Genomic DNA, 56,403 nt, shown 5'->3' on the forward strand with positions numbered 1-56,403 from the left:
CGCATCGCGCGGACCGGGAGAGCCAACGCGGCGACGCGGGACGCGCCCGGCTTGTGCGGCCGAGCGCTACCAGCTGGCCTTGCGGACACCCGGCAGGAACCCGGCATGCGCCTGCTGCCGCACCCCGATCCGGGAGAGCCCGAAGGCGCGCAGGTAGCCACGCGGCCGGCCGTCGACCGCGTCGCGGTTGCGCACCCGGGTGGCGCTGGCGTCGCGCGGCTGGCGCTGCAGCTCGGCCAGGGCGGCGAGGCGGTCCTCGGGGGTGGTGGCCGGGTCGGCGATCAGGCGCTTGAGCTCGGCGCGGCGCTTGGCGTACCGCAGGACGACGGCCCGGCGCTGCTCGTTCTTGGCGATCTTGCTGCGCTTGGCCATTCAGATCCGCCCGCCCCGGGCCCGCACGACGGCGACGGCCTTCTCGATGCCGAGCTTGTCGACGGTCTTGATGCCCTTGGCGCTGAGCGTCAGGCGGACGAAGCGGCCCTCGCTCGGCAGCCAGTAGCGCTTGGTCTGGATGTTCGGGTCGAAGCGTCGCCTGGTTCGGCGGTGCGAGTGCGAGATCGCGTTGCCGAAGCCGGGCTTGCGACCGGTCAGTTGGCAGTGTGCGGACATGGTGACTCCGAGCAGCGTAAGAAGGGCGGCGGCAGGCGGACATGCCCCGGCTACCGCCAACGGTGATCTGACACTACCCTAGATGAAAACGAAAACCATTACGAGGTCGAGACCACCTCCTTCCCTGCCGCCCCGTTCCGGTGGATCATGGAGGCCGCAGATCCGATCGAGGTCCCGGGCGGCCGCCACCATCGCTGCCGCCACGAGCCTCCGCCAGCGGAACAGGAACCACATGCCTCTCAACGGCGAGTACCAGCCGAGCCCGGACGAATTCGTGAGCGACCAGGTCGCGTTGTACGAGAGCTCCGGCGGCACCGAGGGAACGACCCTGGAGGGCGCGCCCGTCGTCGTCCTCACCAGCCTCGGCGCCAGGAGCGGCAAGATCCGCAAGACCCCGCTGATACGGGTGGAGCACCAGGGGAGCTACGCCGTGGTGGCCTCGCAGGGCGGTGCGCCCAAGCACCCCACCTGGTACCACAACCTGGTCGCGCACCCGCTGGTCGAGCTCCAGGACGGCCCCGTGCGGCAGGACATGACGGCCCGCCGGGTGGAGGGGGCGGAGCGGGAGCTGTGGTGGTCCCGCGCGGTCGAGGTCTGGCCGGACTACGACGAGTACCTGACGAAGACGGACCGGGTGATCCCCGTCCTCGTGCTGGAGCCGGTGGCCAACGCCGACTGAGTTCGGTACCGGCCGGCTGCTGCCGACTGTGCGACGGGTCGCCCGGTTGCTGCGGTCGGCAGCTGCCGGGCGACGTCGGCGACCGATACACGGATGAAACACTCTTTACCGGAATCTGCTGCTACCGATGAAGGGCCGAGACTCTCCTCCGACAGGATGCTGACTTCTCGTCCCTACAGTGCCGGTCATGCCAAAGACATCTGGTCTGACCCATGGTCACCACACCAGGATCCGCAGCCGAGCATGCACCCGATCCGTCCTGACGGCAGTCGCGTTGGCCGCGGGCCTCGCCCTGGCCGCGCCCGCCGGGGCCGCCGCGCCTGCCGCGCCTGCCGGGGCCGCGCCGCAGGACGGGGCCACACCGAGCCGGGTGGCCGTTCAGGTGGAGGCGGTCACGGCCGCGCAGCAGCAGGCCGTCCTGGACTACTGGACCCCGGCGCGGACCGCCGCCCTGACCTCGCCGCTCTCCGGCAATCCGCCCAGGAGCGGCCCCGACGGCGCTCCATGGACCGGTTCCGACACCCTGAGCAGGACGGTGGGCAGGCTCTTCTTCACCAACCACGGTGAGGACGAGAGCTGCACCGCGACCGTCGTGAACAGCGCCAACCACAGCACCGTCGTCACGGCCGGGCACTGCGTCAACAGCCCTGACCTCCTCGGCGACAACGACGAGTGGCTGTCGAACGAGATGTTCGTCCCGGGCTACCACGACGGCCTCGCTCCCTACGGCAGGTTCGTCGCCCGCGCCGGGGTCGCCGACGCCACCTGGCTCCTCAACGACGAGCAGAACGCCCTGAAGTTCGACGCCTACGACCAGGCGTTCCTGGTGCTGAACAGCAACGCCGACGGCAAGCGCGTGCAGGACGCCGTCGGCGCCGCCCAACGCATCGGCTTCGACCGGCCGGGCAGCGCGTCCGTCCACGAGTTCGGCTATCCGCGAGCGGCCGCAGGCGATCCGGCGCGCACGGGCCTGCCCGAGTACACCGGGGCCAGGCTCGCGTACTGCGCGGGACGGACCCGCGAGAACCCCGGTCCGAAGGACCACCCGGAGCCCCGCGGCGAGTGGGGTGCCCCCTGCACCATGGGCGGCGGCGCCAGCGGCGGTCCCCGCATCGCCGACTTCAACGCCTCCTCCGGCATCGGCACGGTGGTGGGCGACGACACCCTCGGTGCCTACCTCGATGCCTCGGGCCAGGTCTGCGCGGCCGGCACCGCCTCCTGCACCCGGCACCTGGTCGGCCCGCAGTTCACCTCCGCGATCACCGAGCCGCTGTTCAAGGCCGCCGAACGCGCCTGAACGCCGCGCCCCTCGAAACGAACCGCCCCTCGAAACGAACCGCACCCGACCAGGATTGGCGACGATGTCAGCCCCACACCGAGCATTCCCCCGCACCCGCAAGCTCGCCACCGCGGGAGCCCTCCTGCTGAGTGCGACCACGGCAGCAGCGGTGCTGCTGCCGACCGCCGCCCTCGCCGCGGAGCCGCAACCGGACTCCGTCACCACGCATTCCGGCGCGACGACCACCCAGGAGCGCAGCCGGATCGACGGCTACTGGACCCCCGACCGGATGAAGCTGGCAGGCGCCATGGTTCCCGAGACCACCCCGGTGCCCGCGGACGACAACACGCCTGACGATCCGCGTCCGCTTCCCCCGAACACGCTGGACCCCGGGGCCGTGTGGACGCACGGCACAGCGGTGGACAAGAGCGTCGGCCGTCTCTTCTTCACCTTCTCCGACGGCTACGACGGCAGCTGCACCGCAACGGTCGTCAACAGCGCGAACCGCAGCACCGTCATCACGGCGGCGCACTGCCTGCGGGCCGTCGGAGCTCCCGCCACCGACACCACGTGGAACCACAACCTGTACTTCGTGCCCGGCTACCGCAACGGAACGAAACCGCTCGGCGGCTTCAGCATCAAGACCATGGCCACCTCCTCCCGTTGGGACACCGATCCGGGCAAGACGACCTCGGAGGACGTCGCCGTCGCCGGCTACGACACGGGAATCCTCGTGGCGAACCCGACCGCCGAGGGACGACGGATCGCGGACGTCACCGGAAGCCAGCGGATCGCGTTCACCGAGCCCGTCAAGGACGAGTTCATCCACACCTTCGGGTACCCGAACGGCAAGCTCAACGACCCCAGCGCCCCATACGCCGGATCACGCATGATCCACTGCGCCGGACCGGCCGAGCCCGGCCCCAAGGCCCCCCTCCTGTGGGGTGAGCCCTGCGACATGTCGCACGGGGCGAGCGGCGGCCCCCACCTCGCCCGGTTCGACACCAGGACCGGCGTCGGCACGGTCGTCGGCATCACCACCACCACCGACGAGCTCGCGGGCGGTCCGGCCCGTACGCTCTACGCCACCCGCCTGGGCGACAGCGCGCACCGCCTCTACTCCTGGGCGTCGGGCGTGGTGAACGTGTAGCCGTCGTCGATCAGCTGCGGCAGGTAGCTCCGCAGGGCGGCCACCGTCTGGGAGCGGTCGCCGCCGCTGCCGGGTGCGGGATCGTCGTCGCCGCCCTCGGTGCCGTCGTGGTTCAGCACGATGGCGCCGGTGGCGGCACCGGCGAGGACCCGGTCGACGATGACGTCGGCTCCGGGATTGGCCCAGTCCGTCGGGTCCACCGACCAGGAGATCGGGCGCAGCCCGAGGTCGGCACAGACGACCAGCGCGGCATCGGCGAAGTCACCGTACGGGGCGCGGAACAGTACCGGCGTCCGCCCGCTGATCTCGGTGACGACGTCCTGGGTGCGCTCGATCTGGTCACGGACATCGGCGGCGGACAGGTCGTCGAGGTGCGGGTGGGACCAGGTGTGGTTCCCCAGCACGTGCCCCTCCGCGATGATCCGGCGGATGACGTCCGGGTATGTCCGGACGTTGTCGCCGCACACGAAGAACGTCGCCCGGACGTCGTGGCCACGCAGGATGTCCAGCACCTGCGGCGTGTACTGCGGGCTCGGGCCGTCGTCGAAGGTCAGGGCCATCACCATGGGACCGGCGTCGACCTCGCTCTCGGGCGTCGGCAGGGACCGGGCCCGCGCGGCAACCGGTCCCGCCGACACACCGAGACCGAGCAGCGCGGTGGCGCCCGCCGCGAGGAAGCGGCGGCGCGGCAGCGAAAGGTTGCTCTGTGGCATCCGACCAGTCTGTGCCGTGCCGGCCGGTCCCGGTGATCAGCCACGCCGGAGCTGCTCCTTGCGGGTGGGCCGGACCAGAACGCCTCGGCGAGCCCAGAACGCCTCGGCGAGCTGCCCCGGGGGGACCGACCGGCGCCGTGGGGTGCGCCGGTCGGTCGCTATGGGGGTCAGACGTCGGCGACCAGCGTGCCGTTCTGCGTCTTGACCGGGACCGGGGCCAGCGCGGAGGTCGCCGGGCCCTTCGCCACCGAGCCGTCCTCGATCTTGAACTCGCTACCGTGGCAAGGGCACATGATCACCCCGTTGGCCACCTGTGAGACGGTGCAGCCGCGGTGGGTGCAGACCGCGCTGAAACCCTTGTACTGGCCTGCCGTTGACTGCGTGACCACCACCTTGGCGGCGGCGAAGACGGTGCCGCCGCCCACCGGGACGTCGGCGGCCTTGCCGAGCACGGTGCCCGCGCCCGTACCGGAAGCCGAGCCCGACGCCGAGCCCGACGCCGAGCCCGTCGACCCGGCGGAGGCGCCCATCGAGGCGGCACCGGAGGCACCCATGCCCGTGTCGTCGCTCGAACCCATGGACGGCGCGGCCGCCATGCCCGTGCCGGAGGCGGACGACCCGGAGGCGGACGACCCGGACGAGGAACACCCGGCCAGGGCCAGGGCTGCCGCACCACCCGCGCCGCAGAGCACGACGCGGCGGGTGCTGACCAGGGGCGGGGTGCTCGCGGACCGCGCGGAACTCTCGGCGGTCGCGGCGGTATCGGTGTTCTCCGGCATAACGGTCCACTCTCTGTTGGAGGTTGAGGAGCAGGGAAGCCACGCTGGGGCCGACCGGGTGAGGCAGGTGGCGGGGCCCGGGTGCCGTGCTCCGCGGGCCGGGTCGCAGGAACGAGCGTAGGCGCGGGCGGGCGGTCGGGCCACCGATGACCGACAACTTTCGGTACCGCTAAGGGTCGGCTCATGGTCCGTTGACCGGCGCTGGCTCCTGGGTGGGGACGGCGCTGCCGCCGCTCGGCGCGTCCGTGGCGGTCGGCGACGAACCGGCCTGCCGGCAGCCCAGGTTGGTGAGCGAGGCGGCCAGGCGCTGGCTGAGGAATTCGAACAGGTTCTGGCCGTCCTGCGGCGAGACGGCGGTCACGGTGAACCGCTGGTCCAGCGCGATGCGCCTGGCCCCGACGGTGGCGACCCTGGCGCAGTAGGCCTTCGGGTCCCCGTTGGCGCTCGCGCCGAGCGGGGGCTGGTCCACCCCGACCCGGTAGAGGTTGGTCTTGTTGCGGCTCTGCTTGCCGTTCTCCAGCACCATGGGGTCGTTCAACGGCACCACCGCGACCGGCGCGGCCTGGTACTTGGCCGCCTGCAGCTCGTTGAGGGCCAGTGCGGTGACGCTGCTGCCGGGGTCGGCCAGGTCGGGGACCGTCCACGGGGTGCAACCGAGCGCCGGGTCCTCGAAGTTGTCCAGCAGCAGGTTGTCGCTGCCGTTCAGCAGCGCGGTGGTGTTGCCCATGGTCCGGGTGCGGCCGAGCCGGGCGGCGTTCCGCTTGGTCTTCTGGGCGGTCTGCCCGCGCGCGGTGGCCAGGTACTCGGCGGTGACGTTGTCGCTCTGATCCTGATCGACCAGACCGAAGTCCCGGGTGGTCAGGCAGGGTTGGCCGTCCTTGCCGGTGCCGGGCGACGGGACGGTGAGCTTCCCGGCCTGCTCGGCGGTGTTGGCGGCGGCGAAGAAGGCCGGCGCCGCGCAGTAGGCGAACTGGCCGAAGGGCTGGCCACCCGGCGTCCCGCCCACACAATTTCCTCCCGCGTCACGCCCGTTCAGCGCGAGCACGCCGCCGTTGAAGCCGAACCAGATGCCGACCACCGCGTTCTGCGGCAGTGCGGGTCGCACGGGTGCGATCGCCGGGGTGCTCCCCCGGTCGACGACCAGCGGATTGTAGACGGAGAGCGCACCGGTGGCCGGGTCGAGCACCGTGGCCTGGACGAAGGCCGACTGGTTGGCGTTCGTCTCGTGGCACGGGCCCTGGGCCGGGTCGGTGGCGGCCAACACATAAGGGGTGGCCAGCCCTTGGGCGGTGAGCGGGTCGGCCGGCACGGTCAGCGTGCAGTTCGGGTTCGGCTGGGCGGGCGGCGCGGGCGGCGTGGTCGCGGCGAACGAGACCCCCAACAGGGCGGCGCCCGCGCTGAGCACGCCGCCGAGGCCGAGGCTGAGCGTGAGCGCCCGGCGGCCGCGACCCCGGGCCCGGTGCAGACGGGAACGCCGACGTGATCCCTGAGGTGATCCATGAGGTGATTCCTGACATGAACGCTGAGGTGAACGCTGGTGCATACGCAACTCTCCTGGAAACGGGCGGCACCGACCCGGGCGACCCCTGGGTGGTCTCTGGGTGTCCTCTGGACGGTCTCTGGCCGAGCGACGGGACGCCAGTGATCGTAGGAGCGCGCCCGGGCCGAAACAGCCCCCGCGCGGCTCCCTAACCAATCCCTAAGGTTGCGCTCACCTGGCCCGATCGAGTCGGTTCGACCGGCAGGTGAGCGCAACCTTAGGGATTGGTTAGCGGCACTTGCACACGCCGATCGCGGCCCGGCGGTGACCCTACGATCAGCGCTGTCGGCCCTCCCCCGCCTGGGAGGGCCGGCTCTTCCCCGGCCTCGCAAGAAACCACGGAGTCAGGAGCCCATGACCCTGCTTTCCGACGCAGTGCCCCCCAGCGATGCCGGCACTCCGTCAGACCGCGTCCGTAGCCACGTCCGCCCGTCCGTGTCGGCGGGTGTCGGGCCGGCGGGTGTCGTGCCGGCGGCTGCCGTGACGACGGTCCTCGCCCTGGCGCTGGTTCTGCTCCTGGCCCACCCGGCCTCGGCCACGGCGCCCATCCCCGGCTCCCCGCTGGACGCCTACGACAAGGGGATCCCGTACGACGTGGGCGTGCACAGGATCGCCCGGCTCACCGCGATGGTCTCCTACACGCTGATGGTGGCCACGATGGTGCTGGGCGTGGTGCTCCGCATGCGGTACTTTCAGCGCCACGTCAACCGCAGGACGGTGTACGGCGCCCATATGACGCTCTCCCTCTCCACGCTCACCTTCGGCGCGCTGCACGGCCTGACCTTCTCCTACCAGCCGGTCTGGGACCTCAAACTGGCCAATCTGCTGGTCCCGTTCACCGGCGGCCTGCAACGGATGCCGGTCGGCTTCGGCATCCTCGGCACCGAACTCGCCATCGCGGTGGGCTGTTCGGTGTGGCTGCAGCAACGGCTCGGCTACCGCCGCTGGCTGAAGTTCCATCAGTTCGCCTACGCGGCCTTCGTGTTGATCTGGCTGCACATCATCACCGTGCACCCGGAGCCGCGGCACCTCAACCTCGTCGCGGTCGGGATCGCGGCCGGTGCCCTGGGCTGCCTGCTCGCCTTCCTCATCCGGGCGCTCCCCTCCCCCTCGCGGCTGCGCCAGGGGGCCTTCACGAAAGCCGTGGACAACATCCGATGACGACGATTCCGGGCGCCTGGTCGAACCAGGCGTGGTGGCCGCGAAGCGAACCGTTCCCGCACGAGCCGTTCCCGCACGAGCCGTTCCCGCACGAGCAGCTCACACACGAGCAGTGGACGTTGCCGGAGTTCGCACCGTCTCCGCCGCAGTTGTCCTACCAGCCGCCCACCTTCCTGCCGGTCCCGCCGGACGAGTGGCACGCCTCGCCCGGCACCCCGTATCCGCTCGCCCACGTGCCCACCGGGTACCCGGCGCCCGCGGCATACGTCGAGATGCCGGACCAGCCGCCGCAGGCGCCGCACCAGCTGACGCAGATTCCGTACCAGCTGACGCAGGCACCGCCGGTCAGCGGCCAGGCGCCCGACCAGCTGCCGGAGCCGGCGAGTTGGCCCGAGTCGCCGATCCTCGCCGACGAGCCGGCGCCCGTCGGCCCGGCGCTCACGGTCGAGGAGTTGCCCCTGCCGGTGGACCGGCTCGTCCCCGAGGCCCAGCCGGTGAAGGTCAGTGTCGACAACAACCGGTGCCACATCTACGGCATCTGCCAGCAGGAGGCGCCCGAGGTCTTCCGCATCTCCGAGGGCGGCTCGCTGCACTACACCGGCACCGTCCCGGCCCGGCTGGCCGCCCGGGCCCGCCAGGCGGTGCGCTGCTGCCCGATGCAGGCCATCGCGATCAGCGACGCGGCTCCGCCCGGTGCCCGCCGCCGCGCTGCGCGGGTGCGGTCGGCGGGCTACCGGCGGATCGTGGTCGCCGGCGGCGGTCTGGCCGGTCTGAGTGCCGCCGGCCGGCTGCGCGAGCGCGGCTACGACGGCGAACTCGTGCTGGTCGGTGAGGAGTTGCACCGACCGTACAGTCGTCCACCATTGTCCAAGCAGTTCCTGGCCGGCGAGTTGGGCGCCGAGGACCTCACCTTCCGGGCCGACGAGACGCTCGACGCGCACTGGCTGCTGGGCACCCAACTGCTCGGCCTGGACACCGAGCGCGGGTCCGTGGAGCTGCGCGGTGGTGAACGGCTGCCCTACGACGGCCTGGTGATCGCGACCGGGGTGGACGCCAAGCGCCTGCCGAGCACGCCGGTCATCAGCGACCGGCTCCGCACGGTCCGCACCCTGGCGGACGCCGCGGCGATCCAGCAGGCCATGCAGCAGGCCCGGGCGCACCACGTGGTGATCCTCGGCGGCGGCTTCGTCGGCTGTGAACTCGCCTGCACCGCACGCGATCTCGGGATGGAAGTCACCCTGATCGTGCACAGCGCCCCACTGCTGCGCCGGGTGCTGGGCAGCAAGCTGGGCGAAGTGGTGGGCCGGATCCAGGCCCGGGCCGGGGTGGACGTGCGGCTCAGCACCCAGATCGCCGACTGGCGCGACACCGGTTCGGGGCTGCGGCTGCGGCTGGACGACGGCGAGCTGCTGGACGCGGACTTCGTGGTCCTGGGACTGGGCAGTGTGCCGCGCACCGAGTGGCTGCGCGGCAGCACGCTGGACGTGGCCGACGGCGTACTGTGCGACGCCAGCTGTCACGTCCTGGACGCGGTCGGCCGGCCGGTGCCGGGCATCGTGGCGGCGGGCGACGTGGCCCGCTGGCCCAACGCGCGCTTCGACGCCACGCCCCGGCGGGTGGAGCACCTGATCCACGCGGTCGAGATGGGTCAGCACGCCGCCGACGCACTGCTGGAGGGCCCTGAGCAGGCCGCGCGCTTCACCCCCGTCCCGCGGTTCTGGTCGGAGCAGCACGGCACCCGGCTGCAGGCGGTCGGCATGCCGGCGCTGGGCGAGCGGCTGGAGGTCGTCGAGGGTTCGCTGCGCTCGGAGAGCTTTGTGGCGACGTACCACCGGGACACCGCGCAGGGCAGCCAGTTGGTGGCGGCGGTGGCCTTCGACATGCCGAGTCAACTACTGGACTACCGCGACGCCATCGGCCGGATCGGCCCGATGCCGCGCACCCTGACCTCAAGGAGGAGGCGCCGATGAGCCGCCGTGCCGCACCCCGTCGCCGCCGGGCCGCCGCCCGCGCCATCACCCGGGCACACGGCGGCGAACTGCACCGTCTGCTCAGCCTGCCCGCCCGCCGCAACATGCGCTGGCCGGTCATCGTCGGCCTGGTGCTGGCCTCCGGCAGCCTCTACGCCCAGGTCCTGCTGACCGCGGCGCCGATGCCGCCCAGCAAGGCGCCGGTGTCCGCCACCGACACCAGCGCCCGCACCACCGGCCACCCCGAGCGCATCACCGCCCGCACCGCCAGTGACACCACCAGCAGCACCAGCAGCACCAGCAATGGCACCACCAGCGGCCCCGCCGACCGGCCCTGACACCCGGCCGCCGCGGTCCCTGACCATCCGCTTCTGCCAGAGGAGTTGAGCATTCTGAGCGGACCGTCATCGCGCCCCGCGCCCGGCCCCACCCAGGTCGCGACGCGGGGCGCGGCCCCCGCCACCCGCGAGTCGCCCGACCGGCCGCGGCACAGTGAGCTCCACCGCACCCTGTACGCCTGGACGGCGGCGGAGCCGAATCCGACCTCGCCGGTGCGCCGCCGGCTGCGCGCGGCGCTCGCCGCACTGCGGGTGCCCGCGGAGGCGGCCGACGACGCCGTGCTGATGGCCAGTGAACTGGTCGCCAACGCGCACCGGCACGCCCCCGGAGCCGGGCGGCTGCGTCTGGTGGTGACCGCCGCGGCGGTCAGGGTGGAGGTGCACGACGGCGACCCGCACCTGCCCGGCCCCGGCCACCCGCCCGGCTCCCCGACCGCGACCACACCCACGCCCGCGACCACACCCACGCCCGCGACCACGCCCGGGCTCGGGCCCGGCCACCGGAGCGGCGAACTCGACGGCCACTTACCCTCGCTGGCCGAGAGCGGCCGCGGTCTGCGGATCGTGCACGCGCTGTCCGGGGGCCGCTGGGGCTCCCGCCGGACGGCGGACGGAAAACAGGTCTGGTTCGCCCTGCCCCGCCCGGCATCGCGCGGCGGGCACCGGCTCGCGGAATACCCGGGCAGGCCGCCGGAATACCCGGGCGATTGACCGCCCCGCGCCATTGCGACCGGCGTGATCGTAGCAGCGTTCCGGCGCCGGAATCGCCACTCACAGGTGGCACACATGAACACCTAAGATTCCGCTTAACTTTCCGCCCAGGTGAGCGGATTGCCACCGAATCAGCAGACCGGACGCGCTCTCGACCCGGTCGGGAATTCGGCTACGGTGAGCGCCATGACGTCCGTCCTCGTCGTCGAAGACGACCCCGTAATCCGCGCCTCGCTGATCGACGTGCTGACCAGCCACCAGCTCCTGGTGCGCAGTTCTCCCGACGGTTTCGGCGCGCTGCGCGAGATCACCCGGTGGCAGCCGGACGCGGTCGTGCTCGACCTGGGGCTGCCCGACATCGACGGCGCCGACGCGCTGCGGATGATCCGCGGCCTCTCCCAGGTGCCGGTCCTGGTGGCCACCGCCCGCGACGACGACGCGGAGATCATCAAGCTGCTCAATGCGGGCGCCGACGACTACCTGGTGAAGCCTTTCTCCGGTGGCCAGCTGGTGGCCCGGCTCAGCGCCGTGCTGCGGCGTTGCGCGGCGGCCGGTGGCGCACTGGACGCGGGTGATCCGGGCGCCCCCGGGGAGTACTCCGGTGCGACGCAGGGGCCCCTGGTCGTCGGCGAGTTGCGGATAGACGCGCTGGCGCGCACGGTCCACCTGGCCGGCCGCGAGGTCGGCCTGACCCGCCGCGAGTTCGACCTGCTGGCCTTCCTCGCCAGGAACACCGGCCGGGTCGTCTCCCGGCGCAAGATCCTGGCCGAGGTGTGGCGCCAGCCGTACGTGGACGAGCAGACCGTCGACGTGCACCTGTCCTGCCTGCGCCGCAAGCTGGGCGAGCGGGCCTCGCGGCCGCGGTACCTGCACACCGTCCGGGGCGTGGGCGTGAAACTGGTGTCCCCCCTGTGAGGGCCACGCTCGCCACCGTCGCCCTGGTGGTGACCTCGATGGTCACCCTGTCCTTCCTGGTCCCGCTCGCCCTGCTGCTGCGCACCCAGGTGCACACCCAGGCCACGCTGACCGCCGAGCAGCGGGCGGTGGCGGTGGTGCCCGCCCTGGCGCTCTCACCGGGGCCGGCCGATCTGGCGCGCACGGTGGCCGGCCTGGACAGCGCCGGCCGGCTCTGCGTCCACCTGCCGGACGGTCAGGCGGTGGGGACCGCGCACGCCCCGGCGGCACTGCTCGCCCAGGTCGTACGGGGCCGCAGTGCGGTGGCCCGGGCCGTGCCGGGCGGCTGGGACTACCTGCAGCCCGTGCTGATGGGCCATGACCAGGTGTCGGTGGTCGAGGAGTTCGTGCCGCAGGCCGAGCTGAACCGCGGGGTGGCCCGGGCCTGGGCGGTGATGGCGGTGCTGGCCGTGGGCCTGGTGGCGGGCTCGGTGCTGCTGGCCGACCGGCTGGGCGCCCGGGTGGTGCGGGCCTCGCGCCGCCTGTCGGCGGCCTCGGTGGCACTGGGCGACGGCGATCTGGCGGTCCGGGTCGAGCCGACCGGTCCGCCCGAACTCCAGGCGGCCGGCAAGGCGTTCAACACGATGGCCGACCGGGTGGCGCACCTGCTCGCCACCGAGCGCGAGCTGGTCGCCGACCTGTCGCACCGGCTGCGCACCCCGCTGACCGCGCTCTCCCTGGCGGCCGAGCGGATCGGTCCGGTGCCGGGCGCGCCCCGGCTGAGCGCGGCCATCCACCACCTGGAGTCCGAACTGGACGAGATCATCGTCGCCGCGCGCACCCCGCTGGCCACCCGGCCGGTGGGCGTCGACCGTGGTCCCGCCCCGCGCGGCGCCTCGCCCGCCCGCTCCGAGCGGCACTCCGGCGAGACACGGCGGGCCGACGAGACCTGCCAGGTGGCCGAACTGGCCCGGCACCGGGTCGGCTTCTGGTCGGTGCTGGCCGAACAGCAGGGCCGCACCTGCACCTTCGAGGCGACCGACGAGCCGACGCCGGTGCGCCTGCCGGACGACCATCTGGCCGCCGCGGTGGACGCACTGGTGGGCAATGTGTTCCGGCACACCCCCGACGGGACCGCCTTCGCGGTGAGCGTCCAGCGCACCGCCCAGAGCGTGCTGTTGGTGGTCGAGGACGGCGGACGCGGGATCGAGGACCCGGACAGCGCGCTCTCGCGCGGGGTGAGCAAGGGCGGCTCCACCGGTCTGGGCCTGGACATCGCGCGGACCGCAGCGCAGTCCACCCGCGGTCACCTGCGGATCCAGCGCAGCGAGTTGGGCGGTGCCCGGGTGGAGGTGGCGCTCGGCCTGGCCGCGGATTCGCGCCGGACCCTGGGCCGCGCCTGGCGCCATCGGCGGCGAAGAGCCGCGGAGTCCGCCGGCCGGTGAATTCCCCGGCCGAATGACCGCCGCGGTTATTCCCGTACTTCTTCCGACGGACAGTCCGGCAATCGGTAGTGACAAATTGTCTCACAGCCCGGGTATTCATCGGTCCCGGACCACCGGGAACTTGACGTGGGAACTCCGCTGCGGTCACCATCCATTACCAGCTGGTAGGAACTGGCCACCCGCAGCCCGGTCGCAGGCTCGGCCGTGCAATTCGGGTGGTCCGAGGGCTGCCCGACCGGCATGACCCGTCGAGGTATTCCGGTCCGGTACGGAACTCCCCGTCCCGCGCCGGCATTCGTCGACCGGCCTGCCGCGGCGCCGCTTCCCACGCTGGGCACCGCCCGTTCGACTGCGTCCCTCCCAAGGAATCCGCGTACCTCCCAAGGACCGCGGATCACCCTTGGAAGCCGCGGAGGAGATGAGATGTCAGATCCGGTGACCGCCGCGACCACGGATGCCGAACTCGCGCGCCGCATCCGGGCCGGCGACGGTCCGGGCCACCCGGCCGCCGAAGAGGTCGCCCGCCGCCACCGGGCCGCCGTGGTCGCCTACGCCCGGCTGTGCTGCGCGCAGGACGAGAGCGCGCGGGAACTCGCCGACGAGGCCATCGCCCGGACCCTGGCGGCGGTCCGGGCCGGCACCGGGCCGAGCCGCGCCTGGCGCCCGTGCCTGCTCACCGAGGCCCGGCGCACCGCCACCGCCTGGGCCGACACCCCGCGCCGCGCCGAGCTGACCGCCGAGTTCACCGCCTGGCTGGACGCCCTGCCCCGCACGGCCACCGGCCGGGCCCGGACCGCGGCCCAGGCGGCGGCCGCCGCCGAGTCCGCGTCGACCCTGCTGCAGGCCTTTCTGAGTCTGCCGCCCTCGCGCCAGGCCGACCTGTGGCCCTACCTGGAGGAACCGCCCACCGCCGGCACACCGCCCGAGCGCCCGGCCGCGGCCGGCACCCCCGACACGCTGACCCGGCAGAGCCTGCACGACGCCTACCTGCAGGCCTATCTCCCGCGCACCCCGCGCCGCTCCTGCCGCCACCTGCTGGGCGCGCTCGGCAAGGCCGTCCGGCGCGGCGCCACCCAGGAGGCCCGGGAGCTCGACCGCCACTTCGCCCGCTGCGCCCGCTGCCGGCAGGCCCACGCGGACCTCACCGCCATCCACGCCTGGGAACGGCCCGTCCTGCTGCGCGCCCTGCTGCTGTGGACCGGCGAGGCGGACGCGGTCCCGGCCGCGCCGGCGCCCTCGGTGCTCTCCCGGGCCCGTCGGCCGCACGGCGGCGAGCGGCTGGTGGACCGGCGGCGGCTGCTGGTGTTCACCGTCGTGGTGGGCGCGGGAGGGCTGGCGGCCCTGGTGGTGGCGGGGGTGATCGTGGAGGCCGTGGACGCGGCCGGAACGCACGCGCCGCTGGCCGGCAGCATCCTGATACCGGCCTCGCTCACGTCCTCGCCCACGATCGGCGGCATTCCCGCCACACCCACGGCCTCCCCCACCGCGTGGGTCACGGTCGGCCCGTCACCCTCCCCCACCCCGTCGGCCTCGGCCGGCCCCTCGCCCTCCCCCTCCCCCTCCGCCACCAGCGCGGCGCCCTCCCCGAGCCCTGCGCCGAGCCCCCCGCCGAGCCCCTCGCCGAGCCCGTCACCGTCCACCGGCACCGCCGGCTTCCGCCTGGTCAACAGCAGCTCCGGGCTCTGCGTGGGCATCACCGGCGACGGGTTCCTCGCGGTGCAGCTCCAGCAGTGCACCGGCGACGGATCGCAGGTCTGGCAGCGGCTGATGGTCGATCAGGACGCCTTCCAGCTGCGCAACACCGGCACCGGCCAGTGCCTGGACGGCACCGCCGACGGCGGGGACACCGTCACCGTCACCCTGCAGCCCTGCCGCTCCGACCCGGGCCGCACCGAACAGCTGTGGCGGTTCACCTCGGACGCGGCCCCCGGCTCGTTCCGCCTGTGGTTCCTGCCCACCGTGCCGGCCAGCGCCTACTCCGCCCACCTGCTCGGCCCCCAGAACTGGGCCCCGAGCGACCTGCCGAGGATCGGCTCCCCGTTGGTCCAACTGCCCGACTACTACAACTCCGACAGCTTCGACTTCACCATGGGCTGAGCCGTGCGACCGGCCGCTCAGCCACCTGTCCACCCGTCCACCCGTCCACCCGTCCACCCGTCCGCCGTCCGCCGTCCGCCGTCCGCCCGTCCGCCCGTCCGCCCGGGTGATCACGGTCGGGTGCCGTCACATGGCCGACGTCCCTCGCCCCGTCCGTCGCCCCGTCCGCGTCGAGCACCTCGGAGACGGCCAGCCGGGGCGTGCGCGCGCCCTCGGGCCCGTAGCCGAGGCGCAGCAGCATCTGCACGACGCCGGGTCCGCGTTCCGGATCGCGGGCCTCCCAGCGCAGCGCGGACCACTCCAGCGCCTGGTGCAGCATCGTGGCGCGCACCCCGTGGACGGTGGCGTGCAGCAGCACGTTCTCCAGCGCCAGCCCGGCTCGCAGCCAGTCCGCCGGATGGTCGCCCAGGGTGGAGAGCACCGCCAGGCAGGGGTCGGCCTCGAAGGTGGCCGGTGCCTGGTGCTCGGCGGGGCGCAGGCCGGAGTAGTCGCGCATCGGGATGCGGCCGGCCGCATCCTGCGGGCCGAGTGCCTCGGGCGGGATGCCGTAGGACCCCCCGCCCGGGCCCTGGATCCAGGAGCGGCTCTCCGCACGCCGGGCCGGGTCGGTGACGCTGCGGCGCTCGGCCTCGGCGGTCAGCTCCAGCAGCCGGTGGCGCTCGCCGCTGTCGGGGAAGTCGAGCCAGGCCTGCTCCCCTCGTGCCGCCTCGGCCAATTCCGCCAGCACGGTGTTCGGCACGACCTGGTCGGTGAAGGGCTCGCGCAGCGAGTGACGGCGCCAGATCGCGTCCTGCAGCTCCGGGCTCACCGCGGGCGTGGCTCCGGCCGGCTGGTCGAGGACGACCGTGGCCAGCAGGTCGGGCTCGCCCGGGTCGGGCAGCAGTCGCACCCGGGGTGCCCAGCCCAGGGCCCGGGCGGCGATCCGCAGGTTGAGGACGGCGGCGCCGACCGAGATGTACAGCGCGCGGCCTTCCGGATCGACGGCGGGCAGCGCCCGCTCCCGGGCCGCGCGGACCTCCACCGCGGCGGCCTCGGGAGTCAGCCGGAAGCGCCAGGGCTGGCTGTTGTGGATGGACGGCGCGGCCACGGCTGCGGAGATCAGCTTCTCCAGGGTGGCGGCGTCGAGAGCCGGGGTGATCATGGCGGGCCTCCCGGGCCGGCGGGTGGGGCGGGTGCCCCCACAGCCATGATCCACCGTACGGCCCGCAGACGGCAGCCGACGCCGGGCCCGGGCCTGGTTGCGGTGGTCCAGCGGCTGCTACCGTCCGCGCATGACAAAGCGTGTGCCGTACACCGGCGATGAGAAGACCAGCCTGCACGTTGCCCTGGACCGGCATCGTGATGCGGTGCTGTGGAAGCTCGAAGGCCTTGACGACGAGCAGCTGCGGCGGCCGATGACCCCGTCGGGCACGAACCTGCTGGGCCTGGTCAAGCACCTGGGAGGTGCGGAACTCGGCTGGTTCTGCGAGACCTTCGGCCGCGAGAGCGGGCCCCTGCCCTTCGACTTCGAGGTGGACGAGAGCTCCGACATGCGGGTGGAGCCGCACGAGTCCACCGCGGACATCCTGGCGTTCTACGCCCGTGCCCGCGCCGCCGCGGACACGGTGATCGGCGAGCTCGGACTCGAGGACCTCGGCACCTCCTACTCCGGCAACGCCGTGTCGCTGCGCTGGGTGCTCATCCACATGACGACGGAGACCGCACGGCACGCGGGCCACGTGGACATCCTGCGCGAGCTCATCGACGGCTCGGCCGGCGACCACAACCGGAGCTGAGCAGAACCGGGTCGTGAACCGATGCCCGCCCCACGGCGTCCTCCTCCTCGACAGGACCGGAGCGGAACCTGCGGGGGCAACCATGGCGTGGCAGATCGGTGATGTGATCGACGACCGTTACGAGGTCACCGGAGTGCACGAGGCCGGTGGGATGGGGCTGGTGCACCGGGTCCGGCACCTGCTGTGGGGATCGGATCTGGCGGTGAAGTCGCCGCGCCCGGAGCTCCTGCGCTCCGCGCGGGAGCGGGAGCAGTTCACGGCCGAGGCGGAGACCTGGGTCTCGCTGGGCCTGCATCCGCACGTCTGCGGCTGCCACTACGTGCGCGAGATCGACGGGATACCCCGGGTGTTCGCCGAGTACGTCGACGGCGGCAGCCTGCGCGAGCACATCCGCGACCGGCGGCTGTACCGGGGCACCCCGCAGGAGGTACGGGCGCGCATCCTGGATGTCGCGATCCAGCTCGCCTGGGGCCTGCAACACGCCCACGACCAGGGCCTGGTGCACCAGGACGTGAAACCGGCCAACGTGCTGCTCGACCGGGACGGCACGGCGAAGATCACCGACTTCGGCCTGGCCCGGGCCCGGCCGGTCACCCCGGATCCCGTCAGCGGCTCGGGCGGACCTGGCGGAGCGGACGGACCGACCGGACCTGGCGAACCGGGTGTCAGCCTGCCGGTGCTCTCCGGCGGGATGACCCCGGTCTACGCCTCCCCGGAGCAGTTCGCGGGCGACAGGCTGAGCCGGCGCACCGACGTCTACAGTTTCGCCGTCTCGGTGCTGGAGATGTTCACCGGTGGCGTGACCTGGTACGTCGGCCCGGTCGCCGGTGCGGCCCTGGAGCTGTACCGCACCGGCCCGCGCAGCGAGGACCTGCCGGCCATGCCCGCGGGCCTGGCGGATCTGCTGCAGCGCTGCCTGGACCACGACCCGGCCCGGCGCCCGCACTCCACGGCCGAGGTGGCGGCCGAACTGGCCCTGGTGTACGAGCGGGTGACGGGCGAACGGTATCCCCGGCCCACCCCGGTCGCGGCCGACCTGCGCGCCGACGAGCTCAACAACCGGGCGCTGTCGCTGCTGGACCTCCAGCGGTTCGCCGACGCCGAGCAGGCGTTCGCGGCCGCGCTGGAGGCCGACCCACGGCACCTGAGCGCCACCTACAACCGCGGCCTGTTCCGCTGGCGGCGCGGGGAGATCACCGACGAGGACCTGGTCACGGACCTGGACGCGCTGCGGGCCGGCACCGGCGATCCCTGGCAGGCCCGGTACCTGCTCTCCCAGGTCCACCTGGAGCGCGGCGATCTCGACGGTGCCCGCACGCTCCTGGACGGGATCGCGGCCGAGCGCCCCGGCGAGGTGGAGATCCGGGCCGCCCAGGAGGTGCTCCGAGCCGGCAGGGCGCCGGACAACCGGGGCGTGGGAACCCGCTCGATCACCTGGCATCCGCTGTTCAACAGCCCGCTTCGGCTGGTGATCCGGCTGACCCCCGACGGCCGGCACGCGCTGACCGGATACGGCAGCCACGACGGCCCGGTGCGGGCCGTGCGGCTCTGGGACCTGCGCACCGGTCGCGCGACGCGCAGCCTGGAGGGCCTCGACTCGTGGCTGAGCAGTGTCGATGTCAGCGCGGACGGCCGCTTCGCGGTCTCGGTCGGCCCGGACAACGACGTCCGGTTCTGGGATCTGACGACCGGCCACTGCCTGCGGAGCTTCTCGCCACCGGGCAGCCGGCGGCTCTTCCGGGTCCAGTCGCTGCGACTGGCCGCCGATGCACGGACCGCGGCCGGTGTCGTCGAAGGCCGGCTCTGGGTCTGGGACTTCCCCAGCGGCAGGCTCAGGCAGCAGCTCGGCCCGGCCCCGGCCGGCCGCGATGACGACCTGTGCCTGGTCGAACTGAGCGCGGACGGCGGCCTGGCCCTGGTCAGCAGCCGCGAGCGCGCCACCACGCAGCTGTGGGACCTGCGCGGCGGCCGCCATCTGCTCGACCTGGCGGTCGGGGACGGCCCGACCGCGATCTGGCTGAGCCCCGACGGACGCACGGCGGCCACCGCCGCGCCCGGGCTGACGATCCAGCTGTGGGACCTGCGCGCGGGCCGGTGCGTCCGCAAGCTCACCGCTCCGGTCGCCGAGGTCAGATCGCTCTCGCTCAGCGGCGACCGGCGCTATGCGGTCACCGGTGGCGGCGACGGCGCCGTACGGCTGTGGGATCTCGCGCTCTACCGCTGCCTGCGGACCTTCAAGGGGCACCAGGGCCGCGTCGCGGCCGTTCAGCTGGGCGCGGACGCGGGCACGGCGCTGTCGGCGGGCGAGGACAACACGGCCCGCTGGTGGCAGCTGACGCCCGCCGTGCGCCACCGCGCCCCGATGCATGTCGTGCGCCCCCGCCGGCATGCCGAACTGGACCGGCTCGACGGCGAGGTACGGGCGCTGCTGGCCGGGGCGCGGCAGGCCGCTGCCGAACGCCGCTACGCCGCCGCGCTCGACCTGCTCACCCGGGCCCGGACGGTCCCCGGCTTCGAGCGGGCGCCGGCGGTGCTCTCCGCCTGGCGCGAGCTGGCCCGCTGCACGACCCGCGTCGGTCTGCGGGGCGCCTGGCCGGTGCACGTCCTGGCCGGGCAGGGCGCCCCGCACGTGTACTCGGTGGCGATCTCCGCGGACGGCGGGCTCGGTGTGGCCGGCTGCGGCGGTGGCCCCGTGCGGCTGTGGGATCTCACCTCCGGCACCCGCCTGCCGGACCTGGCCAAGCCCCTGGTGGGCGCCGTCGGGCTGAGCGCCGACGGCCGGCGGGCGGTGTCCAGCGGCGGCGGCGAGATCCTCGTCCGGTCGGTGGACACCGGGCAGCGGCTGAGCCGGGTCGACACCTACGGGCCCGACCGCGACTCGGCCACCGGCGCGAAGGACTCCCCGACCGCGGTGAGTTACAGCGCCGACGGCCGGCTCGCCCTGGCGATCAGCCGCGACCACGCGCTGCGCCTGTGGGACCTGGACAGCGGCCGCTGCCTGCGGGTGCTGACCGGCCACCGCGAACACCCGACGTCGGTCTTCCTCGGCCCCGACGGGCGGCAGGCGGTCTGCGGCGGGGACGCGGGCGAGATCCTGCTGTGGCGAGGGACCGATGCCGAGCCCCTGCGCCTGACCCACCCGGGGATCGGCCCGGCCGGGGAGGTGGGCTCGGTCTGCCTGAGCGCGGATGGCCGCTACCTGCTCTCCGGCGGGCGGTACGGGGACCGCACGCTCCGGCTGTGGGACGCCGCCACCGGGGAGTTCCTGCGGGTGTTCGAGGACCAGCCCGCCGAGTCGATGGTCGCCCGGCTCAGCGCCGACGGCCGCTTCGCGGTCTCCGGCGGCCGGGACGCGGCCATCCGGATCTGGGACACCGGCACCGGCCGCTGCCTGCGGGTCCTCGAAGGCCACGGCCAGGAGGTGTGGAGCCTGGCCCTGACCCCGGACGCGCGGTTCCTGCTGTCCGGCAGCGGCGACGGGACCATGCGCCTGTGGGAGCTCGACTGGGAGCTCTCCGCCACCTCCTGAACCCGGGCTGATGCATCGTCAACTGACCTTTGTTGATCGATGATTGCTGCCACTTGTGAAGATTCCAGGACGTCTGAGGAGGGTACGGATGGCGCGGTGTGCGGCGTTCCCGCCGTCCACCGCCGATCTTCACCACCGAGGAGCACCCTGTGCGCCCAGTCCGCCGTCTGTTCGCCACCGCACTGGTGGCATCAGGCACTCTGCTCGCCGGTTCCACCGCCGCCGCCGCAGTGCCGGCCCACCCCGTCCGCCATCATCCGGTCGCCACTGCCGCCGCCCGCACGGCCTCGCCCACCGTGCGTCCGCACGGGGTGAGCAGCAGTGCCGGCGCCGGCTTCCAGGTGGCCGGCGCCGGCACTGCCCGGCAGGCGCACGCCTCCTGGGTCCAGCCCTGGGTCGACTGCAGCACCAACGGCTCGGTGGCGTTCTGGGTCGGGCTGGACGGTATGTCGTCGAACGACCCGAACACCGTCCAGATCGGCACCCAGGTCGACTGCAGCAACGGCAATGCGCGCTACTACGGCTTCTACACGCTCCCGGGCGGCACCAAGGTCACCTTCGGCAGCGTGATCCCCGAGGACAACATGGAGGCCTCGATCGTCCCGGTGGCGAACGCGGCGCCGGGCCCGGTCCTCATGAACTACCAGCTGGTCCTCGGCGACCTGACCCAGTCCTGGCGGCAGCAGTACGTCGAGAACATCAGCCCCGCGGGCCAGAGCGCCGAGGCCATGGTGAGCGCGGGGACCGGCGCGGGGACGCCGCTGGCCCGGTTCGGCTACAACGCGTTCACCGCCGTGACGCTGAACAACGCGCCGCTGTCGGCCGGGAGTCCGGCCGGCACGGCCGTCACGCTGAACGACCCGGCCGGCGGCACGGCCCAGCCCACCGCGCTGAGCCCGAACGGCAACTTCGGTGTCTCCTACGGCTCCACGGCCGATGTGACGGGCCGGGTGATGACCGCCGTCCAGGGCGGCATCCCCAGGAACCAGCTGGTGAACAACTGGACGCCCGGCGGGAGCGGCTACCTGGGGCAGACGATCCTGCGCAACACCAGCCCGAGCCTGGTCATCCTGCCGGACGGCGGCTGGGAGGAGGCGATCATGACGGCGTACAAGACGCTGGTGATCATAGGCAGCGACTACACCACCAACACCGGGGTCCCGCTGGCCGGCGGGAGCAGCCCGAGCCTGGCGGTCGCCGCCGACGGAACGCTGGAGGTGGCCTTCGAGGGTCCCAACGGGCACCTGATGATCTACACCCCGTCCTCGGGGGGCACCACCGACCTGGGGCTGCCGATGGTGGGCAGTTCGACGCCGAGCATCGCGGCGCTGAACTCCGGCGGGTTCGAGATCGCCTACGTGGCCAACACCGGCCAGCTCGCCTTCACCGGGGCGGCCGGTAGCTACGTCAGCGGCAACTACGTCCGGGGCGGCACCAATCCGTCCCTCGCGCCCGAGGTGGTCAGCGGCTACGTGTACGCCTTCCAGGGGACGGACGGCTACCTGTACCAGGGCAGTTCGAGCCTCGGCGCCCTCAACCAGCAGATTCCGCTGGCCGGCGGAACCAGCCCGAGCATCGCCTGGCTGAGCGGCGGGGCCGAGACCGCCTTCGAGCAGTCCAACGGGCAGATCGGCTGGTCCGGCATCTACTCCGGCTCCGGTCCGGCCTCGGTCGGCAGCAGCAGCCCCAGCATCACCGCGGACCCGGACGGATTCCGGATCGCCTACCAGTCGACCGGATTCCAACTGGCCTTCTACGACCGGATCTACGGCACCGTCGGCACCTCCCTGGGGATGGCCGGCACCGGCACCAGCGCCTCGGCCGCCGGCTGACCCCTCGGCCCGGCCGGAGCCGGTGAGCCGCAGTGGACTTCCCCGCTGCGGCTCACCTGGCCGGGGCTCGCCTGGCCGGCGCGGGTCAGTTGGCGAAGTCCTGGGTCATCCACACCGTTCCCGAGGAGTCGCGGAGCAGTTCGATGCCGATGTGGTGGAAGTCCGGGTTGAGGATGTTGCGACGGTGGCCGTCGTTCGGCGGCTGCTCGGCGAGCATGCTGTTGGTCAGTCCGACGGCCATGTTGGCTATCGCGGTGGTGGTGTCGGCGACCGGGCCACCGTCGCCGATGTTCTCGCCGGCTGTCGTCCACTGAACGCCGGCGGCGTTCTCGCGGTCACCGAAGGCGGGCTCGCCCGGGCACTGGTGCTCCAGGCCGCAGCCCGCGGACATGGTGTGGTTGTGGGCGTCCGCGCTGGTCTGCAGGCCGGCGAGCATCTGCAGCGGTGCGGCGCCCTGGGCGGCGCGTGCCTGGTTGATGACGGCCAGCACCTGGGCGGCCGCCGCATCCAGGTCGGTGCCGGAGCTGCCGGAGGCGCCGGTGGCGGCCGTGGAGCTCGGCGCGGACGTGGGGGCGGCGCCGGTGGGGGCGGGGCTCGGCGCGGACGTGGGGGCAGCGCCGGCGGCGGCGGAGCGCGGCGCGGCAAGGGGGACGGCGCTGGGGGCCACCGGGGTCCGGGAGACGGCGGTGGTCTGTGAGGTGGCGGGCGTGGGCGCGCTCGACGGCGGTCCGGCGGCGGGCGGGGTCACCGGGGTGGTGCTGGTGGATCCCCCGGGCAGCCGGGTGGGTCCGGTGGTCTGCGCGGGCGGGGCCGTGGTGGCGGCCGCGGGCCCGCTCGGCGTACCGGAGGCGGTGTTGGCCAGGGCGTCGGGCGCGGCCGGGGGTTCCGGTGCGGAGAGCGTCCTGCTGTTCTGCGGGTCGGTCGACAGGGCCTTGCCGCCGATCACCACGGTGGTCGCGGTGGCCGCGAGTGCGACCGCGGCGAGCAGCGGCTTGGCGCCGGGCAGCGCCCGCCTGGCCCGGTGTCGGCCGTTGCCCTCCCGGCGATGGGATCCACCACCGGGGCGGCGCGCGGCCGGACTCGGGTCGTACCGGCCCGCCGGTCCTGCACCGTCCCAGGACTGGGCAGCCGGGTTGGCGTCGGTGGCGTAGTTGGTCATCTGCTCTCCTGCTGTCGAGGGCCTTCCGTGATGGGAGACCCCCGGGAGGTCAGCGGATAACGGAAAACCTGGAACCGATTTTCGAACCGGGTTCGACGCCGGCTGCCCCGGGGCCTGTCCGGCGGATCGTGCCGGACAGGTCCTCGGGCCTGTCGTCAGGAGGCCTGGAGCTGGGTGTCGTCGAGGACGAAGCTGGTCGGCTGCGGGGAGTTGTCCTCGGTGCCGACGAACTTCACGGTGACGGTCTGGCCCGCCCAGCGGGAGAGGTCGACTCCGTACTGCTGGTAGCCCTTGTGGGCGTCGAGGTTGCTGTACGTGGCCACGGTGGTGGTGCCGGTGCTGCTGATCACCTCGACCTTGAGGGTGTCGGTGGCCTGCCGGGTGTGCTTGGCGGTCTCCACGTGCAGCCAGTAGGACAGTGCCGCCTTTGAGCAGCCGGTGGGGATGGTGACGGTCTGCCAGAGGTTGTCGGTGGCTGCCTGGCCGTAGCCGTCCAGCCAGGCGTCCCAGCTGCCGCCGTGGCCGGGCTCGGCGGACATCGAGTTGTTGAGGACGCCGGGGGTGCTCTTCCAGGGCGCCATGTTCGCACCGGTCTCGAAGCCCGGGTTGCCGAGCAGTTGGCCCCCGGCGCAGGGTGCGGAGGTGCTGCTGACGGTCCAGCTGAAGCTGGTGCTGCCGCTGGCGCCGGCCTGGTCGGTGGCGGTGACGGTCACCTCGGAGGTGCCGGCGGCGGTCGGGGTGCCGGTGATCAGGCCGGTGCCGGAGATCGACAGGCCGGCCGGCAGGCCGCTCGCACGGTAGCCGAGGGTCTGGGTGCTGTCGGAGTCCACCGCGGTGATCTGGAGCGAGGCGGCACTGGCGGTGGTGCCGGTCTGGCTGCCGGGGTTGGTCACCGTGACGCCCTGGCCCGGCGGGGTGCTGCCCCCGCCGCCGGTCGCGCCGCCACCCGTACCGCCGCCGGCGCCCCCGCTGCCCGTACCGCCACCCGTACCGCCACCTGCGGCGGCGGGTGCGAAGGCGGCGGTGCCGTTGGGCGTGCCGAGCCCGGTCGGGCCGTCGTAGCCGGGGCCGGCGGTGCACAGGTAGCTCGGCGTGCAGGACGTGGTGGCGCCCGAGGTGACGTCGTTGAGCGCGCCGGTGTGCGCGTAGGGGTAGGCGGCCGGGACGGTGCCGGTGGCCGGGGTGCCGGCCAGCGCGTAGGTCGCGGCGATGATCGGGGCGGCCGCCGAGGTGCCGCCGATGACGTTCCAGCCGCCGTTGCCGTTGGAGGTGTCGTAGCTGGCGACGCCGGTGGCCGGGTCGGCGACGGCGGACACGTCGGCGACGGTGCGCTTGCCGCAGTCGTTGTCCTGTTGCCAGGTGGGCTTGGGGTCGAAGCCGGAGCAGCCGGAGCCGGCGCCCTCGGTGGGCGAGGTGGCCCAGGTGGACTCGCTCCAGCCGCGCGCGTTGTTCGCCTTCGTCAGCGCGGTGCCGCCGACCGCCGTGACGTACTGGGAGGCGGCCGGGTACTCGACGCCGAAGCCGGAGTCACCGGAGGAGGCGGTGATGGCCACCCCGGGGTGGTTGTAGAACTGGGCGTCCTCGCTGGTCTGGTCGGGCGACTCGGGCCCGCCGTAGCTGTTGGAGACGAACTTCGCGCCCAGCTTGACGGCCGCGTTCACCGCGGTGCCCAGATCCTGGCCGCTCTCGGAGTCGGCTTCCACCAGCAGGATGTGGCAGTTGGGGCAGACGGCCGAGACCATGTCGACGTCGAGGGACTCCTCGCCCGTCCAGTCGTCGTTGGCCGGGGCGGGCTGCGGCAGGCCGCTGGCCTGACCGCTCTGGCCGACCTTGCTGAAGCAGCCGTTCGCGGCGGTGCAGGCAGGCAGGTTGAACTGGCTCCGGTAGACGCCGAGATCGCTCTCGGCGGTGGGGTCGTCGTAGGCGTCGACGATGGCCACCGTCCGGCCGCTGCCGCTGGAGGCGGCGGCCGAGGCCAGGTTGTAGGCGGACTGCAGGTCCGCGGGGCCGTAGCCGCCGACGCCGGCAGCGGCCCCGGAGGCACCGGCGGCGCCGGAGCGGGCCAACTGCGGCTTGACGTCGGTGCGTACCAGCGCGTTGCAGGAGTAGTGGCCCGGGGCGGCGGGCGGGCAGGCCTCGCGGTAGTGCTGGGCGGCGGCGGTGTCATGGTGCATCGTCACCCCGGTGGTGACCGCCGCGTTGGCGTTGAGTGCGATGGCGCCACCGACGATCACGGCGGCTATGGAGGAGCCCGCCACGGCCACGCGGACCCGGCGCTTGAGGGAGGACCGCCGGTGGGAGCGCCTGCTGTGCGGCGTCTGAGCCTGTGACAAAACGAGTCTCCTGTGGGACCTGTGGAACGGCGGTGGCCGACCCGGTTGACCCGATCCTAGGTAGGCCGAAACGCGCGAATGCCCCATAACGGACTTCCACAGACTCCCCTAAGGAAGCGCTCATCTGAGCCTTCGCCAGCCCCTGGGGCGCCGGAACCCGGCTCGCTTCACCCGCGCCGCAGCCGGTAGCCGACGGCGAACCCCCAGGGGATGCTGAAGACCACGACGAGGACCGGCCCGAGCACGACCGGCGCGGGGCGGGCCGCCCCCAGCCCGAGGCAGGCGACCGCCGCCACCGCACAGGTGCCCGCCAGGCGGCGGTACAACGCGCGCTTGGCGTGCCAGACTTCGAGCGCGGCGGCCACCAGCATGGTGCTCACGAGGACGACCGCGGCAGCACCGCAGAGCACCCAGGACGTGGCGGCGGCGGTGCGCCCCGCGTGGGCATGCTCGACGAGGCCGACCATGGCCGCGCCCATGGCGGCCACCGCGGCGGTGAGCGGCAGGTGGGCGAGCATCCACTGCAGGGTGGCGAGCGGGGTGCGCCGTGGCGCGCGATGGCCGGCGAAGTCGAAGTAGGTCCACCACGCGCCGAAGCCGACCACGACGGCGATCAGCGCGACCGCGATGGTGAGCGCGCTGACCGGCTCGGCCGCGAGCCCGCTCACCACACCCGTGACGGTCTCCCCCAGCACGATGATGATGAGCAGCCCGAACCGTTCGATCAGGGCGTCGGTGACAGTGAGCGTGGCGGCCGCGCCCGGCGCCGCTCGCAGGATCGCGGCGGCCAGTCCCACCAGGTAGGCGACGTCCAGCAGTCCCCACGTCCACACCCGGGACGCGGCGGGGAGCAGCGCGCTCATGCCGAGGATGACGGCGCAGCAGGCGGTTCCGGTGACGAAGAGTCTGCTGGAGCGGCGGTACTGGGGCCGGTCGCCGCGGGAGGCCAGCAGCCACAGCACGGCCAGCACCGCGAACAGGCTCCCCGCCGCGACGGCGAAGGCCGCGCCCCGGGCACCGCCCGCCTCGGGGATGAAGGCCCCCAGCGGGACGAGGACCAGGATCTGGAGCAGGAAGGTGCTCCGCGCCCGGGCGTCCTCGCGGCCGTGCAGCTCGTGGTGGAGGCTGCCGTTGACCCAGGCGATCCAGACGAGCCCGAACACCGCGGCGTATTCGCCGAGGCCGCGCGCGGTGAGCTTGCCCGCGAGATGGTGGGCCGCCTGCGCGACCAGGACGACCACCACCAGGTCGTAGAAGAGCTCCAGCGGGCCGACGACGCGCTCGCTCGGCTGCTCACCGTGGGCCCGCGGCGGCTGCCACAACTGCCGCCGCAGCCGCTGCCAGAACGTCGCCGGGCCGGTCACGGCGGGGGCGCCTTCGTCCGTCATCCGGTGACGCTCCTGGGGTCGCGGCGGCGGCCCCGGTCGTTCAGGACGGGCAGGGGCGGGTCTCGGTCCAGTCGACCATCAGACGGCGCTCGGCGAAGAACCACGCGCCGTCCTGCTTGACGAATTCGTCGAGGTAGCGGATGGACGCGATCATGATCGTGCGCTCGGCGTCCGCGCCGAACGAGAGGTGGTGGGCCAGGCAGTAGCTCTCGCCGCTCGCCCGGTCGCCGTCGAGCACGACGGTGCTCTGGCCGTTGAAGTGGGTGGTGGCCCGGTAGGTGTTCAGGTTGTCGAAGACCGGGGCGAGGGCCTCGCGTCCGTGCAGCTCCTGGGTCGGCTCGGCCGCGGTGGCGTCCATGAAGACCAGGAAACGGGTGTCCTCGGTGAACAGGGCCAGCTGCCCCTTGGCGTCGCGGCGGTCGGCGCAGTGCGCGTAGGCGTCGACCAGCTCGCGGATGGCGAGGCGGTCGGCGGCTTCCCGAGGTGGGACCGAGGCGTGGGAGGTCATGGCGGACTCCGGTCAGCTGCGCAGGGTCTTCATGGCCGCCGTCCAGCTCTCCAGCTGCTCGAAGAGCTTGGTCACCGCGCCGTCGTGGTGCGCGGCGGGCTTGAAGACGGCGAAGTCCTCGAAGTCGGAGAAGAGCGAGAAGCACAACTGCTGGTTGACGTGGGCGAGCTGGATCGCGCTCGCGATGCTGCGCAGGTGCTCGACGGCGCGCACGCCGCCCACGGTGCCGTAGGAGATGAAAGCGGCGGCCTTGTTGTTCCATTCAGCGTAGGCGTAGTCGATCGCGTTCTTCAACACGCCGGGAATGGAGTGGTTGTACTCGGGGGTGACGAAGACATACCCGTCGAACTCGGCGATCTTGGCAGCCCAGGCCTTGGTGTGGTCCTGCTGGTACTGGCCCATCGACGGCGGCACCGGCTCGTCCAGGTGGGGCAGTGGCCAGTCGGCGAGGTCGATGAGTTCGTACTCGGCGCCGATCCGGGCGCCCGCACGGTCGACCACCCAGTCGGCCACCGCCTTCCCGTTGCGGCCGGGGCGGGTGCTGCCGAGGATCACGGCGATCTTGAGGGTGTTCACGGTGGCCATGGCGACCTCCAATGGATTGAACCTTCAACTCTCACCGTAGACCCATGGACTTGAAGCCTCAAGTCATGATCCGGCACGCGAGTCCCCGCCCAGGCCGCTGGGGCCTGTCGTCACTCAGGCCAGGCCGAGCTGGGCGGCGATGACGGAGCCCTCCGCGTAGCAGTCGAAGCGCTCGATCCTGCCGTCGACCAGCTCGAACACGTCGCAGCACGGGGCGTCCATGCGCTTGCCGGTGGCGGGGACGGTGCCCGAGGGCAGCTCCAGCGGCCCGAGGTGGGTTCCCTGCAGGCGCAGCTGCACGATCACCACATCCCCGGTGACATAGAACCGGCCGAGCTCACGGTGCATGTCGGGGAACGCCTTCGCGTAGACCTCGACCGTCCTGCCGAGCTCCTGCGGGCCGCGGTAGGTGAGCGGGATCGACATGTCCGTGAAGGTCCCGTCCTCGGTGAAGGACGCGACCCACCCGGCGACGTCCTTGTCCTCGGCGGCCTGGTAGGCATTGCGGATGATCTTCTCGTTCTCCAGTGACATCGTGGATCTCCTGGTTCGCGCGATCGATACCGCCCACCGCGTGAGCGGCATTGCACCCAATCACTTTAACATTCAAGTCATCGATTCGACAGGGGCCACGCGGGCACGACGGCCGCGGGCCGTCAGCGGGCGGGCGAGTCGATCCGCTGCAGGATCCGCTCGGCGTCCTGGCCGAGCCGGCGCAGGCGCTCGCCGGACAGGTTGTCGACGACGAGGCGGCGCACATAGGCCACGTGACCGGGCGCGGCGGATTCGAGCTTGCTCATGCCGTCGGGCAGCAGGACGGCGTTGGTGAAGCGTCCGTCGGCCGGATCCGGCTCGCGCCGGACGTAGCCGCGGCTTTCGAGCCGCTTCACCAGGTGCGAGAGCCGCGACAGCGACGAGCTGGTGTTCTCGGCCAGCACGCTCATCCGCAGGGTCCGCTCCGGGGCCTCGGAGAGTATCGCCAGGGTCATGTACTCGACCATGCTCAGATCCGCGTCGCGCACCAGCTGTGCGTCGATGGCCCACGGCAAACGGGTGATCAGGCGGACCACCGACATCCATGACGCCAGCTCAGCGGGCGTGAGCCACAGGTCGGCAGGTTCCTCCGCCTGGGGCGACGACGGGTCGGGCACGGTCATTTTCAGACCCTACCAGCCCCGCCGACACCGACCACCGCGATCCGCGGCCCCGCCCGCGGGCCCAGGTCGCCACCATGCGCTCGCACCTCGGCATACTGGCCCGCGGCGCTCGCACACGGCAGCCTGGTCCTCAGCCCCGCCCGGGCACCCCGGGGGCGCGCGAGCGCTCCAGGGCAGCGCGACGCTCACGAGGAGTTCCCGTGATCCAGCACCACGTCCGTGTCCACCCCAGCACCGACCGGCTGCCGCGCGAGGAGCAACTCGCCTGGAAACTCGCGTCCGTTGCCACCGGCACCGTGGAACTGGAGGCCGCGAGCGCGGCCATGGCCGTCAACCGGCTCATCGACAACGCCTCGGTCGCCGTCGCCTCCCTGCTGCGCCGCCCGGTGGCGGTCGCCCGCGCCCAGGCCACCGCCCACCGCCGGGCCGCCCCCGGCGCCTCGGTCTTCGGCACCCGCGCCCGGGTCTCCCCGGAGTGGGCCGCCTGGGCCAACGGCACCGCCGTGCGCGAACTGGACTTCCACGACACCTACCTCGCCGCCGACTACTCGCACCCCGGCGACAACATCCCGCCGCTGCTCGCCGTCGCCCAGCACACCGGGCGCACCGGCGCCGACCTGCTGCGCGGCATCGTCGCCGCCTACGAGGTCCACGTCGCCCTGGTCAAGGGCATCTGCCTGCACGCACACCGGATCGACCACGTGGCCCACCTGAGCGCGGCCACCGCCTGCGGGATCGACGCCCTGCTGCGGCTGCCGACCGGGACCGTCCACCAGGCCGTGCAGCAGGCGGTGCACACCACCACCGCCACCCGGCAGTCCCGCAAGGGCGAGATCTCCAGCTGGAAGGCCTACGCGCCGGCGTTCGCGGGCAAGGCGGCGATCGAGGCGGTGGACCGGGCGATGCGCGGCGAGACCTCCCCCTCCCCCATCTACGAGGGCGAGGACGGCTTCCTCGCCTGGCTGCTGGACGCGGGCAAGTTCCGCACCCTCACCCAGGGCATCGTCACCCCGGCCGACCAGAACCGCTTCCTCCCCGCGGCCGAGCAGCTCGCCGAGCTGAGCGCGACCGACCTGGACGAACTCTTCCCCGCCGTCGACACCCAGGCCGTGCGCGAGGTCGACGCCCGCCTGCCGAAGGGCCTGTTCTGATGCCGCACACCCACCTGCCGCACGCCCATCTGCTGCACACCCGCACCACGCCCGCCGAGCGCCGCCGAGCGCTGCGTGAACGCCTCGCCACCGGACGCCTGTTGGCGATGCCCGGGGCCCTCAACCCGCTGTCCGCCCGGCTCATCCAGGAGACCGGCTTCGAGGCCGCCTACCTCTCCGGCGCCGCGCTGGCCGCCGATCTGGGCCTGCCCGACATCGGCCTGACCACCTCCACCGAGGTCGCCGCCCGCGCCCAGCAGACCACCCGGGTCACCGACCTGCCCGTGCTGATCGACGCGGACACCGGGTTCGGCGAGCCGATGAACGCCGCCCGCACCGTCCAGTTGATGGAGGACGCGGGCCTGGCCGGCCTGCACCTGGAGGACCAGGTCAACCCCAAGCGCTGCGGCCACCTCGACGGCAAGGCGGTCGTGCCGCGCGAGGAGATGACCCGCCGCGTCCGCGCCGCCGTCGACGCCCGCCGCGACCCCGACTTCCTGCTGATGGCGCGCACCGACGCCCGCGCCGTCGAAGGCCTGGACGCCGCCATCGACCGGGCGAAGGCCTACGTCGACGCCGGCGCGGATGCGGTCTTCCCCGAAGCCCTCGCCGACGAGGCCGAGTTCGAGGCCTTCCGCAAGGCCGTCGACGTCCCGCTGCTCGCCAACATGACCGAGTTCGGCAAGGGCCCCCTGCTCGACACCCACACCCTGCAGGACCTCGGCTACGAGATCGCCCTCTACCCGGTCACCCTGCTGCGCCTGGCCATGGGCGCGGTGGAGCAGGGCCTGCGGACCATCGCCGCCGAGGGCACCCAGCAGTCGCTGCTGCCGCGCATGCAGACCCGCTCCCGCCTCTACGAACTCCTCGGCTACCAGGAGTACGCGGCCTTCGACTCGGCCGTCTTCGACTTCACCCTCCCGCCCGGCACCTGACGCACCGCAGGAGGGCGGCCACAGGACGCCGCCGACCTGGTGCGGCTGATCATCTCGGCCTGCCCGAATCCGGCTGAGCAGCCGCCGGGGCGGGGACAGCGCTCAAGCTGCCCCCGCCCCTCGGCCTCAGCACACCGCTCAGTGGGCCGGCTCGCCCCGCAGGCGGCGGGCGGCGCCGACCAGGCTCTCCAGCGAGGCCCGGGTCTCGGTCCAACCGCGGGTCTTCAGGCCGCAGTCCGGGTTGACCCAGAGCCGCTCGGCGGGGATCGCCGCCAGACCGGCGCGCAGCAGGTCCACCGCCTCCTCGGTGCTCGGCACCCGCGGCGAGTGGATGTCCCACACGCCCGGGCCGACCTCGCGCGGGTAGCCGGCGCCGGCCAGCTCATCGGCGACCTGCATGTGCGAGCGGGCCGCCTCCAGCGAGATCACGTCCGCGTCCAACTCGTCGATCGCGCGCAGGATGTCGCCGAACTCCGCGTAGCACATGTGGGTGTGGATCTGGGTGTCGGCCCGGACCCCGGAGGTGGCCAGCCGGAACGACTCGGTCGCCCAGGCCAGGTAGGCCGCGCGGTCGGCGGAGCGCAGCGGCAGCGTCTCGCGCAGCGCCGGCTCGTCGACCTGGACCACGGCCGCACCGGCGGCCTCCAGGTCGCGCACCTCGTCGCGCAGGGCGAGCGCGACCTGGCGGGCGGTGTCGGCCGGCGGCTGGTCGTCGCGGACGAAGGACCAGGCGAGCATGGTGACCGGGCCGGTGAGCATGCCCTTGACCGGACGGTCGGTGAGGCCCTGGGCGTAGCGGAACCACTGGGTGGTCATCGGGTGCGGGCGGGAGATGTCGCCGGCCAGCACCGGCGGCCGCACGTAGCGGGTGCCGTAGGACTGCACCCAGCCGTGCCGGGTGGCCAGGTAGCCGGTGAGCTGCTCGGCGAAGTACTGCACCATGTCGTTGCGTTCGGGCTCGCCGTGGACCAGGACGTCCAGGCCGGCCTTCTCCTGGAAGGCGATCACCTCGCGCACCTCGGCCTCGATGCGCTCCCGGTAGGCGGCCGCATCGATCCGGCCCGCGGTCAGGTCGGCCCGGGCCGTGCGCAGCTCGGCGGTCTGCGGGAAGGAGCCGATCGTGGTGGTCGGCAGCAGTGGCAGGCCGAGCCGGGCGCGCTGGGCCTCGGCGCGCTGCGGGTAGGCCTGCGGCCGGCGGGTGTCGGCCTCGGTGACGGCCGCGGTGCGGGCCCGGACGGCCGGGTCCCGGGTGATCGGCGAGCCGGCGCGTGAGGCCAGGTCGGCCCGGTTGGCGGCGAGTTCGGCCGAGATCGCGCCGGTGCCCTCGCGCAGCGCGCGGGCGAGCAGTGCGGTCTCGCGGGCCTTCTGCCGGGCGAAGGCCAGCCAGCGGGCGATCTGCGGATCGAGGTCACGCTCGGCGGTGGCGTCCAGCGGGACGTGCAGCAGCGAGCAGGACGGTGCGACGTCGACCCGGTCGGCCAGGCCGAGCAGGGTCGCCAGGGTGGCCAGCGACTTCTCCAGGTCGTTGATCCAGATGTTGCGGCCGTCGATCACGCCGGCGACCAGGCGCTTGCCGGGCAGCCCGCCGGCGGCGGCCAGGTCGTCGAGGTTGGCGGCGGCCGGGCCGGTGAAGTCCAGCGCGAGGCCGTCGATCGGGGCCTTGGCCAGCACCGGCAGGGCCTCGCCGAGGCGGTCGAAGTAGCTGGCGACCAGCAGCTTGGGACGGTCGGTGAGGGCGCCGAGCTCGCGGTAGGCGCGGGCGGCGGCGTTCAGCTCGGCCGGGGTGCGGTCCTGCACCAGGGCGGGCTCGTCCAGCTGGACCCACTGGGCCCCGGCGGCCCGCAGATCGGCGAGGAGTTCGGCGTAGACGGGCAGCAGGCGGTCGAGCAGGGTGAGCGGCTGGAAGTCGGCCGCCACGCCCGGCGCGGGTTTGGCCAGCAGCAGGTAGGTGATCGGGCCGACCAGTACCGGGCGCGGGGTGTGGCCGAGCGCGAGGGCCTGCGCCAGCTCACCGACCGGCTTGGCGGGGTTCGCGGCGAAGCCGGTGTCCGGCCCCAACTCGGGTACCAGGTAGTGGTAGTTAGTGTCGAACCACTTGGTCATCTCCAGGGGCGCGAGCTCCTGGGTGCCGCGCGCCATGGCGAAGTAGCCGGCCAGCGGGTCGGCCGCGACGGCGGCGCGGTGGCGGGCCGGGATCGCACCGACGGCGACCGTGGTGTCGAGCACGTGGTCGTAGAGCGAGAAGTCGCCGGTGGGCACTTCCTGGACGCCGGAGTCGGCGAGCCGGCTCCAGTTCTCCCGGCGCAGTGCGGCGGCGGTGGCCAGCAGGACGTCCGCGGTGACGGCGCCCCTCCAGTACCCCTCGATCGCCTTCTTGAGCTCCCGGTTACCGCCCTGGCGGGGGTAGCCGTGCACGGTCGCCCGGGTTGCCGCGGCTGCGGACTTCGCTGTCAAGGGACTCTCCTTCGCGAGCCTGATTCCTCCTGGTCCCCGGTGACGGGACGAAGGCGCGAAGGGGTGACGAACCGGGCGGAGCCGCGTGCGCGTGGAAAGCGCCGAGCCCACCTGATCTGCACGCCGACCCGCCCACGAGGTCACCGGATCTCCGCGCGCGAACGGTCGCGTGCGGGCAACGGGCAGGTCTTCGGACTCGCGGGCACGGCCACCCGAAAGGGCGGTCACCTACTGGCCGTCGCTTCCCAGACCCGGCCGGGCCCAGTGCGTATGACGGCGGTCGTTCCCACTCACCGCTGCGGGGCAGTCCCGGATTCCCACCGGGTTCCCTCTTGCGACGCGCCTGCCTGGCGGGCAGGGCGAACCAGCTGCACCGCCAGCTTAGGCCCAATCGGCGGGATGGGAAGCCGCATTCACCGGAGGCGTCCAGATGCCGAGACGTGGACGGAGGCGCCGACCGGGACGGCACATGACAGGGCGGCCGAGGAGTCCGATGATGAAGAGAAGCCCGTCGGGCCGTCCCGGGCATGGGCGGAAGGAGGGCCCGCAGTGCGCACAGGAGATGCGTTCGGGGCCCGGCAGAGCCCGGCCGGGGCCGTCACGTCGGAGCCCGGCAGCCTGCTGGACGTGCTGCGTCTGGCCGCCGCCGTGCTGGACGCGGAGGGCCGGATCGTGCTCTGGAGCCCGCAGGCCCAGGAGATGTTCGGCTGGCGGCCCGAGGAGGTACTGGGCCGGCACGCGGCCGAGGTCCTGGTGGCCGAGGAGCACGTCGGCACGGTCCTGGAGCTGTTCGGCGAGGTCATGGAGGGCAGCGGAAGCTGGGCCGGGGTCTTCCCCGTGCGGCACAAGGACGGCAGCATCCGGCCGATGGAGTTCCGCAACATGCGGCTGCAGGACCAGCAGGGCAGCCGGTACGCACTCGGGATCGCCGCCGACGAGGCCACGCTGCGCGGTGTCGAGCGGGACGTGGCACTGTCGGCGCGCCTGGTGGCGCAGTCCCCGATCGGGCTCGCGGTGCTGGGGACCGACCTGCGGTACGTCCTGGTCAACCCGGCGCTCGAACGCATCAACGGACGCTCCGCCGCCGAGCACCTGGGCCGCACCGTTCGTGAGGCACTGCCGTTCCTGGACGTCGAGCCCATCGAGTCCGCGATGCAGCAGGTCCTGACCGAGGGCACGTCGCTGGTGGACGAGTTCACGGTCGGCCGGACGCGGGCGGACCCGGACGTCGAGCACGCCTGGCGGGCCTCGTACTTCCGGCTGGAGGACCCGGCCGGGCGGGTGATCGGGCTGGCGACCTCGGTGGTGGACGTCACCGAACAGCACCGCACGGCCACCGAGGCGGCCGAGGCCCGGCGGCGGCTGGCCCTGATCGCCCGCGCCTCGGTGCAGATCGGCAGCACGCTCGACCTCGACCGCACCGCCCGGGAGCTCGCCGACTTCGTCGTTCCCGACTTCGCCGACATCGCGGCGGTGGACGTCCTCGACTCGGTCCTGAACCGACGCCCGACCGGCGCGGTCTCCACCGCGGCGCCCGCGACCTTCCGGGCCCTCGCGGTGGCGGCGGTCCACGCCACCGAGGCCGTCCGGGCCGCCGACCCGGTCGGCGAGATCGCCAAGTACGACGCCGACCGGCTGGTCACCCGGTGCGTGACCACCGGGCTCCCGGTCCTGGTCGCGCACGTCGAGGCCAAGGACCTGCCGCACATCGCCCGCGACGAGGCGGCTGCCGCCCTGCTGGCCCGGGCCGGCCTGCACTCCTACCTGGCCGTGCCGCTGATCGCCCGCGGCGAGGTCCTCGGTGCCCTCGACCTCAAGCGCACCCACCACCCGCTGCCGTTCGACGACGACGACGTGGTGCTGGCCGGCGAACTGGCCGCCCGCGCCGCCGTCTGCATCGACAACGCCCGCTGGTACCAGAGCCAGCGCCACGCCGCCCTGACCCTCCAGCGCCACCTCCTCCCGCGCCGGCCGCCCCGGGCCATGGGCCTCGACGTCGCCTACCGGTACCAGCCCGCGGCGGCGGCCGGCGAGGTGGGCGGCGACTGGTTCGACGCCATCCCGGTCTCCGGCGACAAGACCGCCCTCGTGGTCGGCGACGTCATGGGCAGCGGCATCAACGCCGCCGCCACCATGGGGCAACTGCGCACCGCCACCCGCACCCTGGCCGACCTCGACCTCGACCCGGCCCAGGTACTGCACCACCTGGACCGCACCACCCAGGGTCTGGAGGAGACCATCGCCACCTGCGTCTACGCCGTCTTCGACCCGCACCGCAGCCGCTGCCGCGTCGCGGTGGCGGGCCACCTGCCGCCGGTGCTGATCCGCCACGACGGCGCACCCGCACTGCTGGACCTGCCCACCGGCGCGCCACTGGGCGTCGGCGGCGTCCCCTTCGAGGCCACCAGCCTCGACCTCGGGCCCGGGGACCGGCTGGTGCTGTACACCGACGGCCTGGTCGAGACCCGCGACCTGCCCCTCGACACCCGGCTGCGGACCCTCCTCGACCTGCTCGCCGGGCCCCGGCTCCCGCTGGAGGCCACCTGCGACCGGCTCCTTTCCGCGCTACGGGACCCGGGCGGCCACGACGACGTCGCCCTGCTCATCGCCCAGGTCGACCGGACCGTCCTCGGGCTTGCCCGACAAGCCCGAGGACGGCAGTCTCAGTGACCGGTCAGCGGGGGTGCACCTCCAGGAAGGCGCGGACCGCGGACTCCAGGGCGCCCTCGATCCAGGCGGGCTTGAGGCTGGTGTGCTCGCCCGCGAAGTGGACCCGGCCCTCGACGGTGCGGGAGGCGGGGTGCAGCTCGTGCAGCTGGCCGGGGGTGAAGATGACGGCCTCGCCGAGCGCGTAGCGGGCCCGGGCCCAGGACTGGGTGGCGCCGACACCGGTGAACTCGGTGCGGACCTTGGGTCCGAAGAGCCTCTCCATGTCGTTGAGGGCGAACGCGTACCGCTCGCCGGGGGTGAGCGAGTCCCATCGCATGGCGTCGTCGGACCAGGTGTAGGCGGCCAGCACGACGCCGCCGCGCGAGCCGTCCGGGGAGTGCGAGGGGAAGTAGGTGAAGCGGCTGGCGCTGTCCGAGACGCAGCCGCCACCGGTGAAGCCGTTCGGCCCGTCCTCCCAGAACCGGGTCTTGAACTCCAGCAGGACCTTGGTCGCCGAGTCGTAGTGCAGCTCGTTGACGGCCCGGCGCTTCTGGTACGACATCAGCGGTTCGATCGAACAGAACCGCAGGGCGCTGAACGGGACGGTGATGATCGCGTAGTCGCCCTCGAAGGTCTCCATCGGCTTCGTCGGCGCGCCGTCGCAGGACTCCTCGGTGCCGCTCTCGGCGGTGGTCTCGATGCGCACGCCGGCGTCGGTCTGCACCAGCCGGGTCATCCGCCGTCCCAGGCGCAGCTCGTTGCGGAGCTTGCCCGCCAGCGCCTCGGTCAGCACGTCGGTGCCGCCGTCCAGCTCCCAGTAGCGGTTGGTGGGGCTGATCACGGCGTGGTCGATCAGGGTGGGGATCAGGGAGTAGTGCAGCCGGGAGGTCATGTTCTCCAGCGTGCCGACGGCCTGGATCGTGGGGAGGTCCCAGCCGGCCTTCTCGACCAGGTAGCGGTGGGTGGAGTAGCCGTCGTAGCGCTGGAAGACGCTGGACCAGGCGGCGAGTTGGTCGCCGATCGGGCCGTCGGGGACGGTGACGTCCGCGAAGGCCTTGGTCACGGCGTCGGTGGTGGAGGTGTCGAGGCCGGTGCCGAAGGTGGCGTTGACCGCCCGGGGCGACTGCGCGTAGGAGGCGCGGGTGGTGTGCATGCCGTTGACGGCGATCTTGGTACGCAGGTTGGCGGTCGGCGCTCGGAACGAGCCGCCTTCCGGACCGTTGCTCCAGGTCTCGCCGGTGAACGAGCGGTAGACCACCGGCGGCACCGCACCGGTGGGCATGGCACGCGGCGTCACGTCGGCGTTGTAGAAGAGCCGGCGCTTCAGGCCCAGCTTGTCGGCCAGCGCCAGGACCAGCGGGTGGAAGTCGGGCAACCGCATGGCGCCGGCCTCGGCGTGCAGGTTCGGGTCGGTGAAGATCCCACGGAAGGTCTTGACCCGGCCGCCCACCCGGCTGCCGTTCGCCTCGATGATCACCACCTCGTGCCCGGCCTGCTTGAGCAGGTGAGCCGTCGTCATACCGGCCACACCGGCGCCCACGATCAGCACCTTCTTGCGCGGTGCGCGCGGCGGCAGCTTCTCGTCGATCAGGATCCGCAGGTAGGAGAGCTTGAGGTCCTCCTGCTCGTCATCGCTGACCAGCAGCATCTTCCGGGCCAGATCCCGGCCCTGCGCCTCGTCGGCGCCGCCCCCGCCACCGCCGGCATTCGGCAGGGCGTCGGCGGCGGGAGCGGCGGCGGGTGCGGGGGCCGGTGCGGCCGCCGCGCGGTGGGCGAGACCGGTGACGCCGGCCATCGCGGCGACACCGGCCGCCGAGCCGACCAGGGTGCGCCGGGAGACACCGGCACGGTCATCGGCGGGCAGGGGCTGCCGGCTGAGGGGCTGATCCACAGAAACTCCTGAGTCGGGGACAGACGCAACACCCGACGCAACTCCTCCGGAGCATCAAGGACACGAGAAGTCGTCCCCGTTCACCCGTACGTGCACCACCGATACCGCACTGTTCGATCGCCGGCCCTGGACCGTCAGCTTTCCGGCGGCCGCGGCGGGGCGGTCGCCCGAAGGCCGTCCAGGGTGAGGTCGAGCAGGCGTTCGGCCTGCTCCCGCTGCTCCGGCGCGGCCGAGGTGAGGGCGATGCCGGCGAGGGCGGCGAACATGTCGGTCGCACGGATGTCGGACCGGATCGCCCCGGCCGCGGTGCCGGCGTCCATCAGGTCGCCGAGCGCGCGCTGGATCAGCTCACGGCTCTCGGCGTAGGGGTTGGTACCCGAGGCGACGACGGCCCGCAGGGCGTCGGCCATGCCGAACTTGGCGGTGGCGTAGTCGATGAAGCGGCGGGTCCACACCCGCAGGGCCTCCGCGGGCGGCATCGCGGCGAGCAGGCCGGGGACGGCATCGCACAGTCGGGCCACCTCGTTGCGGTAGGCCGCCTCGATCAGGGCCTCCCGGGTCGGGAAGTTGCGGTAGAGGGTGCCGGTGCCCACGCCCGCCTCCCTGGCGATGCGTTCGAAGTGCGCGTCGAGCCCCTCCTCGGTGAACACGCGCACCGCGGTGGCCAGGATCTTCTCCCGGTTCCGCTGTGCGTCGGCCCGCAGCGGGCGTCCTGCATCTCGGGCCATCGGCGACTCGCTCCCCTTCTCCATTGCTAAGTGGAGACTTCTCCACTTAGTCTGGACGAAGTGGCGGAGCCTCCACTTCTACTCTAGGGCATGGCCTGGCCTGCCCCCACCCCCCTCGTAGCGAAGGCTGTCGAACATGTCGGAAATCGTGGAAAACTCGGGAAAGTCGGGAATCGAAGGCAAGGTCGTGGCGATCACGGGTGCCAGCAGCGGCATCGGCGAGGCGACCGCGCTTCTGCTGGCTGAACGCGGCGCGAAGATCGTGCTCGGGGCACGCCGCCCGGAGCGGCTTGAGGCCCTGGCCGCCCGCATCGCGAAGAACGGCGGCACTGCCGTCTGGGCCCGCACGGATGTGACGCGACGCGCGGACCTCGCCGGTCTCGTCCAACTGGCGCGCGAGCAGTACGGCCGGCTCGACGTCCTGGTCGGCAATGCCGGGGTCGGTCTGATCTCCCCCCTGGACGACCTGCGCGTCGAGGACTGGGAGGAGATGATCGACGTCAACCTCAAGGGCGTCCTCTACGGGATCGCCGCAGCCCTGCCCGTCTTCCGGGAGCAGGGCTTCGGACACTTCGTCAACACCGTGTCCACCGCCGGACTGCGCGTCGTGCCGCTCCAGTCGGTGTACGCCGCCACGAAGAACGCCGTGCGCACCCTCTCCGAGGGCCTGCGCCAGGAGGCCGGCGACAGCCTGCGGGTGACCGTCGTCTCGCCCGGCGCCGTCCGTACGGACTTCGCCGAGCGGATGGAACCAACAGTGAAGGCCCGGATCGACGAGCTGATGGAGATCGCGCTGCCTCCGGAGGCGGTGGCCCGCGCCATCGCCTTCGCGATCGAGCAGCCGGACGGTGTCGATGTCGGTGACATCGTGGTTCGCCCCACCGCCCAGGGATAACGGGCAGGTGATCAGGCGCAGAGCGCGGGCTCCCTGACCTCGCCGTCCACCACCGGGCCGCCGACCTCGCCGACCCGAGCCGCCTCCACTGCCACGCCGTCGCGAGCCGACTCCACGGCCTCGCCGTCCGTCACCGGCTCCACGGCTTCGCCGTCGTGAACCGGCTCCGCCTCGCGCCCGCCGCCGCGGGTCGCGCCGGTGCCCGCGATCACCACCAGGACGACGCCGGCGGCCGGCGCCAAGCCGGGGACCTGACCGAGCACCAGGAGGCCCATGAGCAGCGCGATCGCCGGCTCCAGGCTCATCAGGGTGCCGAACGCGCCGGCGGAGAGGCGGCGCAGCGCGAGGAATTCGAGCGAGAACGGCAGCACGGTGCTCAGCATGGCCAGCCCCAGCATGATGAGCAGCAGCGGCCAGGTCACCCGGCCGAACTCGGAAGGTGCGGCGACCAGGGTGGCGACCACGCCGGCCACCGGCAGCGAGACCGCCAGTCCCTTCAGTCCGTTGACCCGGTCGCCGACGCGCTGGGTCAGCAGGATGTAGCCGGCCCAGCAGGCCGCCGCGCCGAGCGCGAAGCCGAGGCCGGCCGGGTCGATCCCGCCGCGCCAGGGCTCGGTCAGCAGGACGACGCCGAGGGCGGCCAGCACCGCCCAGTGCTTGCGCCCGCCGCCCGAGCGCAGCAGCGAGACGCCGAGCGGGCCGAGGAACTCCAGCGCACTCGCGGTGCCCAGCGGGATGCGCGCGGCGGACAGCATGAAGAGCAGCACCATGCCGGCGGTCACCAGGCCCAGCAGCGCGCAGGCCAGCAGGTCCCGGCCGGCGAAGTCACGGGGGCGCGGGCGTATCAGCAGCAGGACCAGGACGCCGGCCCAGGCCAGTCGCAGGCCGGCCGTGCCCAGGGCACCGAGCTGCGCGAAGAGCGGTACCGACAGGGCCAGTCCGAGCTGGACCGAGGACATCGCCCCCATGGCCATCAGGGCTCCACCCTGGGCGGTGCGCAGGCGTGGGCGGGCGGCGAGGGGACGGGCGACGGTTTCCAGCGGGCTCATGCGCATCAGTAGATGACGTGCGTACCGTTTCCGTCCACGTGCCGATCATGGACAAACCGTTCAGATAAGCTGAACAATGGCCGGATGGACACACGGCGACTGCAGATTCTGGCGGAGTTGTCCCGGCTGGGCTCGATGCGCGCGGTCGCGGATGTGCTCGGCATCACCACCTCGACGGTCTCGCAGCAGATCGCCGCGCTCGCCCGCGAGATGGGCACCGCGCTGATCGAACCCGCCGGGCGGCTGGTCCGGCTGACGCCGGCCGGCCGGCGGCTCGCCGAGCACGCGGTGACGATCCTCGCCGCGGTCGAGACCGCGCACCGCGACCTCGGCCCGGGTGCCGAGCCCAACGGAACGCTGCGGGTCGCCGGCTTCGCCACCGCCATCCGCGGCTACCTGCTGCCCATCGTGGTCGACCTCGCCGCGACCAGTCCGCAGGTGCACGTGCTCATCCGTGAACACGAGCCCGCCGAGTCGCTGGAGCTGCTGGCCACCGACCAGGTGGACCTGGCACTCACCTACGACTACAACCTGGCCCCGGCCGCCGAGGACCCCACGGTCAGCGCGACCTCGTTGTGGACCGCCAGGTGGGGGCTCGGCGTGCCGGCCGACGCCGAGCCCGGCGAAGGGACGACGCTGGACGTCTTCGCCCGCTTCCGGGCGCACGACTGGATCGTCAACTCCCGGAACACGGCGGACGAGAAGGTCATCCGCACGCTCGCCTCGATGGCGGGGTTCCACCCGCGTGTCACCCACCAGGCCGACAGCCTCGACCTGGTGCAGGAGATGATCGCGGCAGGCCTGGGCGTGGCCCTGCTGCCGGTGGACTTCCCGACCCTGCCCGGGGTGCGGCTCGTCCCGCTGGCCGCCCCCGACGTCGAACTGCGCGCCTACGCGGTGGCCCGGCACGGCCGCCTCGACTGGCCGCCGCTCGCCCTGGTGACCGGCCTGCTCAGCGCTGCCGCGAGCGGCTGACCCGCACGGATGCCGTGGCGGTTCGGCGGTCGGGCACGGCCGATCAGCAGCCGGTCGGGTTGCTGATCAGCACCCGGTCCCCGGTGTGCTCACTGTGGTAGCCGGCCTCGGCCAGCAGCGCCGCGAGGCGCAGGGTGACCCGGAAGTGCCGGGAGCGAATGGCGGCGGCGCCGAGGGCACGGGCGGGGACGGTTACCCCGGCGCCGAGCGGGTCGACCGTGCTGCCCTGCGGACCGGTCTGCCAGGAGACCGTCACGCCGTGGCTCTGGCGGGACAGCACCACGCCGCCGGCTCCGCCGCCCTGGTCGGCGAGCGGAAGGCCCGCCTCACGGAGCGTGGCTGCGATCGAGCCGAGCAGAGCGTGATGATATGGCATACATGCAAGCGTACTTGTCAAACTTCAAATGAACGAATCGTGAATTCATCCGCCGGCCAACAGAAGTGACAGCACGTCGGGCGAGCGGCCCGACCGGGCAGGTCAGCTGTGGTTGACGATGACGGAGATGCCCCAGCCGATCGCCGCGAGCACCACCGCGAAGCAGAGCCCGGCCAGCGCGTAGCCGAGCGGCCCGACGGCCGACCGAGCGGCCCCGGCTTCCCCGACCGCGGCTTCCCCAACCGCGGCTGCGGCCGACGGGGCCTCGCCGGACGGGCGCGGCGGGCTGAGCAGGCGCAGACCGATCGCGAACAGCGCGGGCAGCCCGGCTCCGGTGAGCAGGCCGACCACGACGATCTTCCACAGCGCGTTCAGGTTGATCCAGGAGTTCACGAGGCCACCTCGTCCGTCGTGGGCGCCGGGACGACCGTGCCGGTCCACGCGGCGTTGACGTTCTCCGGCGTCACCGCCGGGTGGCGGGAGGCCACGAAGAAGGCGATCGAGGCCAGCACCAGCACGACGAAGATCACCACCACCCCCGTGGTCCCGCCGATCCCATGGGCGGCCCAGTAGGCCACCGCGCCGACCAGCGCCGCGGCCGGCAGGGTGAGCAGCCAGGCCGCCACCATCCGGCGCGCGATGTGCCAGCGCACCACGGCACCCTTCTTGCCCACCCCCGCGCCCAGGATCGAGCCGGTCGCCACGTGGGTGGTGGAGAGCGAGTAGCCGAAGTCGGTGGAGGAGAGGATCACCGCCGCCGAGGCCGATTCGCTGGCCATCCCCTGCGCCGGCTCGATCTCCACCAGCCCCTTGCCCAGCGCCCGGATGACCCGCCAGCCACCGATGTACGTGCCCAGCGCGATCGCCACCGCGCAGGAGGCGATCACCCAGTCCGGGGACTTCGCCCCGCTGTGCAGGGTCCCGTTCGCGATCAGCGCCAGGGTGATGACGCCCATGGTCTTCTGCGCGTCATTGGTGCCGTGCGCCAGCGAGACCATCGAGGCCGAGCCGACCTGGCCGATCCGGAAACCGTGCCCGCGCGGGCGCTCGGGCACGTCCCGGGTCAGCCGGTAGACCAGCCAGGTGCCGATCGCGGCGATGATGCCGGCGATGAAGGGCGACAGCGCGGCCGGCACGATCACCTTGGACACCAGGCCCTGCCACTTCACGGCCGAACCGCCCGCCGCCGCCATCGTCGCCCCGACCACACCGCCGATCAGCGCGTGCGAGGAACTGGAGGGGATCCCCAGGTACCAGGTGGCCAGGTTCCAGAGAATGCTGCCGGTCAGCCCGGCGAAGACCACCGTCAGTGTCACGACGTGGCTGTTGACCAGACCACTGGCGATGGTCGCCGCCACGGCGGTGGACAGGAAGGCCCCGGCCAGGTTCAGCACCGCCGAGACGGCCACCGCCACCCGCGGCGGCAGCGCGCCCGTAACGATCGAGGTCGCCATGGCGTTGCCGGTGTCGTGGAATCCATTGGTGAAATCGAAGCCCAGCGCGGTGACGACCACCAACGCCAGGACCGCATCGTTGCCGGTCACGCGGTCGAACCTAGCTCGTCGGCCCGGCTCCCCGGTGGCCGCCGCGACCCGGCGCGCCGGACGACACGGGACCGCCATCCGATCGGACCACTGCCGGAGTCCGCCCGCCGGGCACGGAACGGATCGCCCCTTCGAGGGGCGGACGGGTTCTAGGGCTTGTCGTCAAACCCCCTTCGTTCGCCCGCAGGGCGGCTTGGCGTCGCCGAGCAGAAGGGGGTTTGACGACAAGCCCTAGCCGACCAGGCGGCGGCGCCAGTCCAACGGGGTGACGGTGATGGACCGGCCCGGGTCGCGATCCCAGGCGACGGGGAGGCCGGCGGCTTCGAGGGCGGCCACGACCTCGTGGCCGATGGCCGTGGTGGTCCCGGACGAGCCGTCGAAGCCGCCGTAGTGCAGCACCAGTCCGTGGCCGGCGGCGGCTGCGTCCGTGCTCTGCGTGTGGAAGTAGACGAAGCCGCGGGCGTCGGGCCCGCCTTCGGCGCCGATCTCGCACTGGCCGCAGCTGTGGCAGCAGGTGAAGTTCTCGCGGGCGGTGATACCGGCCTCCTGCAGAGCGGTGAACGCGCGGGTGAGCCGCTCGGGGTCGGTCTCGCCCTGCCAGGTGGCCTGCTCCGCGACCCGCTCCTGCCACAGCCGCTCGGCCAGCGCCTCCGCCTGCTCGCGCGACACGGGCCGGCGCTCCGCGGTGACCAGGTACTCCTCTGCGAGCTCCGCCAGTTCGTCGCGGTCGGCGTAGCCGCCGACCAGTACTTCGCGGACGCGCTGCTCCAACTCCTCGCGCTCGTCCTCGTCCAGATCGAGCGGCGGCACCTCGCGGGTGGGGCCCAGGTCCAGCGGCGACCAGGGCAGCCCCGCGTCCCAACCGGGCTCCTGGCAGGCCCAGCCGCCGACCGCCGCGATCACGGCCTCGGGGTCGTCGACCAGCACCTGGAAGTGCCGGTCGGCGGCGCCGTCGCGGTGCTCCAGCGTGTACTGCCCACCGGCCTCGTGCCAGACCTGGGCGAAGACGTCGGGTAGGTCCGGAATCCGCTGGAGCACCAGGAACCGGTCATCGTCACCGCCGATCCGCCGGACCAGCCCGGCCAACTCCTCGGCGGACACCCGGACGTGCCGCTCGCTGTTCTCCGTCTTCACCACGATCTCGAGCATGCGCAGACTCTGACAGACCCCTCTGACACACCACCTCGGAGCAGCGGTCACTCGGGCGGGCCCCCGGCTGGGCGGTGGGGGAAGCCCCATCCGGGGACGGGGGCGGGCCGGGTGGGATCGTGGCTCGGGTGACGCCAGGCTGGAGGTGTCCGATCAGCCGTCAGATCTCGGGCGGACCACCTCAACTATCCTGCGCGGCCACGCACTTGGGGGTACCCTCATGCGCCACCGACCGATCCCTTCCCGTCGCCGGGTCCTCGTGCCGTTGGCCCTGGTCACCGCGCTCGCCGGCCCGATCGCCCTGTGCACCACCGCCTCCGCGACAGCGACCGGCTCGACGCCGTCCGCCACCTCCGCCGCCACCGCCTCGGCCTGGCGGGCCCGGCTGGCCGAGGCGGTCCGGCAGGACGTCGCCGCCGGGGCGCCCGGCGTCACCGTCCGGGTCGACGACGGCGGCGGCCGGGTCATCACCATCGCCCAGCAGACGCCGTGGTCGCAGGCGGACCACCGGCTGGGCGCCGCCGACGAGTTCAAGATGGGCTCCAACACCAAGACGATGGTCGCCACCGTCCTGCTGCAGCTCGTCGCCGAGCACCGGGTCGGGCTCGCCGATCCGGTGAGCAGGTGGCTGCCCGGCCTGATTCCGGGCGGGGACCGGATCACCGTGCGGATGCTGCTCGACCACACCAGCGGCCTGTTCAACTACGCCAACGACCCCGCCGTGCTGCGCGGCTTCACCGGCCAGGACACCCGCGCCTGGAGCCCCCGCCAACTGCTCGCCGCCGCCGTGCGGCACCCTGCGCTGTTCGCCCCCGGCGCCCGGTACTCCTACAGCAACACCAACTACATCGCCCTCGGCCTGATCGCCGAGCAGGCCACCGGCCAGGGCATCGCGGACCTGATCCGGCAACGCATCACCGAGCCCCTGCACCTGACGCACACCTACCTCGACACCGGCACCGGCACCGGCACCGGCACCCCGGGATCGCCCAACCTGGCGCACGGCTACGAGCCGGACGCGGCCCACCTCGCCCCGGTCCTCCCGCCCGGAACGCCGCCCGGCTCGGCCTTCGCGGGGCCGGCGCGCCCGGACGGCTACGTGGACACGACCGCGACCGCGCTCAGCACCGAATGGGCGGCCGGCGGCATGGTCTCCACCGCCGCGGACTGGGCCCACTTCGACCGGGCCCTGCTGGGCGGAAAGCTGCTGCCCCCAGCCCAGTTGAAGGAGATGCAGACCACCGTCCCCGAAGGCCCGGGTACCGCGAACCGCTACGGCCTGGGACTTGAACAGGTCGTCACCCCGTGCGGCACCGTCTGGGGCCACGACGGCCAGGTCCCCGGCTACTCCTCCGAGGAGTACACCGACCCCACCGGCCAGCGCACCGTGTCGGTCTTCACCACCACTGTCTTCGGCATCGCCCAGCCACCGGCCGCGGCAGCCGACCACGCGGTGATCGACGCGGCCATCTGCGCGATGCTCCACTCCTGACCGCTCGCCGCCTCGCGATCGGCGGGGCAGACCGGGGGCACCGTCGATCAGCGGTGGATTCGTTCATCAAAGGGCCTTCTCGTGGCACGATCCTGCGAAATTGCCCGAAACTCCTGCCGGGGGATTCAGAATCACCGAACAAGATCGCGTTGCGCAGGATCACACCGCAGCCGGTCGCACCACACACGTTCCCGCCGCGCGCGGGCTCGATCGGAGGTACCCGTGTCCCTGCACGACGACGCTCTCGGGCTGGCCCCGGAGCTGGTCCGGCTCCGCCACGACCTGCACCGGTTCCCCGAGACGGGTCTCGCCCTCCCGCGCACCCAGGAGCGGGTGTTGCAGGCCCTGGACGGGCTGCCGCTGGAGGTGAGCCAGGGCTCGGCGCTGAGTTCGGTCACCGCGGTGCTGCGCGGCGGGCGACCGGGGCCGGCGGTGCTGTTGCGCGGCGACATGGACGGTCTGCCGGTCGTCGAGAAGGCCCCGCTGCCGTTCGCCGCCGACAACGGTGCCATGCACGCCTGCGGACACGATCTGCACACCACCATGCTCGCGGGTGCCGCCCACCTGCTGGCCGCACGGCGCGAGCAGCTCCACGGCGACGTGGTCTTCATGTTCCAGCCCGGCGAGGAGGGTTGGAACGGAGCCGGTGCCATGCTGGCGGAGGGCGTGCTGGACGCGGCGGGCAGGCACCCGGTCGCCGCCTACGCCTTGCATGTGACGTCGGCCGGGCCGCACGGGGAGTTCAGCTCCCGGCGCGGACCGGTCATGGCCGCTTCCGGCACGCTGCGCGTCACCGTCCACGGCGCGGGCGGCCACGGCTCGGTGCCGCACCGGGCCAAGGACCCCATACCCGCGGCCTGCGAGATGGTCACCGCCCTGCAGACCATGGTGACCCGCCACTTCGACGTGTTCGATCCGGTGGTGGTCACCGTCGGGCTCCTCCAGGCCGGCACCCAGCGCAACATCATCCCCGAGACCGCCCACTTCGAGGCGACCGTGCGCACCTTCTCCGCCGAGGCGCAGGCCAAGGTCGCCGACATCTCGGTGGAGCTGGTCAGGGCCATCGCGGCCGCCCACGGCCTGCGGGCCGAGGTCGAGTACCTCCCCGAGTACCCGGTGACCGTGAACGACGGGGCCGAGACCGACTTCCTGGCCGACACCGTCCGGGAGGCCCTCGGCGAGGAGCGCTTCCAGACGATGCCGAACCCGATGACCGGGTCGGAGGACTTCTCCCGGGTGCTGGATGCCGTTCCCGGCTCGCTCGTCTGGCTCGGCGCCGCCCCGAAGGGGGTCGACCCGGAGGTCCTGCCGGTCAACCACTCGCCGTACGCGGAATTCGACGACGCGGTGCTCGCCGACGGCGCCGCGCTCTACGCCGAACTCGCCACCCGCCGGCTCGCCGCCGGCGATCTCGCGGCCTGAACCGCCCAGCAGAACCACGACGTAGAGAACAACGGAACCGAATGCAGAGAGAGCGAGACATGACCGAGCCGCGCGAGGTGGTCGAGCAGCAGCTCACCGCCTACAACAACCACGACATCGACGCCTTCGTCGCCACCTATGCCGAGGACGTCACGGTCAACCGGGCCAACGGCAGCCAACTGCAAGGCCGGCCGGCGCTGCGTGACACGTACGCCGGGCTGTTCGCCAAGGGCAGCTGCCGGGCGGAGATCGTGGGGCGGCTCACCGAGGGCGACTGGGTGGTCGACCACGAGATCGCCCGCGGCATAACCGACGAGCCGCTCCGCGTCCTGGTGGCCTACCGCGTGCGCGAAGGCCTCATCGACCGCGTCGACTTCCTCAACTGAGCACAGCCGGACAGGACATGCGGGGAGGGTGCCCGGCATCGGGTGCCGACCGAACGCTGGACACCCTCCTGGTCTCGCGCCTCGTCAGGCTTGCGGCTGCTGCTGGGTGACGCAGTGGATGCCGCCGCCGCCCGCTCCGATGGAGTCGATGTCGAGCTGGACGACGGTCCGGTCCGGGAAGAGCTGGGCCAGCGTCTCCTTGGCGGCGGCGTCGGCGCGGCTGTCGCCGAACTGGGCGGAGATCACAGCGCCGTTGCAGAGGTAGTAGTTGGCGTAGGAGCCGACGAAGTCGGGGTTGGTCGAGCGGATCAGGTTGTAGTTCGGGCCCTGGATCTCGCTGACCGCGATCGGGTCCCCGAGCGCGTCGGTGGCGCCGGAGAGGATCTGGTCCTGCTGGCGCTCGTCGTTGGACCAGATGTCGGTGTCGCGCGGCTGCGGGATCTGGACGGCGGCCGCCCCTTCGCCGAGGAACCGGGAGGTGGCATCGACGTGGTCGTCGGTGATGTCCTGGCCCGCGATCCCGGGGAACCAGATCACCGTGGAGGCTCCGTAGGCCGCGCACATGGCGGCCTCGATCTGGGTCTGGGACAGCTGGGGGTTGCGGTTGGTGTTGATGATGCTGCTGCGGGTGGCCATCAGGGTGCCGGCGGCGTCGGTCTCGATGGCGCCTCCCTCGCTCACCAGTCCGGCGGCGGTGAAGGGGATGCCGAGGTAGGCGGCGACGCGCTGGGCGACCTGGGCGTCGTTCTGGTGCGGGTTCTGCTTTCCGCCCCAGCCGTTGAAGTTGAGGCCGACGGCGTCGAGTCCGCCGGCTCCGTCGGTGCGGAAGATCGGGCCGGTGTCGCGCATCCAGCAGTCGTCGACCGGGATCGAGCTGATGACCGTGACACCCGAGCCGCACAGGGAGCGGGCCTTGGCGGCGCTGGCCGGGTTCGCGCACATGATGACCGGCTCGTACTCGGCGATGGTCCGGGCGACCAGGGCGATGTTCGACTGGACGCCGCTGAGCTGGTTGCGCCAGATGCTGGTGCTGTCCGGCCAGGCCATCCAGGTCCGGGTGTGGGGCAGGCTGTCCAGTGGGACGCAGTAGCCGGTCGCGGCGGCCGCCTGGGCCGCGCCCGCCAGCGCCCGGCTCGGGCGCTGGCCGGCCATCGCCCGGCCGCCGGTGGCGGTGGCGAGTGCGGCGCCGGCGGCGGTCAGGCCCGCGGCCGTCAGGAATCCGCGTCTGCCGACCCCGGCACGCGGCCGGGGCTCCTGGTATTCGTTCATTGCTGACCTCCAGTCAACTGACCGTGGATTCACCACGGTTGACGGGGAACATAAAACTGACCAAGCGCTCGGTCAATACTTCGCGCAGCAATCCGTGGCAATCCGCAGCGGTCCGCCGCACTCCGCCTCAACTCGCCGGCACTCCCCGGCGCTCGCCGACCCGGACTCGTTAGAGTTGCGGCATGGCCGCGCGCGCGAAGGACGTCATCACCGCAACTCCCGGGAACGGTCCGGCCGTCCCGCCGAAGCCGCCCGGGCGCTCGCGGGCCTCGGTCAAGGGTGAGCAGACCCGGGCGCGCCTGATCGCCGCAGCGCGGACCCTGCTGGCCGGCGCCGGCGGCGAACGCTTCACGACCCGCAACGTGGCGGCTGCGTGCGGGATTTCACACGGTATGTGCCACTATCACTTCGCGGACCGGACCGATCTGATCGTGGCGGTGGTCCAGGACATCCGGCCCGACTGGATCGCCCCGCTGGAGGCGGCGGTCGACGCTCCCGGCAGGTTCGCCGAGCGCGTCGAGCGGGTGCTGGCCCTGCTCACCCAGCCCGAGGCGACCGACCTGGCCCGGCTGCACTCCGCGCTGCACTGGTTCGCCCTCCACGACGAGCGGGTCCGGGTCGCCCTGGACGCCGAGTACCGCCGTTGGCGGGCCTGCTTCGTCCGGCTCTTCGAGGTACTGGCCGAGGAGCGCGGCGGCGGCATCGACCCGCGGCCGCTGGGCGAAGCGGTCGCCGGGGCGGTCGACGGGCTGGCGGCGATCCGGTCCCTGGACCCTCAGCTCGATGCCTCCTCCGTCCTGCGCGGGCTGGTCCTCGCGCTGACCGAGAGCGCCTGAGTCGCAACGCCGGCCACCGTCACCGGGCACGCTCTACAGGGCCCGCCGGGCGGCGGCGATCTGCCGGGGGTCCCAGCCCGGTCGGGGCACGGAGTCCAGCAGCAGTCGGGTGTAGGGGTGTCGGGGCGTGGCCAGCACCTCGGCGGTGGGTCCCGACTCGACGACGGCGCCGTGGCGCATGACGATGACCTCGTCGGTGACGCAGCGCACGACGCCGAGGTCATGGGTGATGAACAGGTAGCCGACGCCGGTCTGTTCGCGGATGTCGGCGAGCAGGTTGAGCACCTGCGCCTGCACCGAGACGTCCAGCGCCGCAACGGCCTCGTCCAGCACCATGACCGCGGGTTCGACGGCCAGCGCGCGGGCGATGGCAACGCGCTGGCGCTGGCCGCCCGAGAGCTGGCGGGGCAGGGCGCTCGCCGCCCGGCTGCCGAGGCCGACCTGGTCGAGGAGTTCGGTGATCCGGCGGGCGTGGTCGGCGTCCGGGAAGTGCAGGCGCAGCGCCTCGCGCAGGGCCGCCTCGACGCTGGTGCGCGGGTCGAGGGAGAGGAACGGGTCCTGGAAGACCATCTGGATCTGCCGGGCCCGGGCCAGGCGTTGGGCCCGGCCCCGGGCGCGCCCGGTGCGGTCGCGCCCGTGCAGCAGCACCTGTCCGGCGTCGGCCTGTTCCAGGCCGACGATGATCCGGGCGGTGGTGGTCTTGCCGGAGCCCGACTCGCCGACGATGCCGAGGGAGCCGCCTTCGGGAAGGCTGAAGGTGACGTCGTCGACCGCGCGGACGGCCCCGAACGTCCGTTGCAGACCGGTGACTTCGAGCACGGCGTCAGGCATCGGCGGCACTTTCGGTGAGGCGGTCGCTGTGGTGGCAGGCGGCCAGGTGGCCGGGTGCGCCGGACGCGGCCCGCGGCTGCGGGGCCTCGGTGGCGCACAGCTCGGTCGCGAAGCGGCACCGCGGGGCGAACGGGCATCCGGTCAACTCCTGACGCAGGTCCGGTGGTTGGCCTTCGATGGCGGCGAGCCGGGCACCGGGGGCAGTCAGGTGCGGGGTGGCGGCGAGCAGCGCGAGGGTGTAGGGGTGGCGGGGGCCGGCGAAGAGGGTCTCGGCCGGGCCGGTCTCCACGATCCGTCCGGCGTACATCACATAGACCCGGTCGCTGATGGCCGCGGCGAGGCCGAGGTCATGGGTGACGAAGAGCAGCGCGGTGTCGAAGCGCTGCTTCAACTCGCCGATCAGCGCGATCACTTCCGCCTGGCTGGTGACGTCGAGTGCGGTGGTGGGCTCGTCGGCCAGCAGCAGCACGGGGTCGCCCATCAGCGCGGCGGCGATCATGACGCGTTGCAGCATGCCGCCGGACAGCTGGCCAGGGTAGCGGCGCAGGACGGACTCGTCGAGGCCGACGGCTTCCAGGAGTTCGGCGGCCCGGCGGGTGGCGTCCTCCTGCGTCATGGTGCCGGTCAGCCGGACGCTCTCGGTGAGGAAGTCCCCGACGCGGCGCAGCGGGTTGATGGCGGCCCGCGGGTCCTGGAAGATCATCGCGACCCGGCCCGTGCGCAGCGCGCGCAGCTGCTGCGGATTCAGCGCGAGGACGTCCTCGCCGGCGACGCAGACCTCGCCCTGGGCCTGGGCGCCCTTCGGCAGCAGCCGCAGCACGGTTCGCGAGGTCAGCGTCTTGCCGGAGCCGGACTCGCCCACCAGGGCGACGGTCTCGCCGGCCGCGATGTGCAGGTCGACGCCGTCGAGGACGGGCCGGGCGGTGCCGGGCAGGCGCAGCCGCAGGTTCCTGATGTCGAGGGTGTCGAGGGTGTCGGGGGTGTCGGGGGTGCGGGTCATCGGTCCCTCCTGGCGACCTGGTCGGCCCAGCGCTCGCCGACGACGTTGAAGGCGACGACGGTCAGCACGATCGCCAGGCAGGGCAGGATCGCGGAGAGCGGGTAGCCGCGTTGGACGGCGGTCTGGCCGTCGAAGACCATCCGGCCCCAGTCGGGGGTCAGCGCGGGAACGCCGAGTCCGAGGTAGGACAGGCCCGCGAGGTCGATGAGGGCGTAGCCGAAGTTGATGGTGGACTGGGCCAGCACGACGGGAGCGATGTTGGGGATGACGTGCCGCAGGCAGATCTGCAGCGCCGAGTGGCCCTGGACCTGGTAGGCAGCGACGTAGGGGCGCATCCGTTCGGCGAGCACGAGGGAGCGGGTCAGCCGGGAGACGTAGGGCAGGTAGGCGATCGCCAGGGCGATGACCGGGGCGAGCAACCCCTCGCCGTAGACCGTGACGATGAGGATCGCGAGCAGCATCCCGGGGAAGGCGAAGACGAGTTCGGTGCCGCGCGAGAGCACCGAGTCCAGCCAGCCGCCGCGCCAGCCCGCGGCGACGCCGACCGCGACGCCGGCGAGGGTGGAGAAGACGACGACGCCGAGCGGGCCGATCAGCGAGGTGCGGGCGCCGAGCAGCAGCCGGGAGAGGGTGTCGCGGCCGGCGGCGTCGACGCCGAGCAGGTGCTCGGCGGACGGGCCGGCGAGCACGTTGCCGAGGTCGACCGTGTTCGGGTCGCCGGGGGCGATCCAGGGTGCGAGCAGGGCCGCGAGGACGACCAGCAGGACGAAGCCGGCGCAGGCCAGGTAGAGCGGCTGCCGGGCGGCCCGCAGGCGGGCCAGGCCGGGGCGGCGGGTGAGGGCGGTGGTCATGCGGTGGACCTCCGGGCGCCGAGGGTGACCGTGGGATCGACCAGCGGGAAGATCAGGTCGACGACGAGGTTCACGGTCATGAACAGCCCGACGATGAGCAGTGAGATGGCCTGGACGGTGGGGAAGTCCTTGGTGGTGGTGGCGAGTTCGAGGAGCTGTCCGATGCCGCCGATGCTGAACGCGGACTCCACCAGGACGGTGCAGATGATCAGGGTGGAGATGATCAGGCCACCGGTGGTGAGCACGGTGCCGAGCGCGTTGCGGAACACGTGACGCCAGATCACCTGCCGCTGCGGCACACCGCGGCTGCGGGCCACGGCGACGTGTTCGCTGCCCAGTTGCTCCAGCATGGCGGCGCGGGTGACCCGGGCGAGCATGCCGATCAGGTAGAGGGCGAGGGCGACGGCCGGCAGGGTGAGGTGCCACAGCAGGTCGCCGAAGCCGTGGCCGGTGCCGCCGGTGGGGAACCAGCCGAGCCGCACGGAGAAGAGCCCCTGGAGCAGGATCGCGGCCACGAAGGACGGGGTGCCCACCGCGACGGTGGTGCTGATCAGGATCGTCGAGTCGATCGCGCCGCCGCGCACCGCGCCGATCCAGCCGAGCGCAAGGCCCGCCACCACGACCAGCACGAGCGCCATCACGACCAGCAGCAGGGTGCTGGGCAGCCGGTCGGCGAGCAGCCTGGAGACGTCGGTGCGGTACTCGATCGAGCGTCCGAAGTCGCCCTGCAGCACCTGGCCGAGCCAGCGGAAGTACCGGACGAAGAACGGGTCGTCGAGGTGGTACTGGTGGTTGATCTCCGCCAGCGCGGCCGGTGAGGCCGACCGCCCGGAGAGCAGGAAGCTCGCCGGATCGCCCGGTGCCAGGTACATCGCGCCGAAGATCACGAAGGAGGCGCCGAGCAGGGTGGCGGCCATCTCCAGCAGCCGGCGGACGGCGAATCGCGCGAAACTCACTGGGCCGCCCCCACGTCGGCGGCCCACGGGTAGTACATGTAGGAGATCGTGGTCGGGGCGCCGGTGATCCGCTTGTTCATGAAGAGCGAGGTCGGCCACTCGGCGACCGGGATCCACAGGTCCTGGTCGGAGGCCTGCTTGTTGAGCTGGGCCTCGATGGCCAGGCGCTGGGCCGGGTCGTAGGTGGCGACGGCCTTTTCGACCAGGTCGTCGTAGGACTTGTCGCTGTAGCCGGCGTAGTTCTGGTACGAGCCGGTCTGGAAGTTGGTGAGCAGGTCCATCGGGTCGGTGATGGACAGGTAGTACGTCTCGGGGAACATGTCGATTCCCTGGCGCGCCTTGGGGTCGGTGAACAGTGCGGTGAAGGCGTCCGGGGCGATCGTCTTCAGCTGGATGTTCAGCCCGATCCTGGTGCCCGCCGACTGCACGGCCGTGGCCAGCAGCGAGACGTCCTGGCCGATCGAGCTGGTGGCCATGGTGAGGGTCCTGCCCTTCGCACCGGCGTCCTTGATCAGCTGGGTGGCCTGGGCGATGTCCGACGCGGTCGGCTGGAGTCCGCCGAGGGCCGTCTGCCGCGCCGCCGGGTCCGCCGCGGCCCAGACCGCCTTGGCGGTGAGGGAGGTGGTCGGGGTCCCGTTGCCGCCGAGTCCGGTGTTGACGAAGCCGGTGCGGTCGATCGCCAGCGAGAGCGCCTTGCGGACCCGGACGTCGCCGAGCGGGCCCTGCATGTTGGTGACGTTGACGTTGACGGTGCTCAGGCCCTCGCCGAAGTAGAGGGTGCCGGCGCTGCTGCTCCTGAGGCGGGCGTAGCTCTCGGTGGGGATGAGGTAGCCGCCGTCGGCCCCGCCGGTGAGCAGGGCGTTGGTGCGGGCGGAGGGGTCGGTGAGGAACTCGAAGACCACCTTCTTCGACTTGGCCCCGGCGCCCCAGTAGTCGTCGAAGCGGTCCAGCTCGATCGACTGGCCCTTGGTCCAGGTGCCGAGCCGGTACGGGCCGGTGCAGTCGAGGCTGCCGCTGGTGCCGTAGTCCTTGCCGGCCGCCTGCACGCCCCGCGCGCCGACGACCACGCCGGCGGCGGTGGCCATGTACTGCGGGAACTGCGAGTCGGGGGTCTTGAGCTTGACGGTGACCTGCAGCGGTCCGGTCTTCGTGACGGCGTCGACGTTCTGGAAGACGTTCGCCCACGCGCTGCCGCTGTCCGGGTTCATCTGCCGGCCGAGGCTGAACACCACGTCGTCGGCGGTCATCACCCCGCCGTCGTGGAACTTCACACCGGGGCGCAGGTCGAAGACCCAGGTGGTGGGGTCGGGGTTGGTGGCGCTCGAAGCCAGGCCCGGCTGCTCCTTGAGCTGGGGCGTCCAGCGCATCAGGCTTTCGCAGACATTGGAGAGGATGGTGTTCTGCGGGTAGTCGAAGGCCTGGGTGTAGTCGAGGGTCGGCGGCTCGGCGTACAGGGCCCAGCTGAAGGAGTCGAGCTCGCCCTTCGCAGCCGGGGTGTCGGCCGAGAGCGCGTAGGCACTCTGGCCGCCCGGGCCGCCGGCCCGTGGCGGGCCGGCGCAGGCGGCGACCAGGGCGAAGGCGCTCAGAGCCGAGGCTGCCAGGGTGATCCCGCTGGCGTGCCTGCCGCGTCTGCCCAGGCGCGGTGGGGTGGGGGGCATCGGCGCTTCCCTTTCGTTCCGGGGGTTCGTGTCCGGGGGGATTCGTGTCCGGGGGGATTCGTGTCCGGGGGTTCGTGTCCGGGGAGGGGTTCGTGTCCGGGGAGGGGGAGGTCAGGCGGTCGGGCGGGTGGCCGGGACCTGCTGGGTGATGCAGTGGACCCCGCCCCCGCCGTAGGCGATGACCCGGGCCCGCACGCCGACGACCTTGCGGCCCGGGTAGGCGCGGGCCAGCGCGGCCAGCGCGCCCTCGTCCTCGGGGTGGTCCGCGACGGGCA

At 72.8% G+C, this 56,403-nt stretch carries 49 protein-coding genes, 1 pseudogene and 1 riboswitch (1 of these 51 running past the window's edge); of the genes and pseudogenes, 22 read left to right on the top strand and 28 right to left on the bottom strand.

Annotated elements, in window-relative coordinates; translation table 11 throughout:
• Positions 1-66: 66 nt before the first annotated feature.
• Complete coding sequence (gene rpsN / locus ACFZB9_RS08320) at positions 67-372, bottom strand: 30S ribosomal protein S14 (protein WP_391444819.1); 306 nt, start codon at positions 370-372, stop codon at positions 67-69.
• Entirely contained in the window at positions 373-609 is a 237-nt protein-coding gene (rpmB, locus tag ACFZB9_RS08325; RefSeq protein ID WP_184944105.1) for a 50S ribosomal protein L28, read from the bottom strand.
• Positions 610-841: 232 nt separating this feature from the next.
• Between rpmB and ACFZB9_RS08330 the strand changes: the two genes are divergently transcribed.
• The 3 genes from ACFZB9_RS08330 (at position 842) to ACFZB9_RS08340 (ending at position 3,717) form a co-directional block, all read left to right on the top strand.
• On the top strand, positions 842-1,288 hold the full coding sequence (locus ACFZB9_RS08330) for a nitroreductase family deazaflavin-dependent oxidoreductase (protein ID WP_391444822.1): 447 nt from the start codon (positions 842-844) through the stop codon (positions 1,286-1,288).
• A 187-nt stretch (positions 1,289-1,475) separates the two neighbouring features.
• Entirely contained in the window at positions 1,476-2,585 is a 1,110-nt protein-coding gene (locus tag ACFZB9_RS08335) for a trypsin-like serine peptidase (RefSeq protein ID WP_391444824.1), read from the top strand.
• 64 nt (positions 2,586-2,649) lie between these two features.
• Positions 2,650-3,717, top strand: coding sequence for a trypsin-like serine peptidase (locus ACFZB9_RS08340; RefSeq protein ID WP_391444826.1), 1,068 nt, complete (start codon positions 2,650-2,652; stop codon positions 3,715-3,717).
• Here ACFZB9_RS08340 and ACFZB9_RS08345 read toward each other — a convergent pair.
• From ACFZB9_RS08345 to ACFZB9_RS08355, 3 genes are all read right to left on the bottom strand, one after another.
• Positions 3,684-4,430, bottom strand: a complete 747-nt coding sequence (locus ACFZB9_RS08345) for a polysaccharide deacetylase family protein (protein WP_391444828.1) — start codon at positions 4,428-4,430, stop codon at positions 3,684-3,686. The two genes, ACFZB9_RS08340 and ACFZB9_RS08345, sit on opposite strands and share 34 nt — an antisense overlap.
• A 167-nt stretch (positions 4,431-4,597) precedes the next feature.
• On the bottom strand, positions 4,598-5,209 hold the full coding sequence (locus ACFZB9_RS08350; protein WP_391444830.1) for a Rieske (2Fe-2S) protein: 612 nt from the start codon (positions 5,207-5,209) through the stop codon (positions 4,598-4,600).
• Positions 5,210-5,390: 181 nt separating this feature from the next.
• Entirely contained in the window at positions 5,391-6,614 is a 1,224-nt protein-coding gene (locus ACFZB9_RS08355) for a hypothetical protein (RefSeq protein ID WP_391444832.1), read from the bottom strand.
• Between the two features lie 615 nt (positions 6,615-7,229).
• Here ACFZB9_RS08355 and ACFZB9_RS08360 point away from each other — a divergent pair.
• The 7 genes from ACFZB9_RS08360 to ACFZB9_RS08390 all read left to right on the top strand — a co-directional run bounded on the left by ACFZB9_RS08360 (position 7,230) and on the right by ACFZB9_RS08390 (position 15,365).
• Positions 7,230-7,910: a ferric reductase-like transmembrane domain-containing protein gene (locus tag ACFZB9_RS08360; protein WP_391444833.1), complete on the top strand. Its 681-nt coding sequence runs from the start codon at positions 7,230-7,232 to the stop codon at positions 7,908-7,910.
• On the top strand, positions 7,907-9,880 hold the full coding sequence (locus ACFZB9_RS08365) for an FAD-dependent oxidoreductase (protein ID WP_391444835.1): 1,974 nt from the start codon (positions 7,907-7,909) through the stop codon (positions 9,878-9,880). The genes ACFZB9_RS08360 and ACFZB9_RS08365 overlap by 4 nt, the downstream gene beginning before the upstream one ends.
• Positions 9,877-10,218 (top strand): hypothetical protein, encoded by a 342-nt coding sequence (locus tag ACFZB9_RS08370; RefSeq protein ID WP_391444836.1) that lies wholly within the window; start codon positions 9,877-9,879, stop codon positions 10,216-10,218. The genes ACFZB9_RS08365 and ACFZB9_RS08370 overlap by 4 nt, the downstream gene beginning before the upstream one ends.
• A gap of 45 nt (positions 10,219-10,263) precedes the next feature.
• On the top strand, positions 10,264-10,929 hold the full coding sequence (locus tag ACFZB9_RS08375; protein WP_391444838.1) for an ATP-binding protein: 666 nt from the start codon (positions 10,264-10,266) through the stop codon (positions 10,927-10,929).
• Between the two features lie 186 nt (positions 10,930-11,115).
• Positions 11,116-11,844: a response regulator transcription factor gene (locus ACFZB9_RS08380; protein ID WP_391444840.1), complete on the top strand. Its 729-nt coding sequence runs from the start codon at positions 11,116-11,118 to the stop codon at positions 11,842-11,844.
• Positions 11,841-13,268 (top strand): sensor histidine kinase, encoded by a 1,428-nt coding sequence (locus tag ACFZB9_RS08385; RefSeq protein ID WP_391444842.1) that lies wholly within the window; start codon positions 11,841-11,843, stop codon positions 13,266-13,268. Before ACFZB9_RS08380 ends, ACFZB9_RS08385 begins: the two co-directional genes overlap by 4 nt.
• Positions 13,269-13,691: 423 nt before the next feature.
• On the top strand, positions 13,692-15,365 hold the full coding sequence (locus ACFZB9_RS08390; protein WP_391444844.1) for an RICIN domain-containing protein: 1,674 nt from the start codon (positions 13,692-13,694) through the stop codon (positions 15,363-15,365).
• Here ACFZB9_RS08390 and ACFZB9_RS08395 read toward each other — a convergent pair.
• Positions 15,352-16,506 carry an Acg family FMN-binding oxidoreductase gene (locus tag ACFZB9_RS08395; RefSeq protein WP_391444846.1) on the bottom strand — a complete coding sequence of 385 codons (1,155 nt, stop codon included), beginning with the start codon at positions 16,504-16,506 and terminating at the stop codon, positions 15,352-15,354. The genes ACFZB9_RS08390 and ACFZB9_RS08395 overlap by 14 nt on opposite strands.
• 130 nt (positions 16,507-16,636) lie before the next feature.
• Here ACFZB9_RS08395 and ACFZB9_RS08400 point away from each other — a divergent pair, with 130 nt between their 5' ends.
• The 3 genes from ACFZB9_RS08400 to ACFZB9_RS08410 all read left to right on the top strand — a co-directional run bounded on the left by ACFZB9_RS08400 (position 16,637) and on the right by ACFZB9_RS08410 (position 22,501).
• On the top strand, positions 16,637-17,140 hold the full coding sequence (locus ACFZB9_RS08400) for a DinB family protein (RefSeq protein WP_391444848.1): 504 nt from the start codon (positions 16,637-16,639) through the stop codon (positions 17,138-17,140).
• Positions 17,141-17,222: 82 nt separating this feature from the next.
• A complete protein-coding gene (locus ACFZB9_RS08405) occupies positions 17,223-20,669 on the top strand; it encodes a protein kinase (protein ID WP_391444850.1) in 3,447 nt (1,148 codons plus the stop codon).
• 149 nt (positions 20,670-20,818) lie between these two features.
• Complete coding sequence (locus ACFZB9_RS08410; RefSeq protein ID WP_391444852.1) at positions 20,819-22,501, top strand: hypothetical protein; 1,683 nt, start codon at positions 20,819-20,821, stop codon at positions 22,499-22,501.
• Positions 22,502-22,586: 85 nt separating this feature from the next.
• On the opposite strand, the gene ACFZB9_RS08415 is transcribed toward ACFZB9_RS08410, so the two are convergent.
• From ACFZB9_RS08415 to ACFZB9_RS08445, 7 genes are all read right to left on the bottom strand, one after another.
• A complete protein-coding gene (locus ACFZB9_RS08415) occupies positions 22,587-23,660 on the bottom strand; it encodes a CAP domain-containing protein (protein WP_391444853.1) in 1,074 nt (357 codons plus the stop codon).
• Positions 23,661-23,815: 155 nt separating this feature from the next.
• Positions 23,816-25,834, bottom strand: coding sequence for a putative Ig domain-containing protein (locus tag ACFZB9_RS08420; RefSeq protein ID WP_391445190.1), 2,019 nt, complete (start codon positions 25,832-25,834; stop codon positions 23,816-23,818).
• Positions 25,835-26,160: 326 nt separating this feature from the next.
• Positions 26,161-27,381: a low temperature requirement protein A gene (locus ACFZB9_RS08425; RefSeq protein ID WP_391444855.1), complete on the bottom strand. Its 1,221-nt coding sequence runs from the start codon at positions 27,379-27,381 to the stop codon at positions 26,161-26,163.
• Positions 27,382-27,421: 40 nt separating this feature from the next.
• Positions 27,422-27,889 carry a nuclear transport factor 2 family protein gene (locus ACFZB9_RS08430; protein WP_391444857.1) on the bottom strand — a complete coding sequence of 156 codons (468 nt, stop codon included), beginning with the start codon at positions 27,887-27,889 and terminating at the stop codon, positions 27,422-27,424.
• 12 nt (positions 27,890-27,901) lie between these two features.
• Complete coding sequence (locus tag ACFZB9_RS08435; RefSeq protein ID WP_391444859.1) at positions 27,902-28,474, bottom strand: NADPH-dependent FMN reductase; 573 nt, start codon at positions 28,472-28,474, stop codon at positions 27,902-27,904.
• Between the two features lie 114 nt (positions 28,475-28,588).
• Positions 28,589-29,008, bottom strand: a complete 420-nt coding sequence (locus ACFZB9_RS08440) for a nuclear transport factor 2 family protein (protein ID WP_391444861.1) — start codon at positions 29,006-29,008, stop codon at positions 28,589-28,591.
• A gap of 122 nt (positions 29,009-29,130) precedes the next feature.
• Positions 29,131-29,631, bottom strand: a complete 501-nt coding sequence (locus tag ACFZB9_RS08445) for a MarR family winged helix-turn-helix transcriptional regulator (RefSeq protein ID WP_391444863.1) — start codon at positions 29,629-29,631, stop codon at positions 29,131-29,133.
• 200 nt (positions 29,632-29,831) lie between these two features.
• On the opposite strand from ACFZB9_RS08445, the pseudogene ACFZB9_RS08450 reads away from it, so the two are divergent.
• Positions 29,832-30,659, top strand: a pseudogene (locus ACFZB9_RS08450) (MmgE/PrpD family protein); the annotation flags it as partial.
• 152 nt (positions 30,660-30,811) lie between these two features.
• A complete protein-coding gene (gene prpB, locus ACFZB9_RS08455) occupies positions 30,812-31,717 on the top strand; it encodes a methylisocitrate lyase (protein ID WP_391445192.1) in 906 nt (301 codons plus the stop codon).
• Positions 31,718-31,855: 138 nt separating this feature from the next.
• Here the strand turns inward: prpB and metE are convergent, their stop codons facing one another.
• On the bottom strand, positions 31,856-34,171 hold the full coding sequence (gene metE / locus ACFZB9_RS08460; RefSeq protein WP_391444865.1) for a 5-methyltetrahydropteroyltriglutamate--homocysteine S-methyltransferase: 2,316 nt from the start codon (positions 34,169-34,171) through the stop codon (positions 31,856-31,858).
• A gap of 163 nt (positions 34,172-34,334) precedes the next feature.
• Positions 34,335-34,555: riboswitch (cobalamin riboswitch) on the bottom strand.
• A 165-nt stretch (positions 34,556-34,720) separates the two neighbouring features.
• On the opposite strand from metE, the gene ACFZB9_RS08465 reads away from it, so the two are divergent.
• Positions 34,721-36,841: a SpoIIE family protein phosphatase gene (locus ACFZB9_RS08465; RefSeq protein ID WP_391444867.1), complete on the top strand. Its 2,121-nt coding sequence runs from the start codon at positions 34,721-34,723 to the stop codon at positions 36,839-36,841.
• Between the two features lie 4 nt (positions 36,842-36,845).
• On the opposite strand, the gene ACFZB9_RS08470 is transcribed toward ACFZB9_RS08465, so the two are convergent.
• A complete protein-coding gene (locus ACFZB9_RS08470) occupies positions 36,846-38,711 on the bottom strand; it encodes a flavin monoamine oxidase family protein (RefSeq protein ID WP_391444869.1) in 1,866 nt (621 codons plus the stop codon).
• A 134-nt stretch (positions 38,712-38,845) separates the two neighbouring features.
• The gene (locus ACFZB9_RS08475) at positions 38,846-39,439 is read right to left on the bottom strand and encodes a TetR/AcrR family transcriptional regulator (RefSeq protein WP_391444871.1); all 594 of its coding nucleotides are present in this window, start codon (positions 39,437-39,439) and stop codon (positions 38,846-38,848) included.
• Positions 39,440-39,575: 136 nt separating this feature from the next.
• Between ACFZB9_RS08475 and ACFZB9_RS08480 the strand changes: the two genes are divergently transcribed.
• Positions 39,576-40,334, top strand: a complete 759-nt coding sequence (locus ACFZB9_RS08480; protein ID WP_391444873.1) for an SDR family oxidoreductase — start codon at positions 39,576-39,578, stop codon at positions 40,332-40,334.
• Positions 40,335-40,345: 11 nt separating this feature from the next.
• Here ACFZB9_RS08480 and ACFZB9_RS08485 read toward each other — a convergent pair whose 3' ends face one another.
• Positions 40,346-41,383 carry a DMT family transporter gene (locus ACFZB9_RS08485; RefSeq protein WP_391444875.1) on the bottom strand — a complete coding sequence of 346 codons (1,038 nt, stop codon included), beginning with the start codon at positions 41,381-41,383 and terminating at the stop codon, positions 40,346-40,348.
• 84 nt (positions 41,384-41,467) lie between these two features.
• On the opposite strand from ACFZB9_RS08485, the gene ACFZB9_RS08490 reads away from it, so the two are divergent.
• Positions 41,468-42,358, top strand: coding sequence for a LysR family transcriptional regulator (locus ACFZB9_RS08490; protein ID WP_391444877.1), 891 nt, complete (start codon positions 41,468-41,470; stop codon positions 42,356-42,358).
• A gap of 43 nt (positions 42,359-42,401) precedes the next feature.
• On the opposite strand, the gene ACFZB9_RS08495 is transcribed toward ACFZB9_RS08490, so the two are convergent.
• From ACFZB9_RS08495 to ACFZB9_RS08510, 4 genes are all read right to left on the bottom strand, one after another.
• Positions 42,402-42,734 (bottom strand): hypothetical protein, encoded by a 333-nt coding sequence (locus tag ACFZB9_RS08495; protein ID WP_391444879.1) that lies wholly within the window; start codon positions 42,732-42,734, stop codon positions 42,402-42,404.
• A 102-nt stretch (positions 42,735-42,836) separates the two neighbouring features.
• Positions 42,837-43,127 carry a hypothetical protein gene (locus tag ACFZB9_RS08500; RefSeq protein ID WP_391444881.1) on the bottom strand — a complete coding sequence of 97 codons (291 nt, stop codon included), beginning with the start codon at positions 43,125-43,127 and terminating at the stop codon, positions 42,837-42,839.
• Entirely contained in the window at positions 43,124-44,278 is a 1,155-nt protein-coding gene (locus ACFZB9_RS08505) for an anion permease (protein WP_391444883.1), read from the bottom strand. Before ACFZB9_RS08505 ends, ACFZB9_RS08500 begins: the two co-directional genes overlap by 4 nt.
• Before the next feature lie 231 nt (positions 44,279-44,509).
• Positions 44,510-45,427 (bottom strand): DUF6891 domain-containing protein, encoded by a 918-nt coding sequence (locus ACFZB9_RS08510; protein ID WP_391444885.1) that lies wholly within the window; start codon positions 45,425-45,427, stop codon positions 44,510-44,512.
• A 220-nt stretch (positions 45,428-45,647) separates the two neighbouring features.
• Between ACFZB9_RS08510 and ACFZB9_RS08515 the strand changes: the two genes are divergently transcribed.
• The 3 genes from ACFZB9_RS08515 to ACFZB9_RS08525 all read left to right on the top strand — a co-directional run bounded on the left by ACFZB9_RS08515 (position 45,648) and on the right by ACFZB9_RS08525 (position 48,727).
• Positions 45,648-46,919 (top strand): serine hydrolase domain-containing protein, encoded by a 1,272-nt coding sequence (locus ACFZB9_RS08515; RefSeq protein ID WP_391444887.1) that lies wholly within the window; start codon positions 45,648-45,650, stop codon positions 46,917-46,919.
• A 222-nt stretch (positions 46,920-47,141) separates the two neighbouring features.
• A complete protein-coding gene (locus ACFZB9_RS08520; protein ID WP_391444889.1) occupies positions 47,142-48,341 on the top strand; it encodes a M20 family metallopeptidase in 1,200 nt (399 codons plus the stop codon).
• A 59-nt stretch (positions 48,342-48,400) separates the two neighbouring features.
• A complete protein-coding gene (locus ACFZB9_RS08525; RefSeq protein ID WP_391444891.1) occupies positions 48,401-48,727 on the top strand; it encodes a nuclear transport factor 2 family protein in 327 nt (108 codons plus the stop codon).
• Between the two features lie 84 nt (positions 48,728-48,811).
• Here the strand turns inward: ACFZB9_RS08525 and ACFZB9_RS08530 are convergent, their stop codons facing one another.
• Positions 48,812-49,996, bottom strand: a complete 1,185-nt coding sequence (locus ACFZB9_RS08530; RefSeq protein WP_391444893.1) for an agmatine/peptidylarginine deiminase — start codon at positions 49,994-49,996, stop codon at positions 48,812-48,814.
• A gap of 182 nt (positions 49,997-50,178) precedes the next feature.
• On the opposite strand from ACFZB9_RS08530, the gene ACFZB9_RS08535 reads away from it, so the two are divergent.
• Positions 50,179-50,832: a TetR/AcrR family transcriptional regulator gene (locus tag ACFZB9_RS08535; RefSeq protein WP_391444895.1), complete on the top strand. Its 654-nt coding sequence runs from the start codon at positions 50,179-50,181 to the stop codon at positions 50,830-50,832.
• 33 nt (positions 50,833-50,865) lie between these two features.
• Here ACFZB9_RS08535 and ACFZB9_RS08540 read toward each other — a convergent pair whose 3' ends face one another.
• The 6 genes from ACFZB9_RS08540 to ACFZB9_RS08565 form a co-directional block, all read right to left on the bottom strand.
• A complete protein-coding gene (locus ACFZB9_RS08540) occupies positions 50,866-51,663 on the bottom strand; it encodes an ATP-binding cassette domain-containing protein (protein WP_391444897.1) in 798 nt (265 codons plus the stop codon).
• The gene (locus tag ACFZB9_RS08545) at positions 51,656-52,663 is read right to left on the bottom strand and encodes an ABC transporter ATP-binding protein (protein ID WP_391444899.1); all 1,008 of its coding nucleotides are present in this window, start codon (positions 52,661-52,663) and stop codon (positions 51,656-51,658) included. Before ACFZB9_RS08545 ends, ACFZB9_RS08540 begins: the two co-directional genes overlap by 8 nt.
• On the bottom strand, positions 52,660-53,514 hold the full coding sequence (locus tag ACFZB9_RS08550; protein ID WP_391444901.1) for an ABC transporter permease: 855 nt from the start codon (positions 53,512-53,514) through the stop codon (positions 52,660-52,662). The genes ACFZB9_RS08545 and ACFZB9_RS08550 overlap by 4 nt, the downstream gene beginning before the upstream one ends.
• Positions 53,511-54,470, bottom strand: coding sequence for an ABC transporter permease (locus tag ACFZB9_RS08555; RefSeq protein ID WP_391444903.1), 960 nt, complete (start codon positions 54,468-54,470; stop codon positions 53,511-53,513). The genes ACFZB9_RS08550 and ACFZB9_RS08555 overlap by 4 nt, the downstream gene beginning before the upstream one ends.
• Positions 54,467-56,128 carry an ABC transporter substrate-binding protein gene (locus ACFZB9_RS08560; protein ID WP_391444905.1) on the bottom strand — a complete coding sequence of 554 codons (1,662 nt, stop codon included), beginning with the start codon at positions 56,126-56,128 and terminating at the stop codon, positions 54,467-54,469. The genes ACFZB9_RS08555 and ACFZB9_RS08560 overlap by 4 nt, the downstream gene beginning before the upstream one ends.
• A gap of 111 nt (positions 56,129-56,239) precedes the next feature.
• Positions 56,240-56,403: the final stretch of an agmatine/peptidylarginine deiminase gene (locus ACFZB9_RS08565; RefSeq protein WP_391444907.1), read on the bottom strand. 847 nt of this gene lie beyond the right edge of the window; only the last 164 of its 1,011 coding nucleotides appear in the window; its start codon lies off the right edge, out of view; the stop codon is at positions 56,240-56,242.

It is taken from the genome of Kitasatospora sp. NPDC008050, assembly GCF_042957465.1.
GTDB lineage: Bacteria > Actinomycetota > Actinomycetes > Streptomycetales > Streptomycetaceae > Kitasatospora.

What these genes read in the sequence shown, in the direction of transcription:
- rpsN (WP_391444819.1), bottom strand. Translation starts at nt 372, where the DNA reads ATGGCCAAGCGCAGCAAGATCGCCAAGAACGAGCAGCGCCGGGCCGTC.
- rpmB (WP_184944105.1), bottom strand. Translation starts at nt 609, where the DNA reads ATGTCCGCACACTGCCAACTGACCGGTCGCAAGCCCGGCTTCGGCAAC.
- ACFZB9_RS08330 (WP_391444822.1), top strand. Translation starts at nt 842, where the DNA reads ATGCCTCTCAACGGCGAGTACCAGCCGAGCCCGGACGAATTCGTGAGC.
- ACFZB9_RS08335 (WP_391444824.1), top strand. Translation starts at nt 1,476, where the DNA reads ATGCCAAAGACATCTGGTCTGACCCATGGTCACCACACCAGGATCCGC.
- ACFZB9_RS08340 (WP_391444826.1), top strand. Translation starts at nt 2,650, where the DNA reads ATGTCAGCCCCACACCGAGCATTCCCCCGCACCCGCAAGCTCGCCACC.
- ACFZB9_RS08345 (WP_391444828.1), bottom strand. Translation starts at nt 4,430, where the DNA reads ATGCCACAGAGCAACCTTTCGCTGCCGCGCCGCCGCTTCCTCGCGGCG.
- ACFZB9_RS08350 (WP_391444830.1), bottom strand. Translation starts at nt 5,209, where the DNA reads ATGCCGGAGAACACCGATACCGCCGCGACCGCCGAGAGTTCCGCGCGG.
- ACFZB9_RS08365 (WP_391444835.1), top strand. Translation starts at nt 7,907, where the DNA reads ATGACGACGATTCCGGGCGCCTGGTCGAACCAGGCGTGGTGGCCGCGA.
- ACFZB9_RS08370 (WP_391444836.1), top strand. Translation starts at nt 9,877, where the DNA reads ATGAGCCGCCGTGCCGCACCCCGTCGCCGCCGGGCCGCCGCCCGCGCC.
- ACFZB9_RS08380 (WP_391444840.1), top strand. Translation starts at nt 11,116, where the DNA reads ATGACGTCCGTCCTCGTCGTCGAAGACGACCCCGTAATCCGCGCCTCG.
- ACFZB9_RS08390 (WP_391444844.1), top strand. Translation starts at nt 13,692, where the DNA reads ATGTCAGATCCGGTGACCGCCGCGACCACGGATGCCGAACTCGCGCGC.
- ACFZB9_RS08395 (WP_391444846.1), bottom strand. Translation starts at nt 16,506, where the DNA reads ATGATCACCCCGGCTCTCGACGCCGCCACCCTGGAGAAGCTGATCTCC.
- ACFZB9_RS08400 (WP_391444848.1), top strand. Translation starts at nt 16,637, where the DNA reads ATGACAAAGCGTGTGCCGTACACCGGCGATGAGAAGACCAGCCTGCAC.
- ACFZB9_RS08405 (WP_391444850.1), top strand. Translation starts at nt 17,223, where the DNA reads ATGGCGTGGCAGATCGGTGATGTGATCGACGACCGTTACGAGGTCACC.
- ACFZB9_RS08415 (WP_391444853.1), bottom strand. Translation starts at nt 23,660, where the DNA reads ATGACCAACTACGCCACCGACGCCAACCCGGCTGCCCAGTCCTGGGAC.
- ACFZB9_RS08420 (WP_391445190.1), bottom strand. Translation starts at nt 25,834, where the DNA reads ATGCACCATGACACCGCCGCCGCCCAGCACTACCGCGAGGCCTGCCCG.
- ACFZB9_RS08425 (WP_391444855.1), bottom strand. Translation starts at nt 27,381, where the DNA reads ATGACGGACGAAGGCGCCCCCGCCGTGACCGGCCCGGCGACGTTCTGG.
- ACFZB9_RS08430 (WP_391444857.1), bottom strand. Translation starts at nt 27,889, where the DNA reads ATGACCTCCCACGCCTCGGTCCCACCTCGGGAAGCCGCCGACCGCCTC.
- ACFZB9_RS08435 (WP_391444859.1), bottom strand. Translation starts at nt 28,474, where the DNA reads ATGGCCACCGTGAACACCCTCAAGATCGCCGTGATCCTCGGCAGCACC.
- ACFZB9_RS08440 (WP_391444861.1), bottom strand. Translation starts at nt 29,008, where the DNA reads ATGTCACTGGAGAACGAGAAGATCATCCGCAATGCCTACCAGGCCGCC.
- ACFZB9_RS08445 (WP_391444863.1), bottom strand. Translation starts at nt 29,631, where the DNA reads ATGACCGTGCCCGACCCGTCGTCGCCCCAGGCGGAGGAACCTGCCGAC.
- ACFZB9_RS08475 (WP_391444871.1), bottom strand. Translation starts at nt 39,439, where the DNA reads ATGGCCCGAGATGCAGGACGCCCGCTGCGGGCCGACGCACAGCGGAAC.
- ACFZB9_RS08480 (WP_391444873.1), top strand. Translation starts at nt 39,576, where the DNA reads ATGTCGGAAATCGTGGAAAACTCGGGAAAGTCGGGAATCGAAGGCAAG.
- ACFZB9_RS08485 (WP_391444875.1), bottom strand. Translation starts at nt 41,383, where the DNA reads ATGAGCCCGCTGGAAACCGTCGCCCGTCCCCTCGCCGCCCGCCCACGC.
- ACFZB9_RS08490 (WP_391444877.1), top strand. Translation starts at nt 41,468, where the DNA reads ATGGACACACGGCGACTGCAGATTCTGGCGGAGTTGTCCCGGCTGGGC.
- ACFZB9_RS08495 (WP_391444879.1), bottom strand. Translation starts at nt 42,734, where the DNA reads ATGCCATATCATCACGCTCTGCTCGGCTCGATCGCAGCCACGCTCCGT.
- ACFZB9_RS08510 (WP_391444885.1), bottom strand. Translation starts at nt 45,427, where the DNA reads ATGCTCGAGATCGTGGTGAAGACGGAGAACAGCGAGCGGCACGTCCGG.
- ACFZB9_RS08515 (WP_391444887.1), top strand. Translation starts at nt 45,648, where the DNA reads ATGCGCCACCGACCGATCCCTTCCCGTCGCCGGGTCCTCGTGCCGTTG.
- ACFZB9_RS08525 (WP_391444891.1), top strand. Translation starts at nt 48,401, where the DNA reads ATGACCGAGCCGCGCGAGGTGGTCGAGCAGCAGCTCACCGCCTACAAC.
- ACFZB9_RS08530 (WP_391444893.1), bottom strand. Translation starts at nt 49,996, where the DNA reads ATGAACGAATACCAGGAGCCCCGGCCGCGTGCCGGGGTCGGCAGACGC.
- ACFZB9_RS08535 (WP_391444895.1), top strand. Translation starts at nt 50,179, where the DNA reads ATGGCCGCGCGCGCGAAGGACGTCATCACCGCAACTCCCGGGAACGGT.
- ACFZB9_RS08540 (WP_391444897.1), bottom strand. Translation starts at nt 51,663, where the DNA reads ATGCCTGACGCCGTGCTCGAAGTCACCGGTCTGCAACGGACGTTCGGG.
- ACFZB9_RS08545 (WP_391444899.1), bottom strand. Translation starts at nt 52,663, where the DNA reads ATGACCCGCACCCCCGACACCCCCGACACCCTCGACACCCTCGACATC.
- ACFZB9_RS08550 (WP_391444901.1), bottom strand. Translation starts at nt 53,514, where the DNA reads ATGACCACCGCCCTCACCCGCCGCCCCGGCCTGGCCCGCCTGCGGGCC.
- ACFZB9_RS08560 (WP_391444905.1), bottom strand. Translation starts at nt 56,128, where the DNA reads ATGCCCCCCACCCCACCGCGCCTGGGCAGACGCGGCAGGCACGCCAGC.